Annotated in this window: 42 protein-coding genes, 1 tRNA gene and 1 other RNA gene (2 of these 44 running past the window's edge); 23 read left to right on the top strand and 21 right to left on the bottom strand. The window is 59.3% G+C overall.

The annotated features are described in order from the left end of the window. The 3 genes from WJU23_RS19690 to WJU23_RS19700 form a co-directional block, all read right to left on the bottom strand. Nucleotides 1-4707 carry the start of a putative Ig domain-containing protein gene (locus tag WJU23_RS19690; protein ID WP_346334332.1) on the bottom strand. Its footprint begins 14607 nt before the window's first position, so 4707 of the gene's 19314 nt are visible here — the first part of the coding sequence; the start codon lies at nucleotides 4705-4707; its stop codon lies beyond the left edge, outside the window. 565 nt (nucleotides 4708-5272) lie between these two features. Then, nucleotides 5273-8194, bottom strand: a complete 2922-nt coding sequence (locus WJU23_RS19695) for a tetratricopeptide repeat protein (RefSeq protein ID WP_346334333.1) — start codon at nucleotides 8192-8194, stop codon at nucleotides 5273-5275. Continuing rightward, nucleotides 8191-9360 carry a hypothetical protein gene (locus tag WJU23_RS19700; RefSeq protein WP_346334334.1) on the bottom strand — a complete coding sequence of 390 codons (1170 nt, stop codon included), beginning with the start codon at nucleotides 9358-9360 and terminating at the stop codon, nucleotides 8191-8193. Before WJU23_RS19700 ends, WJU23_RS19695 begins: the two co-directional genes overlap by 4 nt. 355 nt (nucleotides 9361-9715) lie before the next feature. On the opposite strand from WJU23_RS19700, the gene WJU23_RS19705 reads away from it, so the two are divergent. The 4 genes from WJU23_RS19705 to WJU23_RS19720 all read left to right on the top strand — a co-directional run bounded on the left by WJU23_RS19705 (nucleotide 9716) and on the right by WJU23_RS19720 (nucleotide 13950). Beyond that, on the top strand, nucleotides 9716-11995 hold the full coding sequence (locus WJU23_RS19705; protein ID WP_346334335.1) for an FdhF/YdeP family oxidoreductase: 2280 nt from the start codon (nucleotides 9716-9718) through the stop codon (nucleotides 11993-11995). A 27-nt stretch (nucleotides 11996-12022) separates the two neighbouring features. Next, nucleotides 12023-12796, top strand: a complete 774-nt coding sequence (locus WJU23_RS19710) for a dienelactone hydrolase family protein (RefSeq protein ID WP_346334336.1) — start codon at nucleotides 12023-12025, stop codon at nucleotides 12794-12796. Nucleotides 12797-12809: 13 nt separating this feature from the next. Further along, the gene (locus tag WJU23_RS19715) at nucleotides 12810-13766 is read left to right on the top strand and encodes a hypothetical protein (RefSeq protein WP_346334337.1); all 957 of its coding nucleotides are present in this window, start codon (nucleotides 12810-12812) and stop codon (nucleotides 13764-13766) included. Nucleotides 13767-13865: 99 nt separating this feature from the next. Then, nucleotides 13866-13950: transfer RNA gene (locus tag WJU23_RS19720), tRNA-Leu, on the top strand. A 61-nt stretch (nucleotides 13951-14011) separates the two neighbouring features. Here the strand turns inward: WJU23_RS19720 and WJU23_RS19725 are convergent. Continuing rightward, entirely contained in the window at nucleotides 14012-14902 is an 891-nt protein-coding gene (locus tag WJU23_RS19725) for a hypothetical protein (RefSeq protein WP_346334338.1), read from the bottom strand. Nucleotides 14903-15144: 242 nt separating this feature from the next. Here WJU23_RS19725 and eno point away from each other — a divergent pair, with 242 nt between their 5' ends. The 3 genes from eno to WJU23_RS19740 all read left to right on the top strand — a co-directional run bounded on the left by eno (nucleotide 15145) and on the right by WJU23_RS19740 (nucleotide 17394). Then, entirely contained in the window at nucleotides 15145-16431 is a 1287-nt protein-coding gene (eno, locus tag WJU23_RS19730) for a phosphopyruvate hydratase (protein WP_346334339.1), read from the top strand. Nucleotides 16432-16458: 27 nt separating this feature from the next. Further along, nucleotides 16459-16791, top strand: coding sequence for a septum formation initiator family protein (locus tag WJU23_RS19735; protein ID WP_346334340.1), 333 nt, complete (start codon nucleotides 16459-16461; stop codon nucleotides 16789-16791). Nucleotides 16792-16953: 162 nt separating this feature from the next. Further along, nucleotides 16954-17394 (top strand): DUF5069 domain-containing protein, encoded by a 441-nt coding sequence (locus tag WJU23_RS19740; RefSeq protein ID WP_346334341.1) that lies wholly within the window; start codon nucleotides 16954-16956, stop codon nucleotides 17392-17394. A 57-nt stretch (nucleotides 17395-17451) separates the two neighbouring features. On the opposite strand, the gene WJU23_RS19745 is transcribed toward WJU23_RS19740, so the two are convergent. The 5 genes from WJU23_RS19745 to WJU23_RS19765 all read right to left on the bottom strand — a co-directional run bounded on the left by WJU23_RS19745 (nucleotide 17452) and on the right by WJU23_RS19765 (nucleotide 22244). Continuing rightward, nucleotides 17452-18516: a PA0069 family radical SAM protein gene (locus tag WJU23_RS19745; protein ID WP_346334342.1), complete on the bottom strand. Its 1065-nt coding sequence runs from the start codon at nucleotides 18514-18516 to the stop codon at nucleotides 17452-17454. Between the two features lie 203 nt (nucleotides 18517-18719). After that, on the bottom strand, nucleotides 18720-19994 hold the full coding sequence (locus tag WJU23_RS19750) for a radical SAM protein (RefSeq protein WP_346334343.1): 1275 nt from the start codon (nucleotides 19992-19994) through the stop codon (nucleotides 18720-18722). Between the two features lie 93 nt (nucleotides 19995-20087). Beyond that, complete coding sequence (locus WJU23_RS19755; protein WP_346334344.1) at nucleotides 20088-20282, bottom strand: hypothetical protein; 195 nt, start codon at nucleotides 20280-20282, stop codon at nucleotides 20088-20090. Nucleotides 20283-20309: 27 nt separating this feature from the next. Further along, the gene (locus tag WJU23_RS19760) at nucleotides 20310-21095 is read right to left on the bottom strand and encodes a hypothetical protein (RefSeq protein WP_346334345.1); all 786 of its coding nucleotides are present in this window, start codon (nucleotides 21093-21095) and stop codon (nucleotides 20310-20312) included. 54 nt (nucleotides 21096-21149) lie between these two features. After that, nucleotides 21150-22244 (bottom strand): hypothetical protein, encoded by a 1095-nt coding sequence (locus WJU23_RS19765; RefSeq protein ID WP_346334346.1) that lies wholly within the window; start codon nucleotides 22242-22244, stop codon nucleotides 21150-21152. A gap of 160 nt (nucleotides 22245-22404) precedes the next feature. On the opposite strand from WJU23_RS19765, the gene ffs reads away from it, so the two are divergent. Together ffs and cobA are read left to right on the top strand one after the other, a co-directional pair. Continuing rightward, nucleotides 22405-22499: signal recognition particle sRNA small type (ffs, locus tag WJU23_RS19770), an RNA gene on the top strand. A 72-nt stretch (nucleotides 22500-22571) separates the two neighbouring features. Continuing rightward, a complete protein-coding gene (gene cobA, locus WJU23_RS19775) occupies nucleotides 22572-24107 on the top strand; it encodes a uroporphyrinogen-III C-methyltransferase (RefSeq protein WP_346334347.1) in 1536 nt (511 codons plus the stop codon). Nucleotides 24108-24164: 57 nt separating this feature from the next. On the opposite strand, the gene WJU23_RS19780 is transcribed toward cobA, so the two are convergent. After that, the gene (locus WJU23_RS19780) at nucleotides 24165-25727 is read right to left on the bottom strand and encodes a hypothetical protein (protein WP_346334348.1); all 1563 of its coding nucleotides are present in this window, start codon (nucleotides 25725-25727) and stop codon (nucleotides 24165-24167) included. 89 nt (nucleotides 25728-25816) lie between these two features. On the opposite strand from WJU23_RS19780, the gene dusB reads away from it, so the two are divergent. Genes dusB through WJU23_RS19795 form a run of 3 tightly spaced genes read left to right on the top strand, consistent with a single transcriptional unit; the run spans nucleotide 25817 to nucleotide 28195 of the window. Beyond that, nucleotides 25817-26851 (top strand): tRNA dihydrouridine synthase DusB, encoded by a 1035-nt coding sequence (gene dusB / locus WJU23_RS19785; RefSeq protein WP_346334349.1) that lies wholly within the window; start codon nucleotides 25817-25819, stop codon nucleotides 26849-26851. Between the two features lie 48 nt (nucleotides 26852-26899). Next, nucleotides 26900-27442: a hypothetical protein gene (locus WJU23_RS19790; protein WP_346334350.1), complete on the top strand. Its 543-nt coding sequence runs from the start codon at nucleotides 26900-26902 to the stop codon at nucleotides 27440-27442. 36 nt (nucleotides 27443-27478) lie between these two features. Next, nucleotides 27479-28195 (top strand): N-acetylmuramoyl-L-alanine amidase, encoded by a 717-nt coding sequence (locus WJU23_RS19795; RefSeq protein WP_346334351.1) that lies wholly within the window; start codon nucleotides 27479-27481, stop codon nucleotides 28193-28195. An 8-nt stretch (nucleotides 28196-28203) separates the two neighbouring features. On the opposite strand, the gene WJU23_RS19800 is transcribed toward WJU23_RS19795, so the two are convergent. Next, nucleotides 28204-28455, bottom strand: a complete 252-nt coding sequence (locus tag WJU23_RS19800) for a hypothetical protein (RefSeq protein ID WP_346334352.1) — start codon at nucleotides 28453-28455, stop codon at nucleotides 28204-28206. 222 nt (nucleotides 28456-28677) lie between these two features. On the opposite strand from WJU23_RS19800, the gene WJU23_RS19805 reads away from it, so the two are divergent. Further along, nucleotides 28678-29148, top strand: a complete 471-nt coding sequence (locus WJU23_RS19805) for a MarR family transcriptional regulator (RefSeq protein ID WP_346334353.1) — start codon at nucleotides 28678-28680, stop codon at nucleotides 29146-29148. Nucleotides 29149-29176: 28 nt separating this feature from the next. Next, complete coding sequence (locus WJU23_RS19810) at nucleotides 29177-29578, top strand: DUF1398 domain-containing protein (RefSeq protein WP_346334354.1); 402 nt, start codon at nucleotides 29177-29179, stop codon at nucleotides 29576-29578. A 425-nt stretch (nucleotides 29579-30003) separates the two neighbouring features. Here the strand turns inward: WJU23_RS19810 and WJU23_RS19815 are convergent, their stop codons facing one another. Next, nucleotides 30004-32523, bottom strand: a complete 2520-nt coding sequence (locus WJU23_RS19815) for a hypothetical protein (RefSeq protein ID WP_346334355.1) — start codon at nucleotides 32521-32523, stop codon at nucleotides 30004-30006. A gap of 146 nt (nucleotides 32524-32669) precedes the next feature. On the opposite strand from WJU23_RS19815, the gene WJU23_RS19820 reads away from it, so the two are divergent. After that, complete coding sequence (locus WJU23_RS19820; RefSeq protein WP_346334356.1) at nucleotides 32670-33551, top strand: AraC family transcriptional regulator; 882 nt, start codon at nucleotides 32670-32672, stop codon at nucleotides 33549-33551. 169 nt (nucleotides 33552-33720) lie between these two features. On the opposite strand, the gene WJU23_RS19825 is transcribed toward WJU23_RS19820, so the two are convergent. Further along, nucleotides 33721-35139: a carbohydrate porin gene (locus WJU23_RS19825; RefSeq protein WP_346334357.1), complete on the bottom strand. Its 1419-nt coding sequence runs from the start codon at nucleotides 35137-35139 to the stop codon at nucleotides 33721-33723. 344 nt (nucleotides 35140-35483) lie between these two features. Between WJU23_RS19825 and miaB the strand changes: the two genes are divergently transcribed. After that, nucleotides 35484-36839, top strand: a complete 1356-nt coding sequence (gene miaB, locus WJU23_RS19830) for a tRNA (N6-isopentenyl adenosine(37)-C2)-methylthiotransferase MiaB (protein WP_346334358.1) — start codon at nucleotides 35484-35486, stop codon at nucleotides 36837-36839. A gap of 74 nt (nucleotides 36840-36913) precedes the next feature. Here miaB and WJU23_RS19835 read toward each other — a convergent pair whose 3' ends face one another. The 3 genes from WJU23_RS19835 to WJU23_RS19845 all read right to left on the bottom strand — a co-directional run bounded on the left by WJU23_RS19835 (nucleotide 36914) and on the right by WJU23_RS19845 (nucleotide 39443). Beyond that, a complete protein-coding gene (locus WJU23_RS19835; protein ID WP_346334359.1) occupies nucleotides 36914-37240 on the bottom strand; it encodes a DUF4339 domain-containing protein in 327 nt (108 codons plus the stop codon). 55 nt (nucleotides 37241-37295) lie between these two features. Then, on the bottom strand, nucleotides 37296-38495 hold the full coding sequence (locus WJU23_RS19840; RefSeq protein WP_346334360.1) for a DNA repair exonuclease: 1200 nt from the start codon (nucleotides 38493-38495) through the stop codon (nucleotides 37296-37298). Nucleotides 38496-38597: 102 nt separating this feature from the next. Further along, the gene (locus WJU23_RS19845; RefSeq protein ID WP_346334361.1) at nucleotides 38598-39443 is read right to left on the bottom strand and encodes an AraC family transcriptional regulator; all 846 of its coding nucleotides are present in this window, start codon (nucleotides 39441-39443) and stop codon (nucleotides 38598-38600) included. Between the two features lie 131 nt (nucleotides 39444-39574). On the opposite strand from WJU23_RS19845, the gene WJU23_RS19850 reads away from it, so the two are divergent. From WJU23_RS19850 to WJU23_RS19860, 3 genes are all read left to right on the top strand, one after another. After that, nucleotides 39575-42649, top strand: coding sequence for a DUF1553 domain-containing protein (locus WJU23_RS19850; RefSeq protein WP_346334362.1), 3075 nt, complete (start codon nucleotides 39575-39577; stop codon nucleotides 42647-42649). Nucleotides 42650-42669: 20 nt separating this feature from the next. Next, nucleotides 42670-43071, top strand: coding sequence for a GxxExxY protein (locus WJU23_RS19855; RefSeq protein ID WP_346334363.1), 402 nt, complete (start codon nucleotides 42670-42672; stop codon nucleotides 43069-43071). 66 nt (nucleotides 43072-43137) lie between these two features. After that, nucleotides 43138-44553, top strand: coding sequence for a DUF1501 domain-containing protein (locus tag WJU23_RS19860; protein ID WP_346334364.1), 1416 nt, complete (start codon nucleotides 43138-43140; stop codon nucleotides 44551-44553). 4 nt (nucleotides 44554-44557) lie between these two features. Here WJU23_RS19860 and WJU23_RS19865 read toward each other — a convergent pair whose 3' ends face one another. Next, a complete protein-coding gene (locus tag WJU23_RS19865) occupies nucleotides 44558-46033 on the bottom strand; it encodes a phospholipase D family protein (protein ID WP_346334365.1) in 1476 nt (491 codons plus the stop codon). Between the two features lie 256 nt (nucleotides 46034-46289). Between WJU23_RS19865 and WJU23_RS19870 the strand changes: the two genes are divergently transcribed. Beyond that, nucleotides 46290-47507 carry an MFS transporter gene (locus WJU23_RS19870; protein ID WP_346334366.1) on the top strand — a complete coding sequence of 406 codons (1218 nt, stop codon included), beginning with the start codon at nucleotides 46290-46292 and terminating at the stop codon, nucleotides 47505-47507. 9 nt (nucleotides 47508-47516) lie between these two features. On the opposite strand, the gene WJU23_RS19875 is transcribed toward WJU23_RS19870, so the two are convergent. The 4 genes from WJU23_RS19875 to WJU23_RS19890 all read right to left on the bottom strand — a co-directional run bounded on the left by WJU23_RS19875 (nucleotide 47517) and on the right by WJU23_RS19890 (nucleotide 53487). After that, the gene (locus WJU23_RS19875; RefSeq protein ID WP_346334367.1) at nucleotides 47517-48233 is read right to left on the bottom strand and encodes an ABC transporter ATP-binding protein; all 717 of its coding nucleotides are present in this window, start codon (nucleotides 48231-48233) and stop codon (nucleotides 47517-47519) included. A 109-nt stretch (nucleotides 48234-48342) separates the two neighbouring features. Continuing rightward, nucleotides 48343-48753, bottom strand: a complete 411-nt coding sequence (locus WJU23_RS19880; protein ID WP_346334368.1) for a YlbF family regulator — start codon at nucleotides 48751-48753, stop codon at nucleotides 48343-48345. A 102-nt stretch (nucleotides 48754-48855) separates the two neighbouring features. Then, nucleotides 48856-51756 carry a hypothetical protein gene (locus WJU23_RS19885; RefSeq protein WP_346334369.1) on the bottom strand — a complete coding sequence of 967 codons (2901 nt, stop codon included), beginning with the start codon at nucleotides 51754-51756 and terminating at the stop codon, nucleotides 48856-48858. A gap of 180 nt (nucleotides 51757-51936) precedes the next feature. Further along, on the bottom strand, nucleotides 51937-53487 hold the full coding sequence (locus WJU23_RS19890; RefSeq protein ID WP_346334370.1) for a PQQ-binding-like beta-propeller repeat protein: 1551 nt from the start codon (nucleotides 53485-53487) through the stop codon (nucleotides 51937-51939). Between the two features lie 72 nt (nucleotides 53488-53559). Here WJU23_RS19890 and WJU23_RS19895 point away from each other — a divergent pair, with 72 nt between their 5' ends. The 3 genes from WJU23_RS19895 to WJU23_RS19905 form a co-directional block, all read left to right on the top strand. Beyond that, nucleotides 53560-54249 carry a hypothetical protein gene (locus WJU23_RS19895; protein WP_346334371.1) on the top strand — a complete coding sequence of 230 codons (690 nt, stop codon included), beginning with the start codon at nucleotides 53560-53562 and terminating at the stop codon, nucleotides 54247-54249. Between the two features lie 51 nt (nucleotides 54250-54300). Beyond that, the gene (locus WJU23_RS19900) at nucleotides 54301-56376 is read left to right on the top strand and encodes an FAD-dependent oxidoreductase (protein ID WP_346334372.1); all 2076 of its coding nucleotides are present in this window, start codon (nucleotides 54301-54303) and stop codon (nucleotides 56374-56376) included. Nucleotides 56377-56703: 327 nt separating this feature from the next. Further along, nucleotides 56704-57671, top strand: partial view of a tetratricopeptide repeat protein gene (locus tag WJU23_RS19905; protein WP_346334373.1) — the 5' portion only. It continues 145 nt past the right edge of the window; only the first 968 of its 1113 coding nucleotides appear in the window; the start codon lies at nucleotides 56704-56706; the stop codon falls past the right edge of the window.

Genomic DNA, 57671 nt, shown 5'->3' on the forward strand with positions numbered 1-57671 from the left:
GGCAGCCAGGGAAACAGGCGAAAGATTAATAACCGGACAGACACGAAGGAGCAATACCCGGCTGACCTGGCAGCCACTGGCATCCGTGGCCCGGAAAGTGATGGAACTGCCGCTGCCGTTGCCTGCTGTCGGCGTGCCTGAAATGACGCCTGAAGTGGAAAGAATGAGCCCGCCTGGCAGGCTGCCGGAGGTGACTGTCCAGGTGTAAGGTCCGGAACCGCCGCTGACATTGAGTGACTGGTTATAGGAACTGCCCGCAGCCCCGACTGGCAGGCTGCTGGTATTGATAGTGAGCACCGGACAGGACGGTGTGAGGGTGTAGCTGCGGGTGCCGGTACAGCCGGCAGCATCCGTCGCCCGAATCACAAAGCTGGCAGTGGCGGTCGTATTGGGCACTCCCGCCATCGCTCCGGTGGAGGGATTCAGTGTGGCCCAGGCAGGCAGGGAGCCGCTGCTCACCGCAAAGGTGTATGGAGCCACCCCGCCGCTGGCGCTGAAGAATTGGGAGTATCCAGTCCCCGTCACCGGAACTGGAAGTGATGCGGGACTGACCGTGATGGTGGGACACTGAACCGTGACCCGGTAGTCTTCCACCTCCCCCAGACCATGGGCACCGGTGGCAGGGATGGAGGCCTGGGAGCTGATGCGCAGACGTACCCCCACCGGCTGACCGGTGGTGGCGGTGACGGGGACATTGATGGTAAAGGAGCGGGACTGCACGCTGCCGCTAGTGGCGAGGGTGGTTTCTGGGATAACACGTTCATTGCTTTCCAGCGTGCCGTTGTTATTCCAGTCAATCCATCCCGTCAGATAGGCATTGGCACCGCTGTTGTTGAACAGGCTCAATGTGAGAGTGCTGCTGGCCCCGATCGTGAAAGACGGCATGACACTGTCTTCATCATCCGTCCCGCTGGCATCATCACCGGTGGCCGTGGCATTGGCGAGGTTGGAATCTTCCGCATCGGTGGGGTTGGTGCCGATGCGCAGGCTGCTGGTCACGATGCTGCTGGCGATGCCAAAGGGGGCGTGATCGCCATAATCCAGCGGTGCGGGCAGCAGGGTCACGATGTAATCTTCCACCTCACCGGTACCGCCGGAGCCGGCAGAAGAGACATTGTTCACATCGCTGATGCGGAACCGCATGCCCACTACTCCAGGTGTGACATCCTGAGGAACCGTGATGGAGAAGTTCTGCGTGGCACCATTGGTGCCGTTTGGCACCGGCTGGTTGTTGATGACCTTCTCACCGGGATCCGTGAGATCGCCGTTCTGATTGGCATCCAGCCAGGCGCTGACGTACGCCGTGCTGCCGGAGGTGTTTAGCAGCTTCACGGGAATGGTCACCGTGCTGCCCGCCACCAGCGTCTTCGGCATGGTGACGCCGTCCTCATCGTCAATGTCATCAATGTCATCCCCGTTGGCATTCATGTTCGCCCGGGAAGAGTTTTCCGTGTCCACCTCATTGCCCAGGCGGATGGTGGTGCTCCAGGTGCTGTTGGCTGAGGCAAAGCCGGCATAGTCACCAAAGTCCTGGGTGGAGGGCTTGCAGTCTGAAAAGGCCACCGCATGCGGGCCGCTCAGGCTGGTGGTGATCCTGCGAAGAAGGCTGCCATCCGGGGTGAAGACTTCCAGTTCATTTTGCGCATAATCCACCACGTAGAGATTGCCATCGGGCCCCCATTTGATGCCGGAATACGGCTGGGAGCCGGAATTCATCGTCACAAAAGTGGAACGTGTACCTGCAGGCAGGGTAATGGCATCCACGCGGCCGTTGTTGGCATTGTTGTTGCGGACGTTGACATACAGCCGGTCATCCGGCCCCCAGGCCATGCCACGGGGGAATTCACCGGAGGGCCAGGTGGCCACGGTGGAAATCAAGGTGCCGCTGCTGTTGTACTTGCGCAATGAACCGCCGGAAATGTTCTGGGTGACATACAAAAAGCCCTCTTCATCAAAGACCAGGCCGGCCGGACTGCTGGTGCTGAGAACTGTGCCGAGCACCGCCCCTGTCGTCTGGTTAAAACGAAGCACATTACCGGCATTCTGGTTGGCAATGTAGATGCTGGAATCCTGGCCGACGGCCATCTGGTAGGGGAAGTTCAGCCCCCTGCCAGCGGGAACGAGGGTGCTGATCAAGGCACCGGTAAAGGGATCGTGCTTGGTGATGGTATTGGCGGAGCCGTTGGCCACCAGGAGGGTGTTGTCGCTGACGCGGTATCCATAGTTAGGCGCGCTCAGGCCGGAGGGAGACCAGGTGGCCAGGTGAGAACCGTTTTCACCGTTGAAACGGCTCATCGTGTTGTTGTTATAATTGACAACAATCACGGCAAAGGAAGGACAGAGGCTGCTGACGGTGACGAGGTGGTCTTCCACCTCCCCTTGTCCGCTTGACCCGGTCGGCCCTGGATTGGAAGTGCTGGTCAGTCTTACCCGTGCACCGATCTGGCCTTCCTTCGCATCAGCAGGGACGGTGAAGTTGATCACCCGGTTGGCGTTGTTCGTGCCATTCGAGACGGCGAGATTGCTCGCCACCCGCTCGCTGTTGGTGAGGTTTCCATCACCATCCCAGTCAATCCACATATTGAGGCGGGCGCTGCCGCCGCGGGTGTTGGTGACGCGAACGGTCGCCGACCCTGCCTGCCCTTGGACGAGGGGTGTGAAGGTCACACCGTCTTCATCATCCACTCCAAAGTCATCATCCCCGGTGGCCGTTTCATTGGTGATGGCACCGCCTTCTGCATCCACCAGGGAACCGATGCGAAGGCGGCTGTTGACCGTGCTGCTGGCAGCACCAAAGAGGCTGTAGTCACCAAAGTCCGAGCTGGCCGAATTGATCTTGAGCGAATAGGCGCGGGTGCCGGTGCAGCCGTTGGCATCGGTGGCACGGACGATGAATGATGAGGTGGCGGCCGTGGTGGGCAGGCCAGTGATGGCACCGCTGGCCGGGTCCAAAGAGAGCCCGGCGGGCAGGCTGCCGCTGCTGACAGTATAAGTATGCGGCGGGGTCCCGGTGGAGGCATTCACGGTGGCATTGTAAGCCAGGCCCAAGGTTCCATTGGAAAAGGAAGTGGGTGTCATGGTGATGACCGGACAGACGACCAGCTGCATCTGGACTGAAACTTGGCAGCCGATGCTGTCTGTGGCCCGCAGGGTGAAAGAGGCACCGCTATTGGCGCTGGTGGATTTACCACTGATGACACCAGTGGAGGTGTTGAGGGTCATCCCTGACGGCAGGCTGCCACTGGCTATGGCCCAGGCATATGGCCCGGAGCCACCGCTGGCGGTGAATGTCTGACTGTAGTTGACATTAATGGTGGCATTTGGCGGGGCCTGTGGGGAAACTGCCAGAACACCGCAGATCTGGGCCATCGTGTAGCTGCGCGTAGCGACGCAACCAAAAGCATCCATGGCCCGGACAGTGAAGCTGGCCGGATCAATGGACGTACGGGTGCCTGAAATGACCCCTGTCAGGGTATTCAGCGAAAGCCCCGCCGGCAGAGCTCCGCTGCTAAGACTGTAGGAATAGGGTCCGCTGCCACCCGTGGCCGACACGGTCTGGCTATAAGAAGCGGCCAAGGGAGCATTGGTCAGGCTGGCAGGATTCACCGTGATGGCGGGACAGTTTTGCTGGAACAGCATCGAGTCTTCAACAGCTGAAATGTTCCGCCCGTAGATGCTCATGGTCAGGCCGTCAGCGGAGATGCCGTCGCCGCCATTATACAGATTCCAGGCATAATAAGTGGCATCCTGGGAAGCGTGTCCGTCGCTGATCAGCAGGTTAATAAATGAGGTGTAGCTACTGGCCGGGGTCAGCCACATGACGGAAAAACTGCCCGAGCCGGAAGCGGTGTGCACGGAACCCAGCACACGGCCAGTGTCGCTGACCGCACCGACGGTAGCACCCAGGGTATCCCCGGGCTGCATTGGCAGATTCCGGCGGGTGCCTGCCAAGGTGTCAAAAACGAGCGGACCCATGAGGCAGTCGTTCTCGATTTCTGTGGTGCCCACATAACGGCCATCAGGACTGACTTTGCCCAGGTGGATGTAGCCAAAGCTGGCCACGGTGGTGGGCCAGCCGCTGGCGATGCTGCCACGCAAAATTTTACCTTTGCCATCGGAACCGACGACCAGGAGCACACTGCCATCTGCGGAGGCATCCAGCACTTCACGCACTCCAGGGATGTCGGTACGCACGCGGGTGCTGAGATTCCAATACACGCCCTGGCTGGGGGTGGATCCTAAAGGGCCGTCCACATCCACTGTCCCAAAGGCGTGGGTACTGTCGGCCGTGATGGCACAGGGAATGCCTGACAGGGCTGGATTCTGGGCACTGTATAAAGAGGTGACCGTGCCTGCGCTGCGGTCATAGAACCAGGGAATGATGTTGACGGTGTTCCCTGAGGTCCATTTTTCATAGCCCACCACATCCCCTTCATTGTTGACGTCTTTGCCATGCCCATAGGGATGGCTGCTGTCCACCCGGGGTAGGTCCGTCACCACCGGCGTGGCGGTGGTCATGAGAAACGCGCGCGTTGTACTGCCAAAACGCACCCCTGTGGCGTATCGTCCATCTGGCGAGATGGCCATGATGTTTTGCGACTGGAAGTAGCCCTGGCCACCGAGAACATCCCTGCCCACCCGGGTAACTTTATATTGAGTACCAACGGTCTGCGCAAAGGCGGAGATGGCCACTATGGACAGGAGCACGAAGAGGCAGAATGTGCGCGCGCCTGCACGACCACCTAATGCTGCGGCCTTAAGCGCAGCCGAAGATGCGTCGCCCAAGTATCGCTCGTAACCACGGAGAATGCCCATTTTATGAAGAATCGCCGCATTCTAACCACACTCAATATAATTTCAATAATTTTCGGCTTTATTATTAACCGAAGTTTATTTTTGAACGAGGCAGCCCTTGAATGTGAAGTGAGCAATTTTGCGAACAATGTTGCCAAGAAAAAACCGGGGTGAGCTTGGGCTTGGGCAAACGTGACCTTCTCCTCTGAAGCGGCCCCTCACAGCCCCCCCTAACTCGATTTAAGAGACTTTACGTGTCCTCAGACGGGCAGGGACGCCGACATCGCCCTATAACCCCAGTCTTGCACTCTTCGTGCCGCCTCGTGGACGAATTGCCCCCTCTGGTGCGCGCGCGTCCCGAGTGCCGTTTCCTGCGCCCGTCCCGCGACTGCGGCGATCTCGCGGGAAACCGTTGTTCAATTTCTTTTCCCATTCCATCTTCCCAAAGAGAAAGTTAGGCTCTTCTACTTGGCTGCCGTTACACGTCTTCAGTCACCCCCTCCTCCCCAAGACCCAGCGCCTGCTCAACAATCGAACGCTCAGCCGAGGCCAGATCCAACAAGACAGCCCGGTCCTTGCCGCCTGCTTTGACAAACTCGACAGCCGTTTTCAGCAACCGGAAGGACAGTCGAAAATCCGGCACACTTTCCGCCGCCTGCTCCCAGGCAGATACCCAGCTCTCCAAATTGTCAGCCGATGGAAAAGGTTCTCCTGCCCGGAATACCCCACCAATGTGCTGGACCACAGCTTCCCCAAGCACCGGCAGAGCCTGATACTTGGTATACAATTGAAGAGTCTGGTTCACTTTTTCACGTCGGCTGTCTGCGTTCAGACTGGCAGAAAAAATCACCCCAATCATATCCTTTGCATTTCCCTGATAGACGGGTTGAGCCCTAGATCCACATTCCAAACTTGCCTCAAGCGCTCTGAAGCCTTCATTCCATCTCCCTTCACTTAAGTGAAGCTCTGAAAGGGCGAGATGAGCATCAGATAACTTTTCGGAAGGAACGCCCTCAAGACGGAGCAAAGTTTCAAAATCGGACTGGGATTGCAATTTTCGACCTTCATGAAACAAAACAACCCCTCGAGAGTATAGCGCAGTTGCAACCAAATTTATAGGCACATTGGCTCGTCCAATTACCGCACTATAATCCTTAATGGCAGCCTGCTTGTTGTCGGCAGCATTGTAGGTTAGAGCACGCACCATGAGAGCCAATTCCACAACATAATTTGGAGCGCCTAAAAAAGTGATCACCGCTGTAAAATCATCTATAGCAAGTTGGATTCCCAGCTTCTTGTTTTCTCTGTAAATTAACCCACGGCTTAAGCGTGCAAGCAGAACCAATTCATCCGGCACCCCAGCCTGGTTAATGATTGCCGAATAATCGTCTACAGCCTTCTTGTTTTCGCCCTTTTTGTTAAAAATACCCCCGCGACTCATGTGCGAAATAGCAACTTGCTCAGCCAGTGCTCCCTGAGAGTTTATAACTGACGTAAAGTCTGCAAGTGCTTGATTCATATCATCCTTTAGCAAATATATCTGACCTCGATTTAAAAGCGCTTGAATGGCTTGTTCAACTGAGGCTCCAGGATGCTTTGCAACTGAGGTATAATCTTTGACAGCTTGCTCATATTTTCCTGCTTGGCCTAGCAGAAGTCCGCGGTTTAGCAGCGCCTGGGCAACTTGCTCAACTGACGCTCCAGGGTGCTTTGTAACTGACGTATAATCTTCGACAGCCTGCTCATTTTCCCCATTTTGGCCAAGCATGACACCGCGATTTAATAGCGCTTGGGCGACCTGCTTCACAGAAGCCCCACGCATACCAATAACTGTGCCAAAGTCCTTGACCGCATCTTCCCACCGTCCTGTTTTGGATAACAGCAAACCCCTTTGTAAAACCATTTCAGCTTGTTTGAGATCATTATCTCCTAATTCGATAGCCTCATTTAAGCAGCTAATAGCCCCAGATTCATCCCCATCTTTCAGCAGTTGCGCAGTCAGCAGCAACCCTTCCGAAACATGTGCCGTGAGATTGGCAAAATCTTCACCTTTTATCGATGCGGGTATTACGAAACCGATTTCTTCCAGCATTAGTTTCGTTCGTAGATTCCCCTCCACAATGTTCCTTTCAATCGCAGACTCCAAATACACGCATGACAAAGAAGCTGGTTCCATCCTGCCAAGGTGATTTTTAAGCTGTTCATCGTCATACCAGACACGCAGAAAATCCACCAGTAGCCGTAGCGGCTGATGTCGTTGATTGTCTTTCACCTCCACGCAAATGCGCATGAGAGGCTCACTGATTTCATACAGCGATTCGCGCCCGCGCTGGTTCGATTCAACGTAACCTTTCTCACGGAGGTTCAATAGCTGGCTGGAAATCGTCGGTGGGGAAGTAAAAAGTCTTCGGGCAATCTCTTTGACGGGAACGGTACCTTCACAAGTACAGAGATACTCGACGATCTTCCGCTGAAGCGGAGGCAGCCAGCGGATGCGCTCCTGATAGTAAGGAGTCAGTTCATCCACCATCTTCATGAAGGGCCCCAGCAGAGCGTCAATGCTGTCGCGGGTGATAAACTGGGAAAGGACAATATAAATACGGTGATTACCCCCAGACAAATGGTGAATCGCGCGGACTCGGGAACGTCCCCGGCTGGTAGCCAGGAACTCGACCACTTCATCCTTCTCCTGAAGACGGGCGATGTTCTGAAGCAGTTCTGTTGCTTGCTCCACGGTCAACGGCTTGAGGTGTTCCGTCTGGAAAAAACCAAAAAAAGGGCTGTTCCGGCCCGAAAGATCCTCCACCAAACGTTGCGCCGTGGCCACAATGGTCAGTTTGGGGTTCTCCTGAATGAAGGACCTGAACTGCTTTTGCCCCGCCTCGCCAAGGCCTTCAAAGATTGCATCCAGATTCTCCGTGACGAGGAGCAAGGTACGTGCGCCCAGTTGGGAGAGCAGATGCCGGGACACGAACTCTAAAGCCGCATCGGGTTTCAGGTCAAACGCAGGCCCCAGCATGTCCTCCTTGAATTCCAGAGGATACCTTTTCTCCAGAGCACCGTGAACTTTGACCAGAAGTTCGAGCAGTGTCGTGCAGGTTTCATCTTCGTTCAGCCAGGCGATCCGCAGCCTGTCTGTGAGTTCCTCGTCATCACTCAGGCGGCTGACAATAAGGGTTGTGAGGTGGGTTTTACCACAGCCACGAGGTCCCACAAAAAGCTGGTGGTGCTTGTTGGCAGTGAGGGCACTCTCACGAACCCGTTCCACTGCATCCTGCAGAAGCGGCTGGCGTTGAACCAGGATGTATTCCAGGTCTTTCGGGTCCGTACGACTGGGGGTGAAGACCCAGATGGTCCGGCCATTCCCGCGTTCCATGGCCTGTGGTGAATCCGTTTTCATAGGCCGCGATTCATTTTCCACCAGCGGCGGATCAATGGGAACCTGAAGTGGTAGTGACCCGCCTCATCCCTTTTCAGGTAATGATCCCGCTCCATCAGGGAAAGGAGGCGTATCAAGCTGTCCCGGTCATCGAAAGGCATCGCAGCTTTGAGCATGCTCAGCAATACACTCACCGCAGCGGCCTCTTCCTGGCTCGCCAGCTGGTCCAAAACCAGGGTCACGGCTTTTTGATCATTCGGATAGTAAGTTGAAATGCGTTCCCTGTAATGAATCAGTTGCCACGGATCATTCGCATCCAGCAAATGCTGGGTCACCACCTTGGCGACGCTTTCAGGACTGGCATCCCAGCCCTGCATTTTCAGCCCTCTGACAATGTGATGGACATAAAAGGCAAAACAATCGGCTTCCTTGGCAATCGCTGTTGCTGCCATTCCACGGTCAGGCGACTTCAGCGCCTCGCCCACGATGAGCAGTCCAGCCAAATGCGCAGCATCTCCTTCTGCCAGCGGAGGAACATCCACCGCCAGCATGTCATTGACGGGAGAATTCGCATAATTTTTTTCCTTCAAAGAAGTGAGCACGTGATGAAGGCCAATGGAGCCTGTGATGATCATGCGCAGGTCGCTATGGGTCTGGCGCAGCCAGCGAAGATGATCCAGAACCTGCATGGCGGTCTGCTCACCTTCCCCGTTCCTGATATTCATCAGCATGAAGGGCATTTCATCCCACAGAAACAGCAACTTGGTGCCCTCGTCGTTTTCATGAATCAAATCCTCAATGGCCCGGGTCAATAAGTCCTTCCACGAGGCTGCTGATTTTTCCGGCAGCTTGATGATGCCACTGATTTCGATGCCTCCCAACTTCTCCAAGAACTCTTTGGAACGTCGGGTCAGCTTTCCCTTGTTTCCGAGGAACTGATGCACCTCCTTATAAACAGCCATCGCGAAATCGACCGCTGTGTGACAATTTTCCAAATCTTGGTAAACTGGCATCCAGCCCCGCTGGGGTTCTGCCGCCATTTTCTTCATCACCGTGGTCTTTCCGATACGCCGCTCAGCAGTAATGACTAAACTCTGCTGCTCCACGATTTCCCAAATCTGTCGAATGAGACGATCGCGCCCAACGACCGACTTGAGATCAATTTGCCCTCCGGGATTTGCCTTCATGGGAATACATACGTCAAAATAAACATACGTCAAAATAAACATATGTTTTTCTGCGAGTATATAATCCCATCTGTAGCTGCGATTCTCCTTTCTTGCATCTGGGGGCCGGATCGGTGATATTGGAAATCCGGTCGGGCCAACCTCCTTCGGACCGGGTTTTCCCATGTCCATGCCTGCCTATTGCTGCGTCGCGTTTTTTCCCGTGGGGACATCTGGGGGGCAGATGGGGGTGGGAAATCGCCTGGGAAAGAGGTTCGGTTTCAGGCCGTTAGCGGCCGTATCTCCATGACCCGCCTTGCGCCTGCCATCGCAAATCAAAAGTCATCAATCCTAAATCATCAATTTCCTCTCTGCCATGTCTGCCTCCACCATCTCCGCCCAGCCGCCGGAAAAACTGACCGGCATTCAGGTGGGCAAGTCGAAACACTCGGCGGCCGGAGTGCCGGCGGTGGCCAATTCACTGAAGCATGTATATGGCAGCAGTGGGTTGCTGCGCGGTACGTCGGCGATGCTGAAGCTGAACCAGACGGGCGGGTTTGACTGCCCGAGCTGCGCGTGGCCGGACCCGGAGGATCACCGGAGTGCGTTTGAATTTTGTGAAAACGGGGCGAAGGCGATCGCGTCTGAGACGACGAAGAGCCGGGTGACGCCGGAGTTCTTTGCAGAGAACAGTGTGGCGGAGCTGGCTGAATGGAGTGACTACGAGATGGACCAGGCGGGGCGCATCACGCAGCCGGTAGTGCTGAAGCCGGGGGCCAGCCACTATGAGGCGATTGAGTGGGACGATGCGTTTGACCTGATCGCCCGGGAGCTGAATGCGCTGGCCTCGCCGGATGAGGCGGTGTTTTACACGTCCGGCCGGGCGACGAATGAAGCGGCTTTTTTGTACCAGCTTTTTGTCCGTCACTATGGCACGAACAATCTGCCGGACTGCTCCAACATGTGCCATGAGTCCAGCGGATCGGCCCTGAACCAGAGCGTGGGCGTGGGCAAGGGAACGGTAACGCTGAAGGACCTGGAGACGGCTGAGACGATCCTCATCATGGGGCAGAACCCGGGCACGAATCACCCGCGCATGCTCAGCAGCCTGCAGCGGGCGGTGGAAAACGGGGCGACGATCATCGCGGTGAACCCGATGAAGGAGGCAGGCCTGACGGGCTTCATGCACCCACAGCAGGTGAAGGGCGTGCTGGGCATGTCCACGCCGCTGGCCAAACATTTTCTCCAGGTGAACCTGAACGGCGACCAGGCGCTGCTAAAGGGCATCGCCAAAACGCTGGTGGAGGACGGGACGTTGGACACGGCTTTCATCACGGAACATGTGACGGGCTTTGAGACGTATCGCGACCACCTGCGCAGCCAGGACTGGGCGGAGCTGGAAAAACTGTCCGGCATCCAGAGGGACGTCATGCAGATGGTGGCGCGGCAGGCCGCCAGCGGGGAGCGCAAGCTGATCACCTGCTGGGCCATGGGCCTGACGCAGCACAAAAACGCGGTGGCGACCATCCAGGAGGTGGTGAACCTGCACCTGCTGCTGGGGGCGATCGGCCGGGAAAGCGCCGGCCTGTGCCCGGTGCGCGGCCACAGCAATGTGCAGGGGGACAGGACAATGGGCATCTTTGAAAAAATGCCGGAATGGTTCATTGACAATCTGGAGCGCGAATTCCAGTTCAGCGTGCCGCGCCATCATGGCTGGGACACGGTGGCCGCCATCCAGGCCATGCACGAGGGCCGGGGGAAGGTCTTTTATGCCCTGGGCGGCAATTTCCTCCAGGCCACGCCGGACACGGAATACACGGGCGAGGCCCTGCGCCGCTGCAACCTGACTGTGCATGTTTGCACGAAGCTGAACCGCAGCCACCTGGTCACCGGCCGCACCGGCCTGATCCTGCCCTGCCTGGGCCGCAGCGAGTGGGAGGTGCGCGGAGACCTGACGCAGTTTTGCACGGTGGAAAACAGCATGAGCGTGGTGCATGCCTCGCATGGCCATCTGGAGCCTGCCTCCCCTCACCTGCTGAGCGAGCCCGCCATCGTGGCCCGCACGGCGGCTGCCACGCTGGGCAGCCGGTCCAAGGTGGACTGGGCCGCCCTGGCGGGAGACTACGACCTGATCCGCGACCACATCGAACGCGTCATCCCCGGCTTTGAAAAATTCAATGACCGGGTGCGCGAGCCGGGCGGTTTTTACCTGCCGAACACGGCCCGCCAGCGCGTGTGGAAAACGGCCTCCGGCAAGGCAGAGATGCACACGCATCCCCTGCAGGTGCTGGTGCCGGGCCCCGGCCAGCTCATCCTGCAGACCTTCCGCAGCCATGACCAGTTCAACACGACGATCTATGGCCTGAATGACCGCTATCGCGGCATTGGCAACGAGCGCCGCATCATCTTTATGAACCCGGAGGACATGAAGGAGCGGAAAATCGGCCCGCTGGAGCCGGTGGACATCACCAGCCATTTCCAGGGGGAGACGCGGGAGGCGCAGCGCTTCCTGGCCGTGCCTTATGACCAGCCAAGAGGGAATTGTGCGGCCTATTTCCCTGAGGCAAACGTTTTGGTACCGATCGGCAGTTTTGCCGATGTCAGCCTGACTCCCACCTCAAAGAGTGTACTGGTCACGGTCCAACCTTCTGCTTAATATCCCCCCGACTGTTACCCCTTTTATATGAAACGTGCCTTGATTGCCCTCTTCTCCCTCGTCACCGCCATGACCGGAGCCGCCATTGTTGAAAAGCCTGTGGAATACAAAGCCGGCGATGTCCTGTGTGAAGGCTGGCAGGCCTATGACGACGCCCTGGAAGGCAAGCGCCCCTCAGTCCTCATCGTGCACCAGTGGACCGGTGTCAGCGACAATGAAAAGATGCGGGCCAAGATGCTCGCCGAGCTGGGATACAATGTCTTCGTGGTGGATGTGTATGGCAAGGGCATCCGCCCCAAGCCGCCGGAATCTGCCAAAGAAGCCGGCAAGTACAAAGCTGACCGCCCCCTGTTGCGCGACCGTGTCAATGCCGGCCTGAAGGTGCTGAACAAAGACCCCCGCACGGACACCTCGAAAGTGGCCTGCATCGGCTACTGCTTCGGCGGACTGGCAGCCATCGAGCTGGGCCGCAGCGGCGCTCCTATCAAGGGCATCATCAGCTTTCACGGCAGCCTGGATTCCCCGAACCCCGAGGACGGCAAGAAGATCAAGGCCAAGGTGCTGGTGCTGCACGGTGCGGATGATCCCTTTGTGACGGCTGAAAACATGGCCGCTTTTCAAAAGGAAATGAAGGATCACGGCGTGGACTACAAGCTGGTGGAATATCCGGGTGCCGTCCATGCCTTTACGCAGGTCGCTGCCGGCAACGACAACTCCAAAGGCGCTGCCTATAACGAAGCTGCCGACAAAGCCTCCTGGGAGGAAATGAAAACCTTCTTTGGCCGCATCTTCGCCGAATAACATCTCCCTTGCCATGAGCCCGCTGCGATTCCTCCCCCTTGTTTTCGCAGTCCTGGTCATTTCCCTGGCCCAGGGTGCGGAGCCTGCGAAACAGGTTCCTGCTCCTGCTCCTGCTCCTGCTCCTGCTCCTGCCGCTGCCCCGGTGCCTGCCAGTGCGGCCCAACCGGCCTCAAAAGCTGAGGCCACCGACTTCCTTCGCTTCCTGGAAGATGACGAAGCCGAGTCCGACTTTCTGCAAACGGCCATCGTGACCTATACCTCGCCGGCAGGGGTTACCGTGGATCTCGTGGGCGCGGTGCACATCGCTGACAAGACCTACTTTGAAGAGCTTAACGCCCGCTTCAAAACCTATGACGCGGTTTTATACGAGCTCGTCGGTCGCCCCATGGCCGAGCGCGAGGAATTGAAGCCCGGTGACGGCCACGGCAAGCTGCAATGGCTGGGCCAGGTACAGGAGACCCTGCGCAAGACACTGAAACTGGAAAGCCAGCTCCGGGGGATCGACTATGGTGCGCCCAACTTTGTCCATGCGGACATGAGCGTGGAGGGTTTTTTTGAGGCCCAGGACACGAAGCAGGAGACCTTCCTGAGTCTCTGGCTGAAGGCGATCCAGGCCCAGAGTGCCCTGCCCCGCGACCGTCCCCAGCCCAGCATGCTGCAACTCATGATGATCCTCCGCCAGGAGGACCCCTCCATGGATCTCAAACGCATGATGGGAGAGGAATTCGACAGCATGGAGCACCTCATCACCGGCATGGAGGCCAACGGCGGCACCACCATCATCGGCGAGCGCAACCGCCACGCGCTGGAGGTCATGGACCGGGAGATCAAGGCGGGGAAAAAGCGCCTGGCCATCTTCTATGGCGCCGCCCATCTGCCCGACATGGAAGAGCGTCTGCTGAAGCGCGGTTTTGTCCAAAAGAAGCTCCAGTGGATCACGGCATGGGACCTGCCGTGGGATGAGGAATGAGCCTCAGGGATGGCCTGTTTATTTTGCTGAAAAAGCAAAACATCCCTTGCATCCCCCGCCACCCGGTTATACTTCACGCCCTGCAAATCAGCGACCCCTGCTCGGGTGGCGGAATTGGTATACGCGCAAGACTAAGGATCTTGTGCCGAAAGGCTTAGGGGTTCGAGTCCCCTCCCGAGCACCACTCTTTGATAATCAAAGAGTTACGCGACCAGCGAAGCACGCTCAAACGCGGACGGCTCAGGTCATTCCGACCACTGGGAGTCGCCCTTCTCGGAATAGGCCTGCACTTCCTGGACAAGCTCCTTGGCGCGTTGCTTCCAGGAGGTCTCATCGGTCTCGGCGGGGCGAATGATGATGCGGGCCTGGGCCTTCGTGCCAGCAGGTACGGTGGCCCCGGACCAGACCTGGTTGTAGAGCTTGTGATAAACCGTTTTATCCCAATAAAAGGTTTTCGGTGACGGTCCAGGCAGAGGTTGTGGCAACCAGGCCAGGGTGACATGGCCGGCGGTGGGATCGTAGATGGCGGTCCATCTGACATCCTGATCGAGCTGGTGACCACCTTTGCTGTCGAAGCGGCCTTCAATTATTTCGCCCTTTATCGTTTCGGCCATCCACTCGGTGGTGGCTGGCATGAAGGGGTGCATGAAGGCATACATGCGGCCGACTTTGATCTCCTGCGTCATTTCATACTGATGCTCCTCCAGCACGCTGTTTTCCGTGACGATGTAAGTGGCCACGAGGCGGATGCTGCCGATCATGGAGTGCTTTTTAAGCACGGCACGCCGGCCCTGATAAGCGGCCTTGTCGGTGAGTTCACAAGGCTTGCCATCCACGGTCAGCACGGCGCTTTCCACCTTTTCCACGCCGCCTTCATTGTGGCCGGTGCCGATCCAGCGGGCACCTTCCAGAGCGGCGACGGTGCCGTAGAATCCGGGGCGGCCGGTGATGACTTTGCCCCGATAAACAATGGTGCTGATGGTCCAGGCACGGTCACAGGCGAACTCCACCTTCATGTCCTGGGTTTCCACCGTGACGTAGGCCTCAGGACCTGGCTTGGGCCCGGCGGCGAAGGTACTGCGGGTGCTGAAGGTGGCCAGCAGGAGGAGACAAAGGAGGACAGGCGTGGTGTGCATGATGGGAAAGGGATGGGTGGCCGATAACAGACCTCTGGACGCTGACAGGCGAGTTTCCCAATCCCCAGCCGACCGAAGTCTGTAGTATTGTGAGCGTTCGGTGTCGTTTTCTTCGGGAAGCCGGGAAATCCAAATCAGTTGAGAAGGGGCTGAATCCTGCTATCGGAGGGATTCAAACGTGGATTCTTAGAACCCCGCTTGCCAAAATCCCGAAGCTTAAGCATACTTAATTAAATCAAAACATGGACGACCTTACCATTGTAGAAGTCATCGCACGTGAAGTCCTGGACTCCCGTGGCAACCCAACCGTTGAAGTGGACGTCCTCCTGGATGGCGGTGCCATTGGCCGTGCGGCTGTGCCGAGCGGCGCGAGCACCGGTGAACACGAAGCCCTGGAACTGCGCGATGGCGACAAGAAGCGTTACCTTGGCAAAGGCGTGCTGAAAGCCGTGGACGCGGTGAACAATGAAATCGCGGATGCGATCATCGGCAGCAATGCGGCTGACCAGGTGTCCATTGACAAGGCCATGCTGGAAGCGGACGGCACCTCCACGAAATCCAAGTTGGGTGCGAACGCCATCCTGGGCGCCTCCCTGGCTGTGGCCAAGGCAGCCGCAGCGGCCATGGGCCAGCCTCTTTACAAGTACATCGGCGGCCCGAACGCCAAGGTGCTGCCAGTGCCGATGATGAACATCATCAACGGTGGTGCTCACTCCGATGCGCCGATTGATTTCCAGGAATTCATGATCATGCCGAAAGGCGCGCCGACTTTCTCCGAAGCTCTCCGCTACGGTGCCGAGGTGTTCCATGCGCTGAAGAAGATCCTTCATGACCTGGGCCTGAACACGGCCGTGGGTGACGAAGGCGGCTTTGCCCCGACGCTGAAGAGCGCCCACCACGCGCTGGAAGTCATCGCCCAGGCGATTGACAAGGCCGGCTACAAAATGGGTGAGGACATCTTCATCGCCCTGGACGTGGCTTCTTCCGAATTCTACGACAAGACTAAGAACAAGTACGTCTTCAAGAAGAGCGACAAGTCTGAGCGCACCGCCTCTGAGCTGGTGGCCTACTATGCCGAGCTGAAGAAGGATTTCCCGATCATCTCCATCGAAGACGGCTGTGCCGAAAACGACTGGGACGGATGGGCAGTCATCTCCAAAGAACTGGGCGGCACAACGCAGCTCGTGGGTGACGATCTCTTCGTCACGAACACGAAGTTCCTCCAGAAGGGCATTGACCAGGGCATCGCCAATTCCATCCTGGTGAAGGTGAACCAGATCGGCTCCCTGACCGAGACTCTGGACGCTGTGGACCTGGCCCACCGCCATGGCTACACCGCTGTGATGAGCCACCGCTCCGGTGAGACGGAAGACTACACCATTGCCGACTTGGCCGTGGCCACGAATTGCGGCCAGATCAAGACCGGCTCCCTTTCCCGCAGCGACCGTATCGCCAAGTACAACCAGCTTCTGCGCATCGAGCAGGAACTGGGTGAGAACGCGATCTTCGGCGGCCGCATGAAGGTCTAACCAAAAACGTCGCACGACGGCACCGCCATGGAGTATCGCGAATTTTCCACCGACCACGCCAAACCTCAGCAGCTCGACAAGGTGCTGCGGATGATGGTGCGGCTGGGAAAATTTTGCCTGCTTCTGCTGGCGGTGCCGGTCGTGCTGGCGGTCTATAAAAAGCCGCTGGCGGAGCAGAACGCCATGCGCGCCAGGCTGGCCTCCATGGAGGTGCAGCGGGACAGTTTAAAAGCCGAGCGGGACAAGCTGCTGCGGCAGGTGGACTGGATCAAAACGGACCCCAATTACCTGGAGATCCGCGCCCGTGACCATGAAAACATGCACAAAAAGGGCGAGTACGTGATCCGATTTGTGGAATAGGCTGGAATGGGAATAGTGGGCTGACTGGCGGGGAGAGTCCGTGCAGGTCTGATCTTTGTTGCTGAATGCAGCCATCTCTTGACCAATGGCTGACGTACACCACGTTCAAGACAGGGCGGCCGGACAGGCTGCTCTGCTGAATTCAATTATTCCTACAACCTCATGAGCCAAATTGTTCCTCTCATTTCTTCCGGCGTGGCCGGTCCTCTCGGTGTGCTGCATCTGCCACGTCTGTGGCTGAAGGCCTCCCTGGCTGCAGCAGGCAAGCTGCATCCTGACTATCCGGCCTGCGGCAAAGGCTATGATGGCATGACGCTGGCGGCGCTGGGCATCCCGGAGGAGGTTTTTCTGGCCTTCATCGCCACGAAGCCGACGTATGTGCAGCTTGAAGCCTGGGTGAAGGACTATCCGGGTGTGAACCTGACCAAGGCCAACATCTACAAGCACAACCAGGCCATCATGGGCTACATCCACGGGGATGACGTGCGCGCCGGCATCCTGGAGGCTGCAGGCCTGGCCGACGACGGGAGCTGCAACCCAGGTGCTGTGGACCTGAACAACCTGGACGACTGGCAGACCCTGTGGGCCACGGAGATCAAGTAAGCCTGTTTTAACAACAAGCGGGGCACATCGGCAACGGTGTGCCCTTTTTTATGCCCGTTACCAAAGCTCCATCTGGCCGCCGATTTCGCGAGGGCGGCGGAAGTGGGCGGTTGTCAGCTTGGGGCGGCGATGGAGCATACCAGCGCGTTTCAGGGAGACCTGGAAAATTTGGGCGATCTGGTCTGACCAGACGCCGACGCCTTTGAGCCGCTTACCAAACTCCGGATGGGAAAGGGTGCGGCCCTGGGTTTCTTCGATGCGGTTGAGGACCTTGTCCTTCATCCCCGGAAAGTGCTCCTCCAGCCAGAGGGCGAAGACTTCCTTCACGCTGAAGGGCAGGCGCATGACGGTGTATCCGGCGAACTGGGCGCCGGCATCGCGGGCGGCGTTGATGATGGCGGGAATTTCACTGTCGTTGAGGCCGGGAATAACGGGGGCCACATTGACCCCGACAGGGATCCCCTGCCCTGCCATGTCGCGCACGGCCTCCAGACGCATCTTGAGGGAGGAGGCGCGTGGCTCCAGCTTGCGGGCCAGATCGGCATCCAGCGAGGTAATGGAGATGTACACGGCGGCGGCCTGATACCGCGCCAGCTCACCCAGATGATCCAGGTCGCGGGTGATGAGGTGATTTTTGGTGATCATGCCGACCGGATGTCGGCACTCCGCCAGGACGGCGAGGCAGCCGCGGGTGATCTCCAGGCGCTTTTCCACTGGTTGGTAGCAGTCCGTGATGCCGCTGATGGCCAGGCATTCGGGCAGGTATTTGTCCCTGGAGAACTCGGCGCGGAGGAGGGCGGGAGCTTCGGTCTTGACCATGATGCGGGTTTCAAAATCCACCCCGGCGGACCAGCCCAGCCACTCATGGCTGGGACGGGCATAACAATAAGCGCAACCATGCTCACAGCCCCGGTAGGGATTCAGGCTGGCCCCAAAACCGAGATCAGGGCTGTCGTTCCGGCTGATGATGGAGCTGGAATGGTCATGGAAGAACTTGGTAGCCACTTTGGCGGGTTCTTCACCAGGATCGTAGCTGACCTGGAGGGCGGAGAATCGCTGGTCGGTATTGAGGCAGGCTCCGCGACCGTGAGGACGGTTGATGGGAGATTTTAGTGTTCTCATGAACACTCTTTAATGCAGGTGGCCTGTGAGATCAAGGGGAGGATGAGGAACGGGTGTGAGGTCATCCTGCCCTCAGAGTGAGGCCGAGACGGCCTCACTCCTTGGTGGACGTTGCCTTCATCGGCACTTTTATCCGAGAGGTGCTTTGATTTACGGTTTTCTGCGGGACGCAGAAACGGCCTGCGGGACGCAAGCGCTCCAGGTCAGAGGGCAGGCGAATGGGCCTTGGGATCGAGCTGCTTATAGACGCCGAAGTCGTAGTAGAAGTAGCGTTTGGCGATCTTGTACATCCAATGCTTTTCGGGGATCTCTTCCTCTTCGCGCCACTGGCTGGTGCGGGGCGTCATGGCTTCGAGCTCGGCCATGGCGGTCTGACGGATGGTGGTGTCTTTGGCTCCGTGCTTTAGGGCGAGGTCTTTGACGAGGTCCGGGCGCTCCAGGACGATGCAGCCGCGGGTGTGGCGGGCGGCGGTTTCGCGGAAGTCCTTGAGGAAGCCGGACTCGTTGAAGACGTCGAAGATGTCGCGGTCGGTGCGGATGTTTTCGGTGGCGAACTGGATGATGGGGCAGGGCTCCAGGCCGCCGGTGGGGCCGATGTGGTGGCTGATGCCGGTGGCCATGGGACAGAGGGCCTTGCCCTGGTGGTCGTAATAAGCGTCCACGATGGCGATGGGCATCTCCGCCCGCATGGAGGTGACGAAGCGGCGGACCTGGGTGATCTGGTCCGGGGTGAGGGCGAGCTGGTCGTTGATCTTGGGGCCGACGGGGCGGTAGGTGTGGTACCAGGTATAGTGGACGCCCATATCAATGAGCTTTTGCAGCCACTCGCGGGTGAGAAGGTCGTTGATGTTGGTCTGGCAGAGGCTGGTGGCCACGCCGGTCATGAGCTTGGCATCCAGGCAGTTTTGCAGTCCGCGAAGGGTTTTGTTGAGAACGTCTTTTTTGCCCCGGCGCTCGTCGCTGACGGTGCTGTTGCCTTCGACGCTGACCAGCGGGGTGGAATTGCCGATTTTACGGAGGGCATCGGCGGTCTTGGCGGTGATGAACTGGCCGTTGGTGAAGATTTGGAAGTAGCAGTCCGGGTGCATGGCCAGGAGGTCCAGCAGCTCGGGATGCATGAAGGGCTCGCCCCCGAGGAGGCCGAAGAAGGCATTGCCGTGTTTTTTGCCGTCGTTGATGATCTTGTTCAGCTCATCCAGGCTGATGGCCTCCCGTGGTTTGTCCACATCCACCCAGCAGCCCTGGCAGCGGAGGTTGCAGGAGTTGAGGATGGAGATGTAGAGGAAGGGCGGGAAGTAGGTGCCCTGCTCCATGCGCTTTTTGAAAAGCATGACGGAGCGCGCACCTTTGTAGCCAAAGTTCCAGGCGATCTTCGTGAGACACTTGGGGTCCACGGTGCGCAGCATGCGGGAGGTGAGGGAAAAGATCATCAGAAAGGGATTACGGACGGAAAGGGAGGGCAGTAACAGCCGGTCCAAGGTAACGGTGAAAGCAGGGCAGATCGCGCAAAAGTGTGAAAAACAAAAGGCAGCCTTTTGGGGGCTGCCTTTTGGAGTAGAGTTTAAAGAGGCTTAGCGGCTGCCTGGCATCATGGAGCCGTAACGGGCATTGCCTTCCCATTTGGGCGGACGGTTCCAGGGAAGGCTGCTGTCCCCTACGGCCGGAGGTGGAACACGCTCGCGTTTACGTTCTTCCGTGGCACAGGAAGCCAGCATCTGAACCAGGACTAATGCAAGGAGGGATTGGAGGATGAGACGGGGAGACATGGCTCAGACGCTACGCCTAAAGACGGGTTATTGGTACAGGTTTTCCAAGATGACGCGATCCCCAGGGGCAATAGTCATGCCTTCAGCGAGGGTATCCGGAAGGATGTTGGCGACGGTGCGGTCTCCCTGAACGGAAACGATGCTAAGCTTGCCAACGGTCTGGGTGCCACGGGTGACAAGGAGTTTGGTAGCCTCGGTGATGCCTTTAGTCTGGCCAGCGTTGACAATGACAAAACCCCAGTCGCTGTTGACGGCGACGATCTGGGCGGAAAGAGAATTGCGATCGAAACCTTTTTTGCGCTCTTCGATTTTGCGGATGAGATCATCCAGGCCTTTGCGGGTTTCGGCGACTTTGGCCTCTTCAGCAGAGACTTCCTTCTTTTTCTCCTCGGCCTCGACCTGGAGGTCGGCGATGGCCTTTTTGATTTTGTTCATGTCCTCAACCAGGGTCTCCGGCTTGACGCCCTGGGGAAGCCTGTCCAGCTTTACCTTCAGTTCAGCGAGCTTGGCATTGCGACCGTCGAGTTCATCCTGAGTGCGCTTGGTATCATTGTCAGCACTGGCGATTTTGAGCTTCTGCGCTTTGATCTTTTCGGCTTCGACATCAAGCTCCTGCTTCACAGCATCCGCTTCATTCGCAACCTGAGTGACCTGCTCAACGCTTTTTTTGGCGGCATTGAGCTCGGCCTGCACTTTGACATTGGTGCTGGCGACGTTGTTACGCACTTCCACAAAAGCACGGCCGTTGTTGTAAGCGAAGAAGGTGGCGACGAGCATCACCACGGCGCTGAGAATGAAAAGGACTTTGGTCATTGGGGAGAAAAGAAAAGGTTACCTGGCGGGAGTCGGGTAAGGGAACGGAGAGGATCAGTTGAAAGGATCGGAAGTCATTGAGGCACCGCCAGCAGGAGCCGCCGGAGGCGTGGCAGGAGCACCGAAAGGATCCGAAGCGGGAGCCGGAGCAGCCGGTGTGGCAGGGGCACCAAATGGATCCGAAGCGGGAGCAGGTGCCGGAGTGGCAGGAGCGCCGAAAGGATCGGAGCCCATTGCGGGAGCAGGGGCGGCTGGAGCACCAAATGGATCGGAGCCCATGGGAGCAGCCGGTGTGTCAGCGTCCATCTGGGGAGCAGGGGTTTCCGTAGGCGGTGTGGTACCGTCGGTCATAGGCTTGGGAGGGGCTTCGGAGCTCTGCTTGGCGGCGGCCACGACGGTATCGCCCGCACGGATTGAATTGCCTTCCAAAAGACTGCCGGGGATGAGATCGGCGATGGCACCGTACTGCTCAACGTTGCGCACCTTCAGCTTGGCGATGACCTGGCGGCCCCGCTTGACTTCAAGGTCAGCATTGGCAAAAACGCCTTGGGAATTGCCTTTGCTCAAGATGGCAAAGTCCCACTCTGGGAAATACTGGGCCACGCGGGCGGTGAAGTCCGGTGCGACAATGCCGCGACGGCCTTGGGCTTCGGTATCACGAAGTTTGGTGATCTGGCTGACGACGTAATCATACTGCTCCTTGGCGGAGGCGACACGCTGGGTCTGGTTGGCGACGGCGCCTTCAGCATCCTGCTGCTCTTTTTTGAGCTTTTCGATCTGGGCGACGAGTTTTTCGATGTCCCCGGCGTCGGCGATCTGTTTTTCCACGGAAGTGACCTGGGCGGTGACCTGCTCGAGGTTTCCTTTGATGACGGCCAGAGCGGCTTCTTTTTCCTGGGCTTCGGCGGTGAGCTTCAGCACTTCTTCACGGGCGGCATCGCGGTCTTTTTGAGCCGTGGCGAGCATTTCCTGTCTGGATTTGAGGGAATCATCCCCTTCAGCCTTGCGTTCCTGGGCCGCCTTAAGATTGGCATTGGCAAACGACAGGCGGATACGCTCCTTTTCGAGGTCCTGTTGATTGAGCCAAGCGAAGAAGGCAGCGCCTGCGAGGCAGGCACCAGAGAGTGCAGAGAGAATCTTCCAGAGCATGATGTTGTTGTTGGGAAATGTGAATTAAGTCCTGTGTTCTACCGAATATGCGCTTTTTCGACAACACCATTTTTTACATCCGGTCATTTAGTGGAAAATTTATGGCGGAAAGATTTTTTTTGCCGCTTGTCGTGGCGGATTCTTTGCACTAATCAGGAGATGTCAGGGGCCGTGGATGTCCAGCTTGTGAACCCCGCCAGGTCCTGACGGAAGCAACGGCAGCATGCCTGTCCATGCTGCGGCTCCCTGACACTCCCCTCCGCCTCCATGATGAGCGGAGTTGCCATGCGCAGAAGGCTCGCCACAGTCGTAGCCCCTTTCCCAGCCATGTCGAAATCTCCCACCTCCCCTTCCCCAGGCATCTGTTATCTCGTCGGCGCCGGTCCCGGTGATCCGGGCCTGCTGACGATCAAAGGCAAGGAATGCATCGAGGCAGCGGATGTACTGGTCTATGACTATCTGTGCAATCCGGAGCTGCTGCGCCATGCCCGGCCCGGCACGGAAAGAATGTATGTGGGAAAAAAGGCCAAGGACCACACGCTGACGCAGGATCAGATCAACGAACTGATCGTGAAGCTGACGCGCGAGGGCAAGGTGGTGACCCGGTTAAAGGGGGGCGATCCGGTGCTCTTCGGCCGTGGTGCTGAGGAGGCGGCAGAGCTGGCGGAGGCAGGCGTGGCCTTTGAGATCGTGCCGGGCATCACGAGTGCGATTGCCGGTCCGGCCTATGCAGGGATTCCGGTGACGCATCGTGACCACTGCAGCCAGCTGACGATATTTACCGGGCATGAGGACCCGACGAAAGAGGAAACGAGCCTGGACTATGCCAAACTGGCGAAGGCGGACGGAACGAAGGTCTTCCTGATGGGCGTGGAGCGCATGGAGGAGATCACGGGCAAGTTCATGGAAAACGGGGCGAACCCGGACACGCCGATGGCGCTGGTGCGCTGGGCCACGCATGGACGGCAGCAGACGCTGGTGGCCACGCTGGGAACGATGGCGGCCAAGGTGAAGGAGGCGGGATTTAAAGCCCCGGCAGTCGCCGTGGTGGGGGATGTGGTGAAGGAGCGGAAGAACATCAACTGGTTTGAAAACCGGCCGCTCTTTGGCAAGCGAATCATCGTCACACGCACCCGCCAGCAGGCCGGAGTGCTGAGCAAGAAACTGCGCACCCTGGGGGCGGACGTGATCGAGCTGCCGACGATCCGCATCGAGGAGCCGCAAAACCCCATGCTGTTTGGCGAGCTGGTGCAGGACTGCCACCAGTATGAGTGGATTGTCTTTACCAGTCCAAATGCGGTGGAGGCGTTCTTTAAAATGTTTTATAAGCTGTACAATGACGCCCGCAGCATCGGCGGCGTGCGCATTGCGGTGGTGGGTCCGGGCACGGCGGAAAAGGTGAAGGAATACCACCTGGCAGTGGACTTGATGCCGGAGAAGAATTTTGTGGCCGAGGGTCTGGTGGCGGCGCTGAAGGAGCACCAGAATATGGAGAACGTGAATGTGCTGTGGGTTCGTGGCGAGGAGACGCGGGAGGTCATTGCCAATGAACTGACGGGCCTGGGCGCAATTGTGGACGAGGCCATTGCCTACCGCACGGTGCCTGAAAAAGAGGACAACCTGGAGGCGATCGCCCGCGTGGTGAACGAGGGGGCCGATATGATCACCTTCACCAGCGCGAGCACGGTGGAGTGTTTTCTAAATCTGAAACTGGCCCTGCCTGCCGGCATCAAAGTGGCAAGCATCGGCCCCATCACCTCAGCCGCCGCACGCAAGCTGGGGCTGACGGTGGACGTGGAGGCGGAGACCAACACGATCCCCGGGCTGGTGGCGGCGGTGGAGAAATACTGGCAGCAGGGGTGATGTGCTGCTCTTCAATAGTCAATGCCGGCAAGCGCCGCACCGGCACGGGGCCATCACTCACTTGACGGAAGCCGCTGTGACGAGGTTTTGACGCTGTGTGGCGTCCAGACCTTCTCCGCTGAGGGCCAGCAAAAGTTCTGCGCACTCCCTGGCCTCTTTGAGATTGGGGGATGCTGGGTGCAGGCAGAGCTTCAGCGTGTCATACATTTCCTGGGCATTGAGAACGCGGACGGCGGCCTTGCCAGCCTGCTCCCGCACCACCGGGTCCAACGGCGGATCCAAAAGCAGCCATCGCAGCAGAGCCCGGTGTTCCTTGCTGCCCTGGGCTGCCATCATGGTCCGCCCCTGGATGTGGGGCGTGGCCTCCCGCTCAGTGCCTGTCCGGACCAGGCTGTGCAGGCGCTGCAGCTCTGGCATGGTGGCGCCGATTTTTGCCGCTGCATCCCGACGGGCCTGCATGGCAGGAGACAGAGGCGGGAGTTCTTTGGCTTTTGTTTTAGTGATGACGGGTTTCGATGGAAGCGGGGCAGCAGAGGCGGGGGGACTTTCCAAAACCGGGTTGGGGGCCTCCACCGCATGAAAGGCAAAGGAAGGGGACGGCCTGTCATCTGAGGCTGAGGCAGTCACGGCGTATGCAGAGGCCGGAAGGATGCCGGGGCTCCACGAAGCGGCCCACCAGCCAGCCAGCATCATGCAGAGGACGCCCAAGCCGAGGCCAAGTGCAAAGGTGGTAATGGGACTGGGCTTTCCAGAGATGGCAGCCCTGCTGCCGGCTGATTCCAGCAGGATCTGCCGCTGTCCGCTCCACAGCTCCCACCAGCAGCGGGGCACGGTGGCTTGAAAAAGGAGCAAGGTCTCCGCATCCCCGTGGAGCAGAGGCGATAGACGGCGCAATGCATCCAGAGCCTCCGGACTGTCCCATTCCCAGTCCTGCTCTGGATCACGCAAACGGCGGTTCCAGAAATGGCGGTCCTCCTGCGGCAGTGAGGCCAGCATCTGCCCGATATTGACCCACTGGGCAGCCTCCCGCAGCAGATGGGGATCCACGGAATCCCGCAACAGCGGCCGGCAGGCCGCCAGCCAGCGCGGAGCCGGTCCCGGGCGCAAAACGCCTAACAAACTGGCCAGCAACGCCATGATCTGGCCTGCCTCATGTGAAAGGACAGGCGGCTGTGCCTCCAACAGTGCCTCCGCAAGCCGGACGAGTTTCTGGGTTTCCCCCTGGCGGGTCCACTGTGTGATGACTACCCGTGTAAGCAGACAGCACTGCTGACGCAGTTCTGCCACCAGATGGGACGGCTGGACAAGACTGGCGAGCCAGAGGCCGCTGTCATCAAAAGCCGTCAGGATGGCCTGGCTGCCTGTACGGGCAGACTCTGGATTGATGAAAGCTTGCTCACAAAAACGGCTGAGGCCAAACTCGGCACCGGTTTTGATGCCTGCCGGGTCTGGCAGAAGCGCGGTGGAGTCCTGGGCTGAGGAAACTGGGGCAGGAGGAGACGTAAAGAGATCTTCAGATGCCGGGACCAACGGATTTCCCGGAAGTATTAAGGCATCCGGCAACGGCACCCCCAGACCTGACAAGGTGCGGTCGGAGCTGGAGGTGGCTGGATCATTCATGTTGAGTATCAAGGCATCATTGCAAGCGCTCCCATCGAGGAGTGCAAGCACGATCCTTGCCCATTGCTTAATTGGCGTTATTCTAGACCATGCTTCCCTGGCTGCACAGCACGCAATTCCCTCTTTATCTGGCACCGATGGCCGGAGTGACTGACATGACCTTCAGAGGACTTTGTAAGGAACTGGGTGCCGATGTGATGGTGACTGAATTTGTCAGCGCTGAAGGCATCCTGCAGAGGGATGACCGCACGCGCCATTACACGGATTTTGACGAAGGCCAGCGGCCTCTGGGTGTGCAGCTATTTGGCGCGGATGGCGTGCGCATGGGGGAGGCGGCGCGGAAGGTCATTGACTGGAAGCAGCCGGACTTCATTGACATCAACTTCGGCTGCCCGGTGAACAAGGTGGTGTCCAAAAACGGCGGCTCGTCCCTTTTGAAAAACTGCCCGCTGCTGGCCGAGGTGGCGCGGGAGGTGGCCAAAGCGGTGCCCATCCCCGTGACGGCCAAAATGCGCACCGGCTGGGATGCGCAGAACATCAATGCGGTGGAGGTGGCGAAGATCCTGGAAGACTGCGGCATCCAGGCCATCACGGTGCACGGTCGCACCCGCGCACAAGGCTACACGGGGGTGGCGGACTGGGAGGTCATCGGCCAGGTGGCGGATGCGGTGAAGATCCCTGTCATCGGCAATGGGGACATCGCCAGCGGGATGGATGTGGAGGTGCGCCGCGCGCAGACGAATGTGAAGGGCATCATGATCGGCCGGGCAGCGATGGCCAATCCCTGGGTGTTTCAGGAAGCGAAGCAGTATCTCAGCACCGGCACGCATGCCGCACCGGCCACGGTGGAGCAGCGCTTTGCCTTCATGCGCCGGCATTGTGAGCTGGCCATCGCCCGCAGCAGCCGGGGGGGTGAGTTTGAAATCGTCCGCTCCATGCGCTCCCGCCTCATGGGCTACACGCGCAGCCTGCCAGGTGGCAAGTATCTGAGGGGCCGGTTTGGCCAGCTCGGCAGCCTGATGGAGCTGGATGACATCCTGGCGGAATACCAGAGCCAGAGCGAGCGCTATGCCAGCCGCCAGGCGGCCGAAGAGGATGCGGCGGTGGAAGTGGAGGCAAATTGACCTGCCATAGGGCTTGGCAAACGGCTGCATCCGGCGCAAGATGACCACATGGCCGATGAGACACCCCCGCCTATCCCCCGCGATCTCCATAGCGAGTACGAGGACCGTCCCTTTCGCCATTGCACGCGCTGCGGGGAGACGCTGGAAGATGACCAGGGCGGCTTCCAAATTTCCAAGGCCTACAAGCAGGGCGAGTGCGTGATGGAATACGCGCTGTGCGACCACTGCCGGGTGAGCATGATGGAGGAATTTTCCCAGGAATCCAAAAAGCGCCTGGCCGAGTATCAGGATGAAAATGTGGACCTGCACCGCGGGCTGCAGCACTGCTCCGTCTGCGGTGTGCAGCGCGGTGAAAAGGGCGTGGATGACTTTGTCATCACGGGCATCTGCGAGGGTATCAACCTGCTGCACAGCATCATGGTCTGCGGCAAATGCGGAGACGGCATCCAGGAGCTGATTTCTGTCAAAACCAGGGACACGTGGCGGCGCTTTGTGGATGAAAACTTCCCCGGCCCTCCGGGAGAGGGTGAGTATCCGGAGATCGAGGAAGCACCGGTGAATCCGATGGCCGTTTTTTCTCCGCAAAGCTGACGGATATCCTGGCACGACCTTTGCAGGGACGATGCTATGTTTTTCATCCGCTTCCTGTCTGTTCCATTGCTGCTTCTCTTGCTGGCGGCCTGCGGAAGCGCGCCCATCCTGACGCAGCGGAACATCTACGGAGACCGGCCTGGGCCAAAGGGGTTTGACACCGTGATTGTGGATGCCGGCCACGGCGGGCATGACCCGGGAGCCCGTGCCCGTGGCCTGGTGGAAAAACAACTGGCGCTGGATGTGGCCAAGCGGCTGCGCAGTGAGCTGTGGCCGGGCTTCAAGGTGGTGCTGATGCGGGATGCCGATTACTTTGTGGAGCTGGACCAGCGCGTGGCCAGGGCCAACCGCTATGGGGATGCCATCCTCGTGAGCATCCACTTTAACTATGGCAGCCGCTCCCGCTCCGGCCCGGAGACCTATTACTGGCGCAGCGACAGCTATGCCCTGGCCAAACGCGTGCAGCGCAACCTCTCCGCCCTGGCCCCCTATGAAAACGGCAATGCCGGTCTGGTGCGCCGACGCCTGCGCCTGACCCGCAACCCCGCCCTGCCCTGCATCCTGGTGGAGTGCGGGTATCTGACGAATGCCAATGAGGCCCGGCTCGTGGCGACGTCCGCGTATCGGGAAAAGCTGGCGGAGGCGATTGCCAGGGCGATCCGCGACCAGGCCCGCGATGGTGATGCCGGCATGGGACCGATCCCGCGTCCCCTTTATGCGCCGCCCAGCCGGGCCGGGGATGCGCGGGGGTGAGGGGAAAGTTATCGTTCTTTGAAAACACGATCATTCTTTTTGCTGAAGTTCCTCAGCAGGAGAATCACGGCGACGGTCAAGCCAAACGGCAAGGCGAGGAACGCCGAATTAAACCATTCGGAATCATCAGGTCCCGGCCCATGTTTGCGGTAGAGCGTGTACCTGAGCAGAACTGTCATCGTTATCATCCCAAACGCCCCCGAGATGGATGCAACAACCATGGCGACTAGGAATCTGAACAGAAACTTCAAAATGGTCATGGTTTGCCAAACGCTCTGGTTAAGTTTTGTATTTCCTATTCTGACATGGGCTATGCCCAGCCGCCTTAACAAGGTGCGTTTTATATTGGCTAACAAATGATTTCATCCAAGCGGCTCTTCCCTGTCCCAGGATGAATTCCTCCTGAGCCATAGTGATTGGTGGACCTAATTCAGCTATTGTTGTATTGACAACCGTTGTTAATACAACATAGTTTATGTGCCATGTCGAAAACATCCGTCAGCCAGCTTGAAGACCACCTGGGTTACTGGTTTCGCTGCCTTTCCAACTTTGTTTCGGAAAGCTTCGCCAGCCGGCTGGCCGGGCATGACATCTCGGTGGCGCAATGGGTGGTGCTCCGTACCCTGTATGACCGGGAGGAGCTGACCCTGAATGAAGCCGCAGCGCTGGTGGGCGTGGACAAAAGCTCCCTCTCCCGCATGATGGACCGGCTGGAGGCGCGGGGGCTGGTGCAACGGACGGCAGGGGCCGACCGCCGCTCCATTGGACTCAACCTGACCACCGCCGCCCGCAAACTCGTGCCGCAACTCGCCGAACTGGCAGATCAAAATGACCGTCAGTTTTTTAAACCGCTCCCTGCCACCCGACGAAAAGAGCTTCTGCAGACCCTGCAGTTTCTGCTGAAGGAAAACGGCTGGGAACTGCCTGCGCGTGGCAACGACCGCCTGAAGTAAACCATCCTCCCCTGCCCCATCCATCTCTATGAATGCCACCCGCATCCTCAAATCCGCCCGCCAGACATTGGCCGGAAAACAATCGTTTCCTGAGGCGGTGGCCTGCTTGATGAGTGAAGGCGTCGAATACTACCATGTGGATTATGCGACACTGAAAAAGAGCTTTTATGACGGTGCCGGAGGTGTGGTGACGGCCCCCATCGTTTATGAAGGCCTGCCGGAGATTGAGGCGGAATTTTCTGCGGCGGATTTGCAGGCAAACATCCGCGACAGCCAGCTTCACGGGCAGAACTTCCGTGACTTCACCCAGCGGGCCATGAAGGCCGGCGTGCAGAGTTATTATGCCTTTCTGCGCGGTGGCCGCGTGACCTATCTGGGCCGCCAGGGAGACCAGCATGTGGAGTGGTTTCCTGGGATGAAGCCTGAGTGAGTGCTGCAAACCGCACACGATTTCTCCTGCTGAACTGGTCTAACAACAATTGGATCGCGACGGACGGCTGCAAAAACCTGGCCCTCAAAAACTCTGGCGGGTTTTCAGCCTTCCTGGGTTAGCTTCCACAGCTTGCGAGGCGGTAGGGTGGATGTGTTCGGCGCAAATGCGGATCGCAGCCCCCCGATTTCCTCGCCGAACTATCCGGCTTTCTTTGAAGGTGAGGAGGCTGGCAGGCAGGCGTTTTTTCCGGAAGGCCGTCGCAGGAAAATGGGCACCGCCGGGGATAGCCGGATAGTTCTGCGGGCGGGCTGTTTCAGGACCACGGAATCATTCTGCGCAGAACACATCCGCCCTACGGCACGGCAGGATGCACACTCATTAACCAATCGACGCTATTTGAAATTTGGAGAGTGATGAATACTTTACTCATACCGCAACTGGGCGGTGATGACGGCATCGGCATCGCTCACACAGCGGAGCCAGTAGGCACCGTAGCTGGGGGGAAAGGTGTGCTGGGTTTCCATGCCGGGCTTCACATCGAACTCCTGATATGTCACCCAGAGGCCGGTGCCGGTGATGTCCGCCTCGACCCGGATCTTGGCGGCTTTGTCGCTGGTCAGAGTGAGGTGTTTTTGATCATAACCGGTGAAGAGGTAAGGATCGCTGGGGACGCCGGCGGTGACCGAGGTGTCTTTCCAGGGACCTCCGAAGCCATGCGGTTTGCCGAACTGCCAGAGGTCATCCACCGCACCGGCCCAGAGTGCAGTCTTGCCATCGCTGGAGCGGATGATGTGCTCGCCAGCAGCATCAGCATGCAGGCCACTGATGACGAGCAGACCGCGATAGCTGGCGTAGTCCTGGATGCGGCGGTTGTGGGTGGTGACGGGGCGGATTTTGGCGAAGCCGCCGGCATTTTCCGCAGGCAGCTCAAAGAAGGTGCCGCCGGCATTGAAGAGGTCCCGCTCAGTGCAGACCTCGCGGCAGACGCGCTCCAGGCCTAACAAGCTTTGCTGATCGAAGGCTGCATGGCCGCGCGGCAGGCGCCAGCGGCCTTTGTCATCCACATACAGGATGGAGGCGGAATCGTATTCCAGCACGCCTTCGGGAATGGCGGCGTTTTTAGAGGTCCAGGCCTGGCCCGCTGGATCGTCCTTGGGGGTAAGGTCAAAGGCGCTGCCCATGTCATACACGGCGGCCGGCTGGCCGGGGGCGGCGGAGATGAAGCGCAGGGTCCTGAACCCGGCTCCCCGGGCGTGCAGCACACCGCCGGTGACGGCGGTGTCCTCCGGGGTGGCGATGCCATCAAACATGGCGGCGGCGGTGGCCGGGCGGGCATCGTCGCTGCGATAATGAAAGACGGCGCTGAGCTTGGCTGCATCCGTTTTAGCCCGCAGGCGCAGCCAGATGCCGGGAGCATCGGTTGGGAATTCGATCCACCGGCTGCCTTTGGCAGGCAGCGTCAGCGTTTGCTGCTCCTGCCACTGGCCGTTGCCCTGGAGGTCGGCTTCGATGATGAGATCCACCTCCGCCTCATGGCCGGAAACGAGGTGCAAGGAGCGGTGCGTGTATCCGGCGAAGAGATAGGGCTCGCTCGGCACGGAGGCTTTGACCTCATCCTCCAGCCACACGGCTCCACGGGCGATGACGGGGCCGAGCGCATCCAGCTTTTCAGGAGCCACAAACCAGAGGTTGGACTGGGATTTGCCGGGGCCGGCCAGCTTTCCCTTGGCCTTGCGGACATTGAGAAACTCTTTGTTAGCCGAATCATCGCAGCCAAGAACCAGTCGGTCGCCCCAGCGGGCGAAGTCGCCGATGACTTTAAGGTAGTTGCTGCGCGGGGCGATGCCTGCGCTGCTGCCGGGGGCAAAGCTGCGCGGGAACTTCCAAAAGGTGCCGTGCATGGTCATGAGCAATTCTTCCTCCCCAATGTCGCGGATGCGCGGCCACTCGGTGTTCCAGCCATGGGCGCCATCGTAGCTGTGGCTGGATTTGGGCAAGCGGTAGCTGTACCAGCGCGGAGCGCGGACGCCCTCGTCCGCATTGGAAGTGGCGGCTTCGCCGCGCTGGGAGGAGGAGCGGACAGGAGTGTCCGCGCTCCGCTCACCACTCAGGCACATGAGGATGAGGGAACGGTGGTCCCAGCCGATGCTCCAGACGGGATCGGTTTCGGGATGTTCATTGCCGGTGAGGCCGCCGGGGCCGGTGACTTCGGTGAACTGGTTGCGGCGCACGAGCTGCCAGTCCTGGCCGGGCGTGGTCCACTCGCCCAGGGCACCGCTAGGGGTAGCGGGATCGGTGAGGACGCGTTTGTCACGGTCGCCATTGTTGGCATAGACCAGGCGGTCGTGGCCGGAATAGAGGCCTTTGCCATGATAACCGGGCAGCTCGGAGGCGAGGGTGGCCGGGCGGGTTTCTTTGGAAAAGTCAGGCTTGGGTTTATTACCGTCCTTGATGAGTCCGGTGACCTCCAGGCTGCGCAGGTCCACCTCGTACAGGCCTTCCTCCATGGTGGCGTAATAGGCCTTGTTGGTGGGATCGGTGAGGTGGCGGGCATTGCCGGTGATCCTGCCAGGCATTTGGTTAGGCTGGATGACCCGTACCTTCCGCTCCGCATCAATGACGTAGGGGCCGATGAGGAGCTGCTGCGTCTCTTTGTGGATCATGCGGTTGGCCGGCGTGCCGCCGACGCTCTCCGGCCGGATGATCTGGTGAAGCTCGGGAGTGATTTCGTAAAGCTTGTCGCTGGAGCCGAAGGGCAAATGCGGCCCGTAGGTGATGACCCAGAGCCGGTCCGCCCAGGGCACGACGGCCCCGGTGCCGCACTCGCCTTCATGGTTAAACATGGCCAGGTGCGGGTAGATGCCGCTGAGCTGGCGCGGCTCCTGCGCGGGCAGGGCGATGGCGCAGGCCAGGAGCAGCAGGCTGGTGAGGGCGGATTTCATGGGCCGCAGTTCAGCATGGAGCACCCGCCTGTGACAAGCGCGGAGGCTTATGCGTGGATGAAATCGCTTATGAATCAGGAAGCCCGCAAGATGGCCTGGGCGGAGTCCGGGCTTGCGGACGCAGGCGGCTGCGCTCCGTTAAAAGCATGTCCTCCCCTGCCCTCCTCACGCCCGCGCTCTGGCAGAGCCTGCAATGCGAGTGGCTGTGGGTGTATGACGGGCTGACGCCGAGATCACGGGTGTGGTCGCAGAAGATCACGGTGCCGCCGGGAGTACTGTTTGTGCAGAGCGGCCTGGTGAAAATAGATGTGGATGGAAGCGAGATCGTGGTGAAACCAGGCCAGGCGTTTCTGACAGCGCCGGGCCAGCGGCGGCAGTGGTTTGAGGAAGGCACGCGTCTGCTGTCCGTGGGCCTGCGCTGCCAGTGGCCGGACGGTCTGCCGCTCTATCAAACGGGTCTCAATGCGAGCGTACCGGGCCGCCAGGTGAAGGCCCTGCATGAGGCCACGCGCAGACTGTTCACGGAGGTGCATGGCCGCCGGAAAGAAGTGACTTATCCGGAGGCCACGGCCCCTCGGCAACGCACGCTGGAAGGATGGGCGCGGCATGAGGCGGCTTTTGGGGAATGGTTCGCGCTCTACGTGGCCACCCTGCACCGGCTTGGCATCGCCCCCATGGCGCGCCAGCGGGCCGGGGACAAGCGGATGGAAAGGCTGCGCGCCTGGCTGCAAGCCTGTCCGCTGTACCAGGCACCGGATCTGAAAACCGTGGCCCTGGAACTGGACCTGACGCCGCGCCGCGTGCATCAACTGCTGCGGGATGACCTGGGCATGACGGCGCAGGTTTATCAGGAGCGTCGCCGCCTGGACCACGCCCGTCAGCGCCTGACGCAGGAGACCACTCCGCTGAAGGAGATCGCCTTTGCCCTGGGCTTCCGCCACCCGCCGCACTTCACCGCCTGGTTCCGCCGCCACACCGGCATGACGCCGACCGCCTGCCGTGCCGGAGGCGGGCTGGAAGGGGCGTGAAGGGCGAGGAGGCGAGCGAATCAGGCCTCAATCCCCGCATAAATGCGGTACCTCGAACTCAGACTCAGCCTTCGAAAGGCTGAAACCTGGAGATGAGTCTCTGAGCATCAACAAAAAAGGTGCCGACGCGGGAGCATCGGCACCTCGGGAATGGATACGCTCGGGTTGATTAAAACCGCAGGGTGGTCTGGATGCCAAGCACGAGGGCGTCCGGGATGGACTGGGAAGCGAGGGACGCTCCGGCACGCCCACCGGGGTGGAAAACATATTGCAGACTGGCCTGCAGCGTCCACCAGGCGGCCAGTTGCAGCTTGTAGTTCACCTCGATGACGGCCTCGTAGTCGGCCTCCTGGATGGGGGCAAAGCCGAATGGTACCAGGACGGCATTGATGTCGCGCTGGGCCTTCGTCACCTCTTCACTGATCTTCAAATAGGAAGCGCCGATGCCAAAGGTATCGTAGTCGCGGCCAGGGATGAGGCCTTTGAAGACCAGACCGCCATCAATGCCAAACTCGGCCAGGTTGCGATCCGATGGCGCACCGGCCACGCGGAAAAAGCCGACGATCCCCTGCTGCGCCGGGTCATCCCAGCCCTGTTCGCGCCAGAGCATCTGCTCGGCCAGGAAATAGATCCCATAGTTGCCCTGGTGGATTTCTGGGGCGGCAAGCGGGATCAAAGAAAGTGCCGTCGAGTAGATGTCATAAAACTCATCCGTGTGGTAGTAACCGCCGATCTTGTAGTTCCCTGGCAGGCCACGATCATCTTTGCCCTGGTTGAGGCGGAATCCGGTTTCAAAATACATCAGCGCTCCTTCCTCACTGCGCAGCGCCAGCCGGGTGCCGGAGGAGCTGTCATCCGGATTGCCATCATAAATGGCCGCCTGGATGTAAAATTTCTCCGTCGGCTGCCACTTCAGCAACACGCCGAGGGACCCGTATGGCGTGGAAGGCAGCGAGTGTGACCCCGGCGGAAACCCTGGGATGTCATACAGGTTAAACGCCATCGTCGGATAGAAAAACGTCTGGTTCATGAAGTTGATGGACGCCAGGGAGTTATACAGCTCCGGCAGGATGAAATCCCGGTCCACCGACATGAGACCCGCTTTGATCACAAACTTGTCATTGAACAGGCTCTGCTCGTAGTAGGCCTGCCAGAGACGGGTATCCGCCGGGAAGTCCACCAGGTTGGTTTTATTCAAATCCCCTACATAGGTATCCGCAAAGGGCCGCCCCTCTAGGGAGACGCCGGAGAGATGAAAATGGCCCCCCTTCCAGAGTCCCAACTTCGTCGTATCCAGGTCCAAAGCCGCCAGGAAGCCATGCTGATAAGCTGAACCTGCGCGGATGCCACCGCCCAGGTTGGTGGGCATGGAGCCTACATAGAAAAACTCGAATTCCACGCCGTTTTCTGCCAGCCGTGTTCTGAGGCCGCCCCAGTCTCCCAGCATGTAGTCTTGCATGAAATACTGCTCCAAAGCCGATGGCTCAGAGGTGGGCGGCGGTGGCATGGGCTCACCAGCCTGGGAGAAAAAGGCTGTGCTCGCCAGGAGCATGGCCACAATGGAGGATGTCTTGCACGGTGTGTTCATCGGGAGTGAATTGTGATATTATTTATAAATATTATACTTTTATCAAATCTGACAACATTTAATTTGAACAAAAAGTCAGGCTCACTTTTGGACCCAATCTTTACAAGAAAATTCGCCGTGAGTTGCATCATGCAATGCATGCTTTCGCAACGGTTTTGACCCGCATGGATTAAATTATCATCAGCAGAGCCTGCAATTGCCTGTAAAATATTCCCCCATCCATGGGCACATGTTTGTCTGTTTCGCGGATCATTCTTTGCCATGAAAGGCGGCCCGTGCCAGGTTCCAGATCCAGCCAACGGCCAGTTGTCAGGACGGAGAACCAGGCTATGCTTTGTGCCCCCATGCCACGAGTTCACATCAAGACCTACGGCTGCCAGATGAATGAGCGCGACACAGAACAGGTGTCGCAGATGTTCGTCGAGCGCGGCTACACCATGACCGCCACAGATGCCGATGCGGACGTGGTGCTCATCAATACCTGCTCCGTGCGCGACCAGGCGGAGCAAAAGGCCATCGGCAAGATGGGCATGGTGCGCCGCCGCCGGGTGCCGCTGGTGACGGGTTTCATGGGCTGCATGGCGCAGAGCCGGGGCAGTGAGCTGGTGGAGAAGACGAAGGTGGACCTGGTGGTGGGCACGCAGAAATATCACCGCGTGGTGGAGTATGTGGATGAGATCATCCGGGCCAAGGAAGCCCGCATGATGGATGAGGAGCGCTTTTCCATCGTGGACATCGAGGAGGAGAAGGCGAGCCAGAACGCCATCCGCGACCACACACTGAAGGAAAACCAGGGCACGGCCTTTGTCAGCATCATGCAGGGCTGCAACATGAAATGCACGTTTTGCATCGTCCCCTACACCCGTGGGGGTGAGCGCGGGCGGCCGATAGCGGACATCGTGGAGGAGGTGCGCCGGCTGGCGGACAAGGGGGTTAAGGAGATCACCTTGTTAGGCCAGATCGTGAACCTTTACGGCCGGCACGAATTCCCGGCGGTGGATGGCAAGAGCCCGTTTGTGCAGCTTTTGGAGGCGGTGCATGAGGTGCCCGGCATCCAGCGCATCCGCTTTACGAGTCCGCATCCGATCGGTTATAAGAAGGATCTGATCGAGGCCTTTACGTATCTGCCGAAGCTGGCGGAGCATGTGCATCTGCCGGTACAAAGCGGCAGTGACGAGATCCTGAAACGGATGCACCGCCCCTACACAGCGGCGAAGTTTACCGACCTGGTGGAGCGCATCCGCGCGGCGCGGCCCGGCATCGCGGTGACCACGGATGTCATCGTGGGCTTCCCTGGCGAGACGGATGAGCACTACCTGGAGACGCGTGAGCTTTTCGACAAACTGAAGTTTGAGAACGCCTTTGTCTTCCGCTATTCCAAACGGCGCGGCACGCCCGCAGCGGAGATGGACGAGGCCATCCAGCTCAGCGAGCAGGTGAAGGAAGCGCGCAACCAGGACCTGCTGGCGCTGGTGAACAAACATGCGTGGGTGAAGTATGAAGAGCTGCTCGGCCAGGAGGTGGAGATCCTCTGCGAAGGCACCAGCAAGACGAATGAAACGCGGCTCATGGGCCGCACCCGGACGAACAAGATCGTCATCTTTGAAGGCAATCCGTCACGGCACATCGGCGAGCTGGTGAACATCCGCATCAGCCACTACGAGAACTTTACACTGTATGGGGATGTGGTGACGGTGTAGCTGCCTGCGCCAGCAGGTGGTCCCCTCGGCCACGATGGCCGATCAGCCACGCTCTGGCGAGCGCGGCTACGGGGCTACTTTTTGCCCCAGCCAAAGAGCCGCTTCAAAAAGCTCGTTTGCACTTTGGGGGAGTTGTCTGCACGGGGGGCCATGGGGACGAGGTTGCGCGTGGTGGTGGGCGTATCGGCCTTGACGGGCTTTTCGTTAGACCCGGCCGCATTTGAAGCCATGGCAGACTTCCACCAGGACGGGGAAAAGGAGGAGATCTCCTGCCACAAGTCCACGCCCGGATGCCAGATGAGCGTCTGGGCCTGGATGCGCTTCTGCGCCACCAGAGAAGCCATGGCCTCGTCATCATAGGGGCCGTCGGCTGCGCCGTTGTTGTTGAAGTACCAGGTCATCGAAGTGACACACTAATCATCAAACGAATCGTCATGGCAAGCCCGGTTTACAATGTCACGAGGCAGAATGGAGTGCACTGTGAAGAATCCGCAAGGCCTGGCGGGCACTGTCTGCCGTTTCCGCATCCGGGGACTGAGTCTCCTGCAGCAGCCGGTCCGCGACGCGGGCGGCCAAGGGCGCATCGCTGCGGCTCACGAGGGCGCTGATTTCCTCCTCCGTGGGAGCGATGTTCACACGCGAATGAAGGCGCAGGCGCAGCAGCCGGGAGCGCCAGGTTTCCAGGCACTGGTCCAGCTCTGCGAGGGCGGCGATGCCGAGGCTGCCGTGGAGGGTGAGCCTTAAAAAATCCTGGCCGGTGCGAGCGGCGAACTTTTCTCCCAGCTCTTTGTCCAGGCGGGTCACAGCGGCGTCTTCGGTGAGGTGAAATTCCATTTCATGCCAGCCGAGGCGGGCGGTGGAGACGGGCTCCAGGATGGCCACGCTGCCGCGCTGAAGGGTGACGGCGATGACGTGGCCCGGCGCGTTTCCAGCACCGCGTGGGAAGCGGTCCGGCTCCGGCGCACCCGCATACCAGGCGGTGAGTTTTCCTGTGGAGGAAACGGGAGGAGAGACGTCCTTCAAACCGTGCCAGTCGCCCAAGGCGATGTAGTCGAGCTGATCGGCAGGCAGGCGGAGAAGATCGAGGTGGTTGGAGGAGGCGGAATCTTCCTCCTCATCCGCAGCAGGGCCGAAGTCCTGCACGCTGCCATGGGCGATGACGAGGCGGGGTTTGTCACCGAAGGCGCTCATGTCCAGGCTGCGAAGCCAGGCGGTGGTATCGCTGGCATCGTGACGACGCAGCAGCGGGCATGGCAGCAGGACAGCCTGCTCCAGCTCCACCGGCTCCGGTTTTAAAAGCACCTGCAAATTCGGCGACAGCGCGGCGCATTCCCGCAGGAAAAAAGACTGTTCCCAAAGGCTGCCAGGGCCGCCGTGATCGTGATTTCCAGGGATCACATACACGGGGATTTTCAAGGCCCCTATGGCGGCACAAGCGGCAGATACAGTGGCCTTGTCCGGCGTGGTGGAATCAAACACATCCCCGGCCACGAGGATGAACTGGGCCTGTTTTTCTTGAGCTACGGTGCCGATCCGTAGGATGACTGAAAGGCGCTCCTGCCGGGCCAGCACGCGCTTTTGCTCATCCTCCATGCGGGCATAGGGCTTGCCGATCTGCCAGTCGGCGGTGTGGAGGAAGGTGAGGGGCGGGGGCACGGTTTTCAGTGTTCAGTGTTCAGTGTTCAGTGTTCGGTGTTCAGTGTTCGGTGTTCGGTTTTCAGTATTCAGAGATCCGGCAGGAAGTCCAGAGCGGGACATTCACCGCCCCCGTTTGCGATGCTGGCGGGCGCGGAATTCGGCGGGGCCGCAGCCTTGGTGGCGGGTGAAGAGGCGGGTGAAGTAGTGGCGGTTGGGGAAGCCGTTTTCGATGGCGATCTGGTCTATGGTCTTGTCCGTCAGGACGAGGGCCTCGCCCGCCAGGCGCAGGCGGGTGGCAGTGACGTAGGCGGCGGGGGTCTGGCCGGTGTGCTGGCGGAAGGCGCGGATGAAGCGCTCGAGGCTCATGCCGGCGCGGTCGGCCAAGAAGGGGTTGGACAGCTCCGAGTGCGGGGCTTTTTGAATGAGGGCCAAGACGTCTAACAAACGATCTGGTACGGTGGGCACCGGCGGCAGGTCCATTTGGGCAAAGGCGCAGTGCAGCAGGGCGGCGCTCTGGTGATGCAGGCGCTGGTCCCGCGCCTCGTTGGCGGGCTGGGCATGGGTGTGCAAAACGGCCTGGATAAGGACGCGCAATGTTTCATCCATAGGGAGCACCACGGGTCCTTCCGGCACGGTGCCAGCGAGGCGGGTGACGGTGAAATGCAGCCAGCAGTGGCAGGCAGGCACGGGGCCGCAGCAGTCGAAGATGGTATTGGCCGGGATGAGCACGCAGGTCTCCGGCTCCAGGGGGATCTCTTGCCCCTGATAGAGCAGGTGGCAGCCGGGCTTGGGATTGTGATAGAAGCGCCAGAAAGGGCTGTCCACGCCCTCATGATTCCAGTCTTCCAAAGCGGCCTGGTATCCGCATTCGTGGATCAAAAAAGCCGACCAGCCAGCCCGCGCGACGGGTGACAGGCTGACGCCCCAGGCGGTGGTGTAATTGAGGTATTTGCGTCTGGCCTGCATGCTTGATCCAAGAATCCGACATGGAAGAATCAAGTTCAAGTGACGATAGCAGGCGGATCCGCCATGCAACCACGCATGATCCGACACATTTTTATAACAATGTGGCACGGCACCGTCGCGTATTATAAGGCATGATTTGGAAGGTCTCCACCACCCTGCTTTTACTGATCCCTGCCCTGCCCTGCGCAGCGGCCCAGGTGGAGTTCAATCGTGACATCCGGCCCATCCTTTCGGACAAGTGCTTTCACTGCCATGGGTTCGACCCCAACACCCGCGAAGCCGACCTGCGTCTGGATGAACGGGAGGCCGCCGTGGCCGACGGGCACATCGTGCCGGGAGATCCGGAAAAGAGCCTGATCCTGCAGCGGGTGATGACCCATGATGCGGATGATGTGATGCCGCCGCCGGAATCCAAGCTGGGCCGCCTAACCGAAAGTGAGATCGCCAAGCTCAAGCAATGGATCCAGGAAGGCGCGGAGTATCAGCAGCACTGGAGCTTCATCGCCCCGGATGCCGCCAGCCTGCCGCGCTGGAAAGCCGGGGCCAAAGAAAGCGGAGCTCGCACACCCATTGACCATCTGGTGGCCGAGAGGCTGAAATCTCGAGGCCTGGCCCTGCAACCGAAGGGCGATGCACACACCTTGATCCGCCGTCTCAGCTTTGACCTCACCGGCCTGCCCCCGAGCCCGGAAGAGGTCGCTGCTTTTACCGGAGAAGATTTGGAAAAGTCCTATGAGGCTGCCATTGACCGCCTGCTGGCCTCTCCCGCATATGGTGAGCGCATGGCGGTGGACTGGCTGGATATGGCGCGGTATGCGGACAGCTACGGCTTCCAGGTGGACCGGGAGCGGGAGGTCTGGATGTGGCGTGACTGGGTGATCCAGGCCTTCAATGACAACCTGCCCTTTGACCAGTTCATCACCTGGCAGGTGGCCGGTGATCTGCTGCCGGAGGCGACCGATGAGCAGATTTTGGCGACGGCTTTTAACCGCCTGCATCAGCAGGAATCTGAGGGCGGCAGTGTGGAGGAAGAGTATCGCATCGAATACGTGGCGGACCGGGTGCAGACCTTTGCCACGGCCTTTCTGGGACTGACCTTTGAGTGCTCGCGCTGCCATGATCATAAGTATGATCCGATCAAGCAGTCGGAGTACTATGGCCTGTCCGCCTTCTTCCAAAACATTGATGAAGCCGGGCTGTATTCCTTTTTCACGCCCTCCGCGCCCACGCCTGCACTGATGCTGATGGACAAGGAGCAAAAGCAGAAAAAGGCGGAGCTGGAAAGGAAGATCCAGGCGCTGGAAAAGAAGCTGGCGGCAACCGACGAGGGCAGTGTCAAAACAACGGAACCGCACGAAACCAAGGAGGGCTTGATCGCGCATTATACCTTTGATGCGCTTGATAAAAATAAGCTGTCGGATTCGCTGAATCCATCTCCTCCTGCTGCCCCTGCCCCGCCACAGGAGGCCTCGAAACCCAAAAGCAAAAAAGCCAAAGAGGAGGCTCCGAAAGTGGCGGACCCGGCGGCGCTTTTGAAAGGCGAAAACAAGCTGGTGGCGGGCAAGCTTGGGAACGCGGTGGAGTTCACAGGGGATGATCCTGTGGACACGCCAGTGGGGAATTTCTCCCGGCATCAGCCTTTCAGCCTGTCGCTGTGGATTCAGACGCCGGATGTGAAAGATCGGGCCGTGGTGCTGCATCGCTCACGCGCCTGGACGGATGCGGCGAGCCGGGGCTACGAGCTGCTGATTGAGGAGGGTAAATTGAAATGGTCGCTCATCCATTTTTGGCCAGGCGATGCCATCTCCATCCGCGCCCAGGAAAGCCTGCCGCTGAAGGAATGGGTGCATGTGGTAGTGACCAATGACGGCAGCAGCCGGGCTGCGGGACTGAAGCTCTACATCAATGGAAAGCTGGCCTCCGTGGATGTCATTCGCGACCACCTGACCAAGAATATCACCGGTGGTGGTGGTGACACCATCAGCCTGGGAGAACGTTCCCGTGACCGGGGTTTTAAAGGCGGCATGGTGGATGATCTGAAGGTGTACAACCGGGATGTGTCGCGGCCATTTGATGCCACCCTTGAGCCGCTGCTGACGGAGCTGCAAGCGGCCCGTGCGGAGCTGACGGCCTTCCATGGCGCGCAAAAGGAGATCATGGTGATGCAGGAGCTGCCGCAGCCGAAGACGGCCTACATTTTAACCCGTGGTGAATATGACAAACGCGGCGATGTGGCCCCGCCGGTGACGCCTGCCTTTCTCTCTCCCTTCCCCAAAGACGCGCCGCTGAACCGCCTGGGTCTGGCGCGCTGGCTCACTGCGCCGGAGCACCCGCTGACGGCGCGCGTGACGGTGAACCGCGTTTGGCAAAGTTTGTTCGGCAGGGGGCTGGTGAAGACGAGCGAAGACTTCGGCAGCCAGGGGGAGAAACCGCTGTATCCGGAGCTGCTGGACTATTTGTCGTTAAGGCTCATTGAGAGCGGCTGGGATCTGAAGGGGCTCATCAAGGAGATCGTCAGCAGCGAGGTCTATCAGCAGCGGAGCATCGCTGATGCGGCCACCATGGCGGATGATCCTGAAAATGCCTGGCTGGCCCGTGGCCCGCGCTTCCGCCTGCCTGCGGAGATGATCCGCGACAACGCCCTGGCCAGCGCCGGGTTGTTAAACATGAAGTTAGGCGGACCACCAGTGAACCCTTATGAACTGACGGAGGCCTTCAAGCCCTTCGAGGTAGCCAAGGATGACAGCGTGCATCGCCGCAGCCTTTACACCACGTGGCGGCGCACCAGTCCGCCGCCTGCGATGGTGGCCTTTGATGCGCCACGAAGAGCCGTCTGCTCCTCAAAACGAGAGCGCACCGACAGTCCCCTCCAGGCGCTGATTCTGCTGAACGGCACGCAGTATGTCGAAGCCGCCCGTGTACTGGGAGAAAAGCTGCACACCGAAAACCAGGGCGACCTGAAGAAGATGATCAACGCCGCCTTCCTGCGCTGCCTCAGCCGCCCGCCGGATGCCGAGGAAATGGACATTTGCACCCGCCTTTATGATGAGCAATTGCAGCACTACCGCACCCATCCCAACGAAACCGCCGCCCTGCTAAAAACCGGGAATGCGCAAACCACGACGGCTCCATCGGCTGAGCTGGCTGCGGCGACGGTGCTGGCGCAGGCTTTGCTTAATCACGACGCGGCGGTGGTGAAGAGGTGAGATGAAGTTTATTGAACAGGATGAAACGAACTTCCATTACCCAGACACTCGACGGCCCTCTTCAAGAAGAAGGTTATAAGCTGATGGCAGCCGTGTTTGAAGTCCACAATGAGATCGGTGGAGGCCTCAGCGAGGAGGTTTACCAGGAAAGCCTGCAACATGAGCTTGAAAGCCGTTTGATCCCTTACCAGGCCAGGCCGGAGCTTGAGATCCATTACAAAGGGCTAAAGCTCAACCAGCGCTATACCCCCGACTTCTATGTCTATGGGGCGATTGTGGTGGAGCTGAAGGCGGTCTATCAACTGCTGCCGGAGCACGAAGCCCAGATTTTTAACTACATGCGGCTGACGCAGAAACGGGTGGGATATCTGATCAACATGGCGGCCATCAAGAAGGTGGAGTGGCGCAGGTATGTGATGTGAAGAAGCCAAAATTTAAACCACTAATGGTCACTAATGAACACTAATTTAGATACACCAACCGCCGGCATGAATTCCTCTCTCTCCCGGCGCAGTTTGCTCAACCGTTTTGGCATGGGGCTGGGCGGGGTGGCGCTGGCGGAGATGCTGGCCAGGGAGCAGGCGAAGGCGGCGGATGCGGGCATCCTGGGTGCACCGCATGTTCCGGCGAAGGCGAAGCGGATCATTTATCTTTTTATGTCCGGCGGGCCGTCGCATCTGGACCTCTATGATTACAAACCGCTGCTGAACCAGCGCCACGGGGAGCAGCTTCCAGACAGTGTGAGGGGCAGCCAAAGGCTGACAGGCATGTCCGGTAACCAGAGCTCCATTCCCATGGTGGGCTCGCCCTTCAAGTTTACGCAGCACGGCCAGGCGGGCGGCTGGTACAGTGAGCTGCTGCCGCACACGGCCAGCATCGCGGATGACATCTGCGTGGTGCGCTCCATGTTTACGGAGAGCATCAACCATGGCCCGGGCGTAACATTTTTTCAAACGGGCTCGCAGATCGCCGGACGGCCGAGCATGGGCTCCTGGCTCAGTTATGGACTGGGGGCGCAGAATGAAAACCTGCCGGGATTCACCGTGCTCATCACCAAGGACAAGCGCGGCCAGCCGCTGGGCGCGCACCTGTGGGGAAGCGGCTTTCTACCGACGAAGCACCAGGGCGTGCTCTTCCGTGCGGCCAAGGATCCGGTGCTCTATCTGGGCAACCCGGAAGGCGTGAGCCCAGGCAGCCGCCGCCTGATGCTGGACCGGCTGAAGGAGCTGCACGAGCACCAGTTCGCCGGCACGCCGGATGCGGAGATTTCCAGCCGCATTGACCACTATGAAATGGCCTACCGGATGCAGAGCAGCATCCCGGAGGCGACCACCATTGAGGATGAACCGCAGCATGTTCTGGACATGTATGGCGAGGATGTGAAGACGCCCGGCACCTTTGCAGCCAACTGTCTGCAGGCCCGACGACTGGCCGAGCGCGGGGTGCGTTTCATCCAGCTTTATCACCAGGACTGGGACCACCACGGCGGCCTGCCGGGAAACATCCCCAAGCTGGCCAAAGAGACCGACCAGGCCTCCGCTGCGCTCATCAAGGATCTCAAACAGCGCGGCCTGCTGGATGACACCCTCGTCGTCTGGGGCGGCGAGTTTGGCCGAACCAATTATTGTCAGGGGAAAATCAGCGCCAACTTTGGCCGCGATCATCATCCCCGCTGCTTCACCGCGTGGATGGCGGGCGGCGGCATCAAGCCCGGCGCGGTCTATGGTGAGACGGATGAATTTGGCTACAACATCGCCAAGGACGGAGTTCACATCCATGACTTCCACGCCACGCTCCTGCACCTGCTCGGTATTGACCACGAAAGGCTGACCTACAAGTTCCAGGGCCGCCGCTACCGGCTGACGGATGTGCATGGCCATGTGGTGAAAGGCCTGCTGGCGTGATGGATCACAGCAGGTCTTCCCAGGGCATGTGCGTGAGGAGCCAGTAGGAGAGGCGCTTCTGCAAAGGAGCCTCAGGATCGCGGTAATGTTTCACACCATCAGCGCCGGTCCAGCACAGGCGGCCGTTTTCCTCACAGGTCAGATGCCAGCAATTGACCTCGTCAAAATCCTCCAACAAATAGTCCTTTAGACGAGCCGCAAAGGCAGGGCTGTCAATGATCACGCCGGTCTCTGTATTGATGTATTTGGACCGTGGATCCATGTTGTAAGAGCCGATGAAGGACACCCGGTCATCCACCACCATGCCTTTGGTATGCATGCCCAGCGGGGTCATTTTGGATGAATGAATGTACTTTTCACGGACAGGGGCGCGGGCATTCAGCTCATAGAGAGAGGCCCCGGTGTCCAGTACATCTCTACGGCGGTTGGCGATGCCGGACATGGCGATGAGCCCGTCAATGGAGGCCAGTGAATTGGTCAGCAGGCTCACCTTCACTCCGCGTCGGCCGATCTGACCAAACAGCTCCAAGACTTCCTCCTGGGGGATGAGGTAGGCTGCATGCATCACCACCTCCTTTTGCGCCCCGGCCAGGGCGGACTCCTTCGTGCGCCAGGTGGGGGACGGCACCTTGCCCCGCCGCAGCATGCGTTCTGGCGGATCGGCAACGAATTCATAGTCCGCCCAGATCATGCGCCCGGACAGCTCCTGCAACAGTTTGAATGCATCCGCACTGGTCATGGACTTTGGATAGGGATAGCCTTTTTTGAGGGAGAGTATCCACTTCTTCCGGGAGGTTGTTTCACGGAGATCGTCCAGGTCGTCGCGTTCGTCGTCGGTGATTTTTGTCTTGTCCGCCTTTCGGGTCAGTGGAGAGTCCCAATAGAGCTGGAAGGACCTGGCCGCATCCTGGACCACGGGGCCTTTCGCGATGAAGTCCAGGTCTCTCATGTTGTGCTTTGAATCCGCACCAAAATACCCGTCTGCAAGATTTCGCCCGCCACCAATGAAGAGCGTGTTGTCGGCCACAAGAATCTTATTGTGCATGCGGCTTTGCATGCGGTCCACCTCACCAAGCACTGGGATGGGATTGCCAGCAAAAATGCCTTTTAAAGCCGTCATTGGATTGAAAAAGGCGACCTCTATATTCGGATGCGAAGCCAGCGCCCCAGATCGCACCTCCCACTGCGCCCCTTTGGTAATATCCAGCAGGATCCGCACCTTCACGCCCCGGTCTGCCGCCGCCAGCAGGCGCGCCGCAAACACGGTTCCTGTCACATCATCAGCCCAGATAAAATATTGAAAATCCAGGGATGTTTGCGCCGTCTCCACGGCAGCCAGCCGAGCCAGAAACGCTTCCTTCCCATCCGCCAGAATTTCAAAACTGGAGGTGCCTCGGCGGTGCACCGTGCGCTGATTTACCCTTTGAGCAACGGCCTTATCAGACACCAGTCCCACCGTGGGAACGGCGGCGGCTTCCATAGGCGCAAGTTGTGTGCATGAAGCTCCGGTAATGCAAAACATAGTGCCAAGCAAAAACCGGTGGATCATTTTCATAGATGAGCTATTTCGAAATCGACATAAGTTTCAAAACTGGCTGTATGTGATCATGCAAAAAAGCGAATGTCGTCCAGCCCCTGTCGGCGCGTGTCTGTCCCACTTTGAGCATTTTGCGGCTGATTCTGATACGATTGTCAGGCTTCGTTGAATTTGCCCGGAAACCCTGCGTATAAGCTCGATGACGCGCTCCTCTCATTGGAAATGGTGGATCACCGGCCTGCTTTTGCTCGCCACGACGATCAATTATATGGATCGCGTCACGCTGGCGAATGCCTCCGTTCGCGTGACGGAGGAGTTCGGCCTCAGTGAAAGGCAATACGGCAATCTCGAGCTCGCCTTTGGCTGGGCCTTCGCCGCAGGCTCGCTGGTCTTTGGTTTCCTGGCGGACCGCATCCGCATCTACTGGCTGTATCCCCTGGTCCTGGCAGGCTGGTCCGTGATGGGCATGGCCTCCGGCTGGACACAGGACTACAACGGGCTGCTCATCTGCCGCACGCTGCTGGGTTTCTTCGAGGCCGGGCACTGGCCCTGTGCGCTGAAGACCACCTTTGCCGTGCTGAATGAAAAGGAGCGCACGATGGGCAACAGCATCCTGCAAAGCGGGGCCTCCATTGGTGCCATCATCACGCCCCAGGTGATGAAGCTGCTGATGACGGACGACCTCGGCTCGTGGCGGTATGCCTTCATCGTCGTGGGCGCGTCCGGCCTGCTCTGGGTGGTGGCCTGGTTCATCATGCTGCGTCCGCGTGATCTGGAAGCGCCGGTGCGCAAGACCCTCACGCCGCCGGCGAAGCTCTGGAGCATCCTAATCAGCCCCAGCTTCTGGGCGCTGGCCCTGCTCATCACCGGCACGCAGACGGTCTGGCACATGTATCGCGTGTGGATGATGAAGTTTCTGCAAACCGGGCGCGGGTATGCCGAAAGCGAGGCGCTGAATTTTAACTCCGCGTACTACATCTCCACCGATGTGGGCTGCGTACTGGCAGGCGTGGCCTCGCTCTGGCTGGTGCGCCGGTTTGCCTTCACTGCGCATCAGTCCCGACGCTGGGTATATGCCGCCGCCTGCTGCCTGACCTCTCTCAGCGTGGCGCTGCCTTTTCTCGGCCAGGGCTGGATGCTGCTGGGCGTGCTGCTGCTCATCGGGGCCGGAGCACTGGCGCTTTTCCCCTGCTACTACAGCTTTGTGCAGGAGCTGTCCGAGCTGCACGTCGGCATGATCACCGGCCTGCTCAGCATGTGGGTGTGGGCGGTGACATCGCCCCTGCATACGGTCTTCGGCATGCTGGCAGATAACACGGGATCCTATGACATTGGCCTGGTCATCGCCGGCCTGGCACCGTGGATCGGCGTCATCGCCATGAAGCTGCTGTGGCGGCCGCAAGCGAGCCTGGCGTGAGGCGTCTGGCTACCACTTGAGGCTCGTCACCGGCACGCGCGTTTCATTGTGATGCGAGTTCACAATCTGGCCGTCCTTCAGATGCAGCACGCGGTCCGCCATGCCGGCCATGTCGGCATTGTGGGTGATGATGACGGTCAGGGTGCCCAGCTCGCGGTTGATGCGCTCCACGGCCTCCAGCACGGCGATGCCCGTATTCACATCCAGCGCGCCTGTCGGTTCATCGCATAACAGCACCTCCGGTTTTTTGGCAATGGCCCGCGCAATGGCCACGCGCTGCTGCTCGCCGCCACTAAGCTGGCTGGGAAAGTGGTCCATGCGGTGCTCCAGGTTCACCAGTGCCAGCGCCTCTTCCGGCTTCATCGGATCGCGTGAGATGTCGGTGATCAGCGCCACATTTTCCCGCGCGGTGAGGCTGGGGATGAGGTTGTAAAACTGGAAAACGAAGCCCACGCAGTTGCGCCGGAAAAGCGTCAGCGTGCGCTCATCCCCGCCGCCCAGGTCCCAACCCTTGTATTTGAGCTGGCCGCTGGTCGGCGTATCCAGCCCGCCGAGGATATTGAGGAGTGTGGACTTGCCGCTGCCGGAGGCTCCCAGCAGCACGACCAGCTCACTGGAGTGAAACTGGATGTCCACCCCGTCCAGCGCCACCACGTCCAGCTCTCCGGTATGGTACACCTTTCGTAGGCCACGGGCCTCGAAGATGGTAGCGGAGGCAGGGTGCATGGGGAGGCAGTTTACAGTATGCCGTGTTCGGTTTTCAGTTTTCCGTGTTCGGTCTTCAGCTCCGAAGTGGGGACTCTGGAGACTGAAAACTGCATACTGAACACCGGTATCAATGACACCCGCAGCCGGTGCCGCAACCGGCCTGGCCGAAGACTTCATCGTGGGTAGGGACGCGGCCTTTTTCGAGGGTCTTGGTGATGAAGCCGTTCACTTTGTTGGCCACATCCTGCAGCAGATCCTGCGCGGCCATGAAGCTCTGGATGGTGTCATTGCCATCGGCCTGCTCCTGCAGGGACTGGAAGCGGCTGACTTCCTCAGGCTCCATTTCTGCACCGCTGCGGTGGCGCTGCTCCAGGCTGCGGCCCAGGGTCATCACATCGCGATAAAGCTCCACCGCCTTTTCATCGGCCAGGAAAGTTTCCGCGTTGCTGCGTGCGGACTGCACTTCAGGATCGGCGGCGATGGCGGCACAGAGAGCTTCAATTTTGGAGGCGATGGCGGGGGCGATGGCTGCGTTCATGGAGGGGCAGGCTAGCGTTTAAAAAGGAAATTGTCGAATGCCGGATTGGGTGTTTGTCAGAAAAGGAACGCCCCGGCGGCGCTAACTGGATGGCTGCAGGCCTCATTTCTTTTCGCCGCCCGCCTCGATGAATGCCAGCAGATCCAGGATCTGCTCAAGCTTCAGGCTGTTCAGCAGCCCGGCAGGCATCGGGGAGGCTTCGGTGATTTGCCGCTCACGGATCATGCTTTTCCCCACCTCCACCATCTCCGGGCTCAGCGGGTTCGGTTTCAAAATGACCCGCTCGTCATCCTCGCTTTCCAGGCTGCCGGTGACCTGGCTTCCATCCTGGCGGGTGACGGTGATATAGCGGAATTTTTCATCCACCACCTTGGATGGATTGAGGATGTGATCCAGCAGGTCGCGACGGCTGAACCGTGCCGATACATTCACCAGCTCCGGTCCAAACAAGCCCGCAGGCAGGCTGCGGTCCGGGCTCATCTGATGGCAGAAAACACACTGAGCCGTGATCGCCGCCGCCCTGCCGTTTTCAAACGAACGGCCTTTACCAACCTGATCGAGCTTGCCCTCCAGGTCCTCCATCTTCCACACCTTATAGGTATGACCCGGCATGGCATGTGGGGCCAGGGCCACCGGCTTCGGCGGGTGGATGTGTGCGGCCAGGGCTGCCACATCCTCCGCGCTCATGGTCGCCGCCATCTCGCTGCGGGTGTCCTGGAGAGTTTTGAAAAATGTGCTGGCTCCGTTCATCTTCTCTGCACGGTTCAGCGCCTCAAACATCACGCGCCGGGATTCCAACGTCCATCCCTCTGTCAAGTAGCGCAGGTGCAGCGGGTAAAAGAGCAGGTCCTCGCTCGTCGTCACTTCCTGCAAGAGCGGCAGGGTCTTGGCGATCACCTGCGGCGACTTCAGCGCGATTAGCAAGCGGCAGAGTTCGCGGTTCAAAGGCACCCGGGTCATTGGTTGCGGATACAAGGCTTCTAGCATCGCCAGCAGCGCGCTTCGTTGCTCTTCCGAGGGCGGCCCATGCCGCGCCATGTTGACCGCCATCACTCGCAGAAAAGCAAGTTGCTGCTCAGCATCCAGGCGCTGCCAGTCCATGGACAAAAGGCGGGAATAAATCTGCGGCTGCACCGTCCCCTCCCCTGCCCTGGTCAAGGCCAGACAGCCCAGGAGGGAACGCCAGCCGGTGGGTTCGCCGAGGATCTGTTTTTGCCAAAGCCGCACAGGCAGCCGCTCCAGCGCCACGCGTGCGGCCCAGCGGATGTGCCGGTCAGCGTGGTCCAGATTTGACAGCGCCAGCCGCAGGGCCTGCTTTTCATCCGCCAACTCTCCCGTGTGCAAAGTTTCCAGTTCATGCCGCAGGTTGCGCAGCTCTTTGCCAGCATCCATTTTTCCCTTTCCGCCAGCCACGTCAGCCTTGCCTTTCCACGTCACACGGTAGAGGCCGCTCTGCGTGCCGCGCCCGCCGGTGGTGAACCACATCGCACCGTCTGGGCCGATACAGCCGTCCGTTACATTCAGCGGACGCCCGGTGACGAAGGATTCAAAAGTCCCCGCATAGCTCGCGCCCTGCGCTTTCATGTCCACGGCGATGATCCGTCCATAGGACCAGTCGCAGATGAACAGTGTTTCCTGATATCTGGCCGGGAAGCTGGCTCCATAACCAAAGAACACGGCGGTGGGCGATGCCAGGCCGATGTCCACCACGCTGGGCAGCGTGTCCACATACCCGGCAGGCAGCCGCCCGGTGCCGCGCCGCCAGCCAAAGTCCGCGCCGCTAACCACATGCAGCACACGGTTAGGCATGTACCAGGGCGCACCCACATCGCGCTCCATGTCGGCATCAAAGGTGAAAAGCTCACCCTCCTTGTTGAAGGCAATGTCCAGCGGATTGCGCAGACCGCCGGCCATGATGCGGATGTCGCTGCCATCCGGAGCCACCCGCATGATATAGCCAGCAGGCATCTCCACCGTGCCGTCAAACATGGTGCCATCCCAGGGGTTCGGCAGGACCTGGTCCCAGGCATAATGATGCAGCGGTGACTTTTCCGCGATGGGACTGGGCAGCAGCACATTGTTCCCGCAGGCCAGCCACAGATGGCCGTCCGGGCCTAACTTCAAGTGATTCCTCCCATGCCCGACTCCGCCTTCGGTATGGACCAGCTCCTTTACCTCATCCAGGCTGCCATCCCCGTCCCTATCCGCCAGGCGATAGAGCCCCTTGCTGTCATTGGCATGCGCATACAAGGCACCGTGGGCATACAGCAGACCCCGGCATTCTTCCAGGTTCTCATTGATGACCTCCATGCGATCCGTCGCCATGTCCCACCGCAGCAGGCCCTTTTTCTCCCTGGCCAGCGTGATGCGTCCCTGCGGATCAAAAGCCATGGCCACCCACGAATCCTCATCCGCCCCGGCGGAGCGCATCAGCTCCACTTGAAATCCCTCCGGCACGGTAAACCCTCCCGCATCCGTGGCCTGGCTCTGCCGGTCCCGTTTGGCAAGCTGCCAGCTATTGTAGGCATCGAAGGTCTTTTTGAAATCAAAGGGATTCTTCGCCGGATCTGCATCCACCGCGCCCAAGGAGACCGGCTTCCCCGCCGTACCGGTCCAGGCACCATCCGTCACCACCCACTGCTTGCGCGCCAGATCCCCGTTCAGCTCCAGCAGCGCCGCCACCCGCAGCCGCACGCTTTTGAAGCAAAGTTCGTTCGTCCCCTCACGGATGAAAGCGGTCACATCCAGGCTTTTGGCAGGCTCTCCCTCCTCCGTCCTCACTGTGCCCACCACGCGATCATTCAGCAGCACCTCCGTCTCCGTTCCTGCCGCCACCAGCAGGATGGCCTTCAAAAGCCTGCCTTCTTGCACAAAGGAACGCTCAATGCCGCCCCCGGCCTCCGCCCCGATCCAGACCGGCACCGGAGGCTGGTTGGCCAGCTGCGCATGCAGACTGCCCAGGGCGGTAACGGATAAAACGGCAAGGAGTCTCCAGAACATCATGCCATACCTACGCTCACTTTCAGGCATTTCGCTCAGCCTGCCAACACTGGTAAAAACGTTTTCTCTCACTGCCATCCCATCGTTGCCAGTGATTTTACATCACTTCCACGACAGTGCCTTGTTCGCACCACTATTGCGGAAATAAACCTCAATGAGGAAGTGATCCCAAGCTGGAAGAACTCAATCCTTTGGACGCAGGTCATAGCAGACCAGCTTCTCCCGCTGACGGACGATGAGGCGGCCGTTGCTGAGGGCCGGGGACGTGCACCCCATGCCTTCGACCTTGGCGCGGGCGAGCTGCTGGTAAGCCCCGGGCTGGGCCTTCACCATACGCAGGTGGCTGCCGTTGTTTTCATACACGATGAGCTTGCCATCGGCGATGATGGGGGAGGTGATGGTGCTGTTGACCTCGTTTTCCAGCCAGGTCACCTTGCCGGTGGCCAGTTCCACGCACTGGTGCTTGCCACCGCAGGTCAGATAGACATGGTCGTCATGGATGATGGGGCTGCCGCTGTAGCGCACGGTTTCCCAAAAATGGGACCAGGCGGCTTTGGGGGCGGCATCTTTGACATGCTGGTAAGCACGCAGGCCGACATCCTTGGCACCGCTGTAAATGACCAGCCAGTCCCCCTGGGTGACGGGGGTGGACTGGCCGCCGCCTTCGACATTCCAGAGCACTTTTCCATCCTTGGGAGACAGGCCGTAGAGGGTTTTGGAGCCAACAACGAGAAGCACGGGATCGCCTGATTCAGGCGTCCAGAGGACCGGGCTGCCAGTGTTGCCGCTGGCGTCTTTCTGCTCCCAGAGGATCTTGCCATCCGCTGTGGAAAAGGCCTGGGCACGGCCGGCGGCCATGTAAACGGTGTCTCCGACCACCAGAGGTGAGGCGGCAGGGCCGCCGGAGGGAAGCGGTGCTTTCCAGAGCATCTTGCCATCCTTTTGGTTCAGGCAATAAAGGTGGGTGCTGCCGGCGGCATAGACTTTTTCATCCACCACGGCGGCGGTGCTGCTGGAGCTGCGGCCGGTAGGCTTGCCTTCGGCCTCAAACTTCCAAACTTCCTTGCCAGTGTTCACATCCAGGCAGACGACGACATCCTTGGCCACCTTGATGGTATTGGGCACGGCGACCATGAGCTTGTCCTTCACCGGCTGGGAGAAATTTTCATCCTCCATCCACTGCTTGAAGGCGTCCAGATTGGCGAAGGGCTTGTTCTGGCGTTTGGAGACGCGGGCGAGTTCCTCCAAAGGGAGGGCGGACTTGCCGGCTTTGAAGCGGGATTCGGCCCATTTGCCGAGGCTGAGATCTTCTTTTTTGCTGAGGTTTTCTTTGCGCCATGCGGCCAGCCATTCATCCAGCTTGGCCCCGCGCATGGCGGGCATGGAGAGGCGGTCGGCCTCCATCTTTTTGGCCAGTTCCGGGGAGGTGCCGCGATAGTTCATCTGCTGCATGACCTCGGAATCAATTTCCCGCTGCTCGGAGGGCACCTTGTCATGCCAGACGACGGAGATAAAAGCCTGCTCACCGGCCACAACGGGGCTGCCGTGGCCCCCCAGGTGGTCGCTGGGGATGAAGTCGCTTTCCCAGACTTTCGTCAGCCCTTCTTCAGGGAAGCTTTCGGCGATGGGGGTGGTATCGGTGGAGACGCCGTCACGGGCGGGTCCGCGCCATTGGGGCCAGTCGGCCAGGGCGGTGGAGAGGGAGAGCAGGGTCAGGGTGGAAACGAGGCGCATAAGGTTAAGCGGAAAACGAATGTGCATGCAGACGCCTTTCAATCCCCTGCTGAATGAGGCATGATGCAGGATATGAAGGTTCTCGTCGTCTTGCTCATCTTCAGCCTGCCCTGCTGGCTGGCGGCGCATCCGGCCGATGTCACGCCTTTGCGGGTGAAGGTGGAGCGGCAGGAATTGGAGTTTCGGTTTACTATCAGCCTTTATACCCTGGCCAAGATGCTGCAACAGGACTTCCAGACGGGGCAAAGACCGGGTGCGGCGGAACTGGAAGCGCTGCGCCCGGCGCTGGAAGGGTTTCTCCGCAAGCATGTTCTGCTGCGCATTAACAACCAACCCGTGAGGCTGGGTGAGAGCACGAAGATAGAGCCGCTTTGGCCTCTGGGAACAGGGCTCCAAACAAATGATACATACCTGTCTGTAGATATCACTTTTGTGCTCGCTTGGCCGGAAGTCATTGGGAATGTTTGGCTGGAATTCACCGGTTTTCCGGAGTTGGGCGAGCTGGCGACGCTGCAGACGACTTATGAGCAGGGTGAGCTGCGGATGCAGGTGCCCTTCAGCCCTTTTGAGCCGGATTATCTTTATGATACGGGTTTTGCTGTGGAGGGCGTTTTTGCCGGTTTGCCCAAGGATGTGCCATCTCAGAATAGACCCACCTGGGAATCGAGGGCGATTCCGTGGGTGAACTTATTTCTGGCGTTTATCATCCTGAGCCCTTTGCTCCACATCTTTCGAAAGCCAAGGAAAGGCGGGGAGAGCTGAGCACCGTTAGGTTGACAAAGCGCCTACGTCTGGCCGAATACACCCCCCCACATGAGAGTCCCAACCTGCCTCTTCGCCCTGTTGTCTTTTAATCTCGCTGTCCAGGCGGCCACCTCGGAGCACGATGTCGTGATCTATGGCGGCACCTGCGCTGCCATCACCTCCGCTGTACAGGTGAAAAAGATGGGCAAATCCGTCATCATCGTCAGTCCTGACAAGCATCTGGGCGGCCTCAGCAGTGGCGGCCTCGGTTATACGGATACGGGTAACAAAGCCGTCATCGGCGGCCTGTCCCGCGAGTTTTACCACCGCATCTTCATGCACTACCAGAAGGATGAATCCTGGGTGCAGCAAAAGAAGGATGAATACGGCAACAAGGGCCAGGGCACCCCGGCGATGGACGGCGAAAACCGGACCATGTGGATCTTTGAACCGAGCGCGGCGGAAAAAATCTTTGAGGCCTGGATCAAGGAAAATGACATCACCGTGGTCCGCGATGCCTGGTTGGACCGCGCCAAAGGCGTCAAGAAGGAAGGCGACAAGATCGTCGCCATCACCACTCTGGATGGCAACACGTATGCCGGGAAGATGTTCATTGATACGACCTATGAAGGTGACCTGATGGCCGCAGCCGGAGTGGACTATCATGTCGGTCGCGAAGCCAACAGCGTGTATGGCGAGGAGCACAATGGCGTGCAGGTAGGCATCCTGCATCACCATCACCACTTTGGTGACATGAAGATGAGCCCGTATAAAATCCCGGGCGATCCGAAAAGCGGCGTGCTGGCACGCATCAGCACGGAGCCTCCCGGCAACAAGGGCGAAGGCGACAAGCGCGTGCAGGCCTATTGCTTCCGCTCCTGCTATACGAACGATCCCTCCAACCGCATCCCCTTCCCGAAGCCAGAAGGTTATGATGCCAGTCAGTATGAACTGCTGCTGCGCGTCTTGCAGACCGGCTGGGACGGTTTCTTCAACAAGTTTGACCCTGTGCCGAACCACAAGACGGATACCAACAACCACGGTCCCTTCAGCTTTGATAACATCGGCTATAACTATGATTACCCGGAGGCCAGCTATGAGCGCCGCAAAGAAATCATCGAAGAGCATCGCATCTACCAGCAGGGTCTGATGTGGTTCGTGGCCAATGACCCGCGCGTGCCGAAAAAGCTCCAGGAGGAACTGAACACCTGGGGCCTGCCGAAGGATGAATTCACGGACAATGGCAACTGGTCCCACCAGCTTTACATCCGCGAGGCGCGCCGCATGATCGGCCACTTTGTGATGACGGAAAACGAGCTGCGCAAAATGAAGCCCACTCCGGATTCCGTCGGCATGGGCAGCTACACCATTGATAGCCACAACGTGCAGCGCTACATCACCCCGGAAGGCCATGTGCAGAATGAAGGCGACATCGGCGTGAGCACCAACGGTCCGTATGCCATCGCCTATGGCTCCCTCGTTCCAAAAGAAGGCCAGGGCTCCAACCTGCTGGTGCCGGTGGCCATGTCCGCCAGCCACATCGCTTATGGTTCCATCCGCATGGAGCCGGTGTTCATGATCCTGGGCCAGTCCGCCGCCAGCGCTGCCGTCATCGCGATTGATGACGGCCTGGCCGTGCAGAAGGTCCCCTATGCCAAGCTGCGTGAGCAACTGGTGAAGGACGGCCAGATCCTGGAATACAGCGGTCCTAGCAGCTCACGCGGCGTGGACCCGAAAAGCATGAAGGGCATCGTCATTGACGACACCCAGGCGATCAAAACCGGCAGCTGGGCTCGCGGTGCCGCCGCCAAGAAATTCATCAGCGACGGTTACAGCCACGATGGCAATACCGGCAAGGGCCAGAGCAGCGCCACCTTCCGCGCCCAGCTTCCGAAAGCCGGCAAGTATGAGGTGATCCTCGCCTATGCACCCAATAACAACCGCGCCAGCAATGTGCCCGTGACCATCAAGTACCAGGGCGGAGAGGCCAAGGTGACGGTGAACCAGAAGAAAGACGTGGATGTGGACGGCCTGGGGGTTTCCCTGGGCACCTTCGAATTCGGCGCAGACTCTGAGGTCATCATCAGCACTGAAGGCACCGACGGTTACGTCGTCGTGGACGGCGTGCAGTGGATCGCCAAGTAACTGTCATCGCACTCGACGTAGCAAAGCCCGGCTGAAAAGCCGGGCTTTTTATGGGTCATTTTCGGTGACTTCTTCCCCCGTCCTCCCGGCTGCCGCCGGGTTTCACGTCGGCTGTCCTTCATAACGATGACGCCCTCAATGAAAACGCAGTGCCAAAGCCTTATCAAACAGGCTTCGGCTCCATCACCTCTCTCCTGATCCAACGCTCGATCTTTAACTTCCCAAAAAACGCAGGGAATGTGAGATTCTCGAATCTGAGGATTCGAGCAGTTTGCCAGCAAGTTTGTCTGTTGTAGGCGCGACTCTCGAAACGTATTGTTTTCCAGCATGAAACCTCTTTTCCGTCTTTTTATCTGCGCCAGCCTTGCCTTCATGACCGTCAGTGCCCAGCAGGAGGGCAGGATCAATGACAAGGAGCTGCGGGCCTGGGCGGACAACGGGGATGCGGATTCCCAGTTTGAACTGGGTCTGCGTCTGCTGACGGGCGAGGGGCTGGTGAAGAACGAAACCGAAGGGGTGGCCTGGGTGGAAAAGGCCGCCAATCAAAAGCATCTGCGTGCCCAGTTCATCATGGGCTCCATTTATGAAGACGGCATGGGGGTGAAGCAAAACGATGCAACCGCCTTTGATTGGTATCGCAAATCCGCTGAAAACGGCTTTGCACCCGCGCAGCACGCCGTCGCCATGGCTTATGACCTGGGAAAAGGCGTCAAGCTGAACGCTGAGAAGGCGACGGAGTGGCTGGAGAAATCCGCCGAGCAAAACCATGCGCCAGCCCAGACCGCGCTGGCCGCCAAGTATGAACGGGGTGTGGGCACGGACAAAAGCCCGGCCAAGGCCGCCCTTTTCTACCTGCGCGCCGCCCAGCAGGACTTCGTGCCGGCAATGAGCCGCCTGGCCAACCTCTATTACACGGGTATCGGGGTGCCGGTGGATTTCCGCCGTGCGGGTGCCTGGTATCAGCGGGCGGCCCGGAGTGAAGATCCGTGGGCAGCCAACAATCTGGCGTGGTTCCTTTCCACCTGCCCGGATGAAAGCCTGCACAATGGCGAACAGGCCGTGCAACTGGCTTCCCGCGCACTGCGCATCATGGATGAGGCAGGCGAGGAACAGCGGTACGAGATGATTGATACCAAAGCCGCCTGCCTGGCACGCAACGGCGAATATCTGGAAGCGGTCCTTTGGCAGAAAAAAGCCCTGGCACTGCTGCCTGAGGACAAGGATCTGCCACCAGAAGAACGTCAAAGCCTGGAAACCGAATTCAAGGCCCGCCTGAAGCTCTACCAAAAACAGAC

This window comes from Prosthecobacter sp. SYSU 5D2, from assembly GCF_039655865.1.
In the GTDB taxonomy this organism is placed as follows: domain Bacteria; phylum Verrucomicrobiota; class Verrucomicrobiia; order Verrucomicrobiales; family Verrucomicrobiaceae; genus Prosthecobacter.

Excerpts from the sequence above, each read along its gene's own strand:
- WJU23_RS19695 (WP_346334333.1), bottom strand. The coding sequence starts at position 8,194 with ATGAAAACGGATTCACCACAGGCCATGGAACGCGGGAATGGCCGGACC.
- WJU23_RS19700 (WP_346334334.1), bottom strand. The coding sequence starts at position 9,360 with ATGAAGGCAAATCCCGGAGGGCAAATTGATCTCAAGTCGGTCGTTGGG.
- WJU23_RS19705 (WP_346334335.1), top strand. The coding sequence starts at position 9,716 with ATGTCTGCCTCCACCATCTCCGCCCAGCCGCCGGAAAAACTGACCGGC.
- WJU23_RS19710 (WP_346334336.1), top strand. The coding sequence starts at position 12,023 with ATGAAACGTGCCTTGATTGCCCTCTTCTCCCTCGTCACCGCCATGACC.
- WJU23_RS19715 (WP_346334337.1), top strand. The coding sequence starts at position 12,810 with ATGAGCCCGCTGCGATTCCTCCCCCTTGTTTTCGCAGTCCTGGTCATT.
- WJU23_RS19725 (WP_346334338.1), bottom strand. The coding sequence starts at position 14,902 with ATGCACACCACGCCTGTCCTCCTTTGTCTCCTCCTGCTGGCCACCTTC.
- eno (WP_346334339.1), top strand. The coding sequence starts at position 15,145 with ATGGACGACCTTACCATTGTAGAAGTCATCGCACGTGAAGTCCTGGAC.
- WJU23_RS19735 (WP_346334340.1), top strand. The coding sequence starts at position 16,459 with ATGGAGTATCGCGAATTTTCCACCGACCACGCCAAACCTCAGCAGCTC.
- WJU23_RS19740 (WP_346334341.1), top strand. The coding sequence starts at position 16,954 with ATGAGCCAAATTGTTCCTCTCATTTCTTCCGGCGTGGCCGGTCCTCTC.
- WJU23_RS19745 (WP_346334342.1), bottom strand. The coding sequence starts at position 18,516 with ATGAGAACACTAAAATCTCCCATCAACCGTCCTCACGGTCGCGGAGCC.
- WJU23_RS19755 (WP_346334344.1), bottom strand. The coding sequence starts at position 20,282 with ATGTCTCCCCGTCTCATCCTCCAATCCCTCCTTGCATTAGTCCTGGTT.
- WJU23_RS19760 (WP_346334345.1), bottom strand. The coding sequence starts at position 21,095 with ATGACCAAAGTCCTTTTCATTCTCAGCGCCGTGGTGATGCTCGTCGCC.
- WJU23_RS19765 (WP_346334346.1), bottom strand. The coding sequence starts at position 22,244 with ATGCTCTGGAAGATTCTCTCTGCACTCTCTGGTGCCTGCCTCGCAGGC.
- cobA (WP_346334347.1), top strand. The coding sequence starts at position 22,572 with ATGTCGAAATCTCCCACCTCCCCTTCCCCAGGCATCTGTTATCTCGTC.
- WJU23_RS19780 (WP_346334348.1), bottom strand. The coding sequence starts at position 25,727 with ATGAATGATCCAGCCACCTCCAGCTCCGACCGCACCTTGTCAGGTCTG.
- dusB (WP_346334349.1), top strand. The coding sequence starts at position 25,817 with ATGCTTCCCTGGCTGCACAGCACGCAATTCCCTCTTTATCTGGCACCG.
- WJU23_RS19790 (WP_346334350.1), top strand. The coding sequence starts at position 26,900 with ATGGCCGATGAGACACCCCCGCCTATCCCCCGCGATCTCCATAGCGAG.
- WJU23_RS19795 (WP_346334351.1), top strand. The coding sequence starts at position 27,479 with ATGTTTTTCATCCGCTTCCTGTCTGTTCCATTGCTGCTTCTCTTGCTG.
- WJU23_RS19800 (WP_346334352.1), bottom strand. The coding sequence starts at position 28,455 with ATGACCATTTTGAAGTTTCTGTTCAGATTCCTAGTCGCCATGGTTGTT.
- WJU23_RS19805 (WP_346334353.1), top strand. The coding sequence starts at position 28,678 with ATGTCGAAAACATCCGTCAGCCAGCTTGAAGACCACCTGGGTTACTGG.
- WJU23_RS19810 (WP_346334354.1), top strand. The coding sequence starts at position 29,177 with ATGAATGCCACCCGCATCCTCAAATCCGCCCGCCAGACATTGGCCGGA.
- WJU23_RS19815 (WP_346334355.1), bottom strand. The coding sequence starts at position 32,523 with ATGAAATCCGCCCTCACCAGCCTGCTGCTCCTGGCCTGCGCCATCGCC.
- WJU23_RS19820 (WP_346334356.1), top strand. The coding sequence starts at position 32,670 with ATGTCCTCCCCTGCCCTCCTCACGCCCGCGCTCTGGCAGAGCCTGCAA.
- WJU23_RS19825 (WP_346334357.1), bottom strand. The coding sequence starts at position 35,139 with ATGAACACACCGTGCAAGACATCCTCCATTGTGGCCATGCTCCTGGCG.
- miaB (WP_346334358.1), top strand. The coding sequence starts at position 35,484 with ATGCCACGAGTTCACATCAAGACCTACGGCTGCCAGATGAATGAGCGC.
- WJU23_RS19835 (WP_346334359.1), bottom strand. The coding sequence starts at position 37,240 with ATGACCTGGTACTTCAACAACAACGGCGCAGCCGACGGCCCCTATGAT.
- WJU23_RS19845 (WP_346334361.1), bottom strand. The coding sequence starts at position 39,443 with ATGCAGGCCAGACGCAAATACCTCAATTACACCACCGCCTGGGGCGTC.
- WJU23_RS19850 (WP_346334362.1), top strand. The coding sequence starts at position 39,575 with ATGATTTGGAAGGTCTCCACCACCCTGCTTTTACTGATCCCTGCCCTG.
- WJU23_RS19855 (WP_346334363.1), top strand. The coding sequence starts at position 42,670 with ATGAAACGAACTTCCATTACCCAGACACTCGACGGCCCTCTTCAAGAA.
- WJU23_RS19860 (WP_346334364.1), top strand. The coding sequence starts at position 43,138 with ATGAATTCCTCTCTCTCCCGGCGCAGTTTGCTCAACCGTTTTGGCATG.
- WJU23_RS19865 (WP_346334365.1), bottom strand. The coding sequence starts at position 46,033 with ATGGAAGCCGCCGCCGTTCCCACGGTGGGACTGGTGTCTGATAAGGCC.
- WJU23_RS19870 (WP_346334366.1), top strand. The coding sequence starts at position 46,290 with ATGACGCGCTCCTCTCATTGGAAATGGTGGATCACCGGCCTGCTTTTG.
- WJU23_RS19875 (WP_346334367.1), bottom strand. The coding sequence starts at position 48,233 with ATGCACCCTGCCTCCGCTACCATCTTCGAGGCCCGTGGCCTACGAAAG.
- WJU23_RS19880 (WP_346334368.1), bottom strand. The coding sequence starts at position 48,753 with ATGAACGCAGCCATCGCCCCCGCCATCGCCTCCAAAATTGAAGCTCTC.
- WJU23_RS19885 (WP_346334369.1), bottom strand. The coding sequence starts at position 51,756 with ATGATGTTCTGGAGACTCCTTGCCGTTTTATCCGTTACCGCCCTGGGC.
- WJU23_RS19890 (WP_346334370.1), bottom strand. The coding sequence starts at position 53,487 with ATGCGCCTCGTTTCCACCCTGACCCTGCTCTCCCTCTCCACCGCCCTG.
- WJU23_RS19895 (WP_346334371.1), top strand. The coding sequence starts at position 53,560 with ATGAAGGTTCTCGTCGTCTTGCTCATCTTCAGCCTGCCCTGCTGGCTG.
- WJU23_RS19900 (WP_346334372.1), top strand. The coding sequence starts at position 54,301 with ATGAGAGTCCCAACCTGCCTCTTCGCCCTGTTGTCTTTTAATCTCGCT.